55 protein-coding genes and 5 pseudogenes (1 of these 60 running past the window's edge) are annotated in these 56,600 nt (G+C 68.1%); 12 read left to right on the forward strand and 48 right to left on the reverse strand.

The annotated features are described in order from the left end of the window. From ACWGJM_RS38800 to ACWGJM_RS38910, 23 genes and pseudogenes are all read right to left on the reverse strand, one after another. The coding region (locus tag ACWGJM_RS38800) for a transposase (RefSeq protein ID WP_453416450.1) at positions 1–369 on the reverse strand (369 nt) is incomplete at its 3' end. Between the two features lie 156 nt (positions 370–525). Then, entirely contained in the window at positions 526–1,008 is a 483-nt protein-coding gene (locus ACWGJM_RS38805) for an NUDIX hydrolase (RefSeq protein ID WP_453416451.1), read from the reverse strand. A 72-nt stretch (positions 1,009–1,080) separates the two neighbouring features. Continuing rightward, a complete protein-coding gene (locus ACWGJM_RS38810) occupies positions 1,081–1,719 on the reverse strand; it encodes a class I SAM-dependent methyltransferase (protein WP_453416452.1) in 639 nt (212 codons plus the stop codon). A 7-nt stretch (positions 1,720–1,726) separates the two neighbouring features. Further along, positions 1,727–2,392 (reverse strand): phosphatase PAP2 family protein, encoded by a 666-nt coding sequence (locus ACWGJM_RS38815; protein WP_453416453.1) that lies wholly within the window; start codon positions 2,390–2,392, stop codon positions 1,727–1,729. Positions 2,393–2,406: 14 nt separating this feature from the next. Beyond that, complete coding sequence (locus tag ACWGJM_RS38820; RefSeq protein ID WP_453416454.1) at positions 2,407–2,652, reverse strand: acyl carrier protein; 246 nt, start codon at positions 2,650–2,652, stop codon at positions 2,407–2,409. Continuing rightward, positions 2,649–3,464: an ABC transporter permease gene (locus ACWGJM_RS38825; protein WP_453416455.1), complete on the reverse strand. Its 816-nt coding sequence runs from the start codon at positions 3,462–3,464 to the stop codon at positions 2,649–2,651. The genes ACWGJM_RS38820 and ACWGJM_RS38825 overlap by 4 nt, the downstream gene beginning before the upstream one ends. Further along, positions 3,457–4,368, reverse strand: a complete 912-nt coding sequence (locus ACWGJM_RS38830) for an ABC transporter ATP-binding protein (RefSeq protein WP_453416456.1) — start codon at positions 4,366–4,368, stop codon at positions 3,457–3,459. Before ACWGJM_RS38830 ends, ACWGJM_RS38825 begins: the two co-directional genes overlap by 8 nt. Beyond that, positions 4,365–5,927 carry an alkaline phosphatase family protein gene (locus ACWGJM_RS38835; protein WP_453416457.1) on the reverse strand — a complete coding sequence of 521 codons (1,563 nt, stop codon included), beginning with the start codon at positions 5,925–5,927 and terminating at the stop codon, positions 4,365–4,367. Before ACWGJM_RS38835 ends, ACWGJM_RS38830 begins: the two co-directional genes overlap by 4 nt. Continuing rightward, complete coding sequence (locus ACWGJM_RS38840; RefSeq protein WP_453416458.1) at positions 5,924–6,514, reverse strand: histidine phosphatase family protein; 591 nt, start codon at positions 6,512–6,514, stop codon at positions 5,924–5,926. Before ACWGJM_RS38840 ends, ACWGJM_RS38835 begins: the two co-directional genes overlap by 4 nt. Before the next feature lie 16 nt (positions 6,515–6,530). Continuing rightward, positions 6,531–7,514: a UDP-glucose 4-epimerase GalE gene (gene galE / locus ACWGJM_RS38845; protein WP_453416459.1), complete on the reverse strand. Its 984-nt coding sequence runs from the start codon at positions 7,512–7,514 to the stop codon at positions 6,531–6,533. Next, positions 7,511–8,218 carry a PIG-L deacetylase family protein gene (locus ACWGJM_RS38850; RefSeq protein ID WP_453416460.1) on the reverse strand — a complete coding sequence of 236 codons (708 nt, stop codon included), beginning with the start codon at positions 8,216–8,218 and terminating at the stop codon, positions 7,511–7,513. Before ACWGJM_RS38850 ends, galE begins: the two co-directional genes overlap by 4 nt. Then, the gene (locus ACWGJM_RS38855; protein ID WP_453416461.1) at positions 8,215–9,315 is read right to left on the reverse strand and encodes a glycosyltransferase family 4 protein; all 1,101 of its coding nucleotides are present in this window, start codon (positions 9,313–9,315) and stop codon (positions 8,215–8,217) included. Before ACWGJM_RS38855 ends, ACWGJM_RS38850 begins: the two co-directional genes overlap by 4 nt. A 278-nt stretch (positions 9,316–9,593) precedes the next feature. Next, positions 9,594–10,508: a GNAT family N-acetyltransferase gene (locus tag ACWGJM_RS38860; RefSeq protein ID WP_453416462.1), complete on the reverse strand. Its 915-nt coding sequence runs from the start codon at positions 10,506–10,508 to the stop codon at positions 9,594–9,596. A 2-nt stretch (positions 10,509–10,510) separates the two neighbouring features. Continuing rightward, positions 10,511–11,527 carry a radical SAM protein gene (locus ACWGJM_RS38865; protein WP_453416520.1) on the reverse strand — a complete coding sequence of 339 codons (1,017 nt, stop codon included), beginning with the start codon at positions 11,525–11,527 and terminating at the stop codon, positions 10,511–10,513. Beyond that, positions 11,527–12,486: an NAD-dependent epimerase/dehydratase family protein gene (locus ACWGJM_RS38870; protein ID WP_453416463.1), complete on the reverse strand. Its 960-nt coding sequence runs from the start codon at positions 12,484–12,486 to the stop codon at positions 11,527–11,529. Before ACWGJM_RS38870 ends, ACWGJM_RS38865 begins: the two co-directional genes overlap by 1 nt. A gap of 50 nt (positions 12,487–12,536) precedes the next feature. Beyond that, positions 12,537–13,262, reverse strand: a complete 726-nt coding sequence (locus ACWGJM_RS38875; RefSeq protein WP_453416464.1) for a sugar phosphate nucleotidyltransferase — start codon at positions 13,260–13,262, stop codon at positions 12,537–12,539. A gap of 193 nt (positions 13,263–13,455) precedes the next feature. Continuing rightward, positions 13,456–14,478, reverse strand: coding sequence for an SDR family NAD(P)-dependent oxidoreductase (locus ACWGJM_RS38880; protein WP_453416465.1), 1,023 nt, complete (start codon positions 14,476–14,478; stop codon positions 13,456–13,458). Positions 14,479–14,562: 84 nt separating this feature from the next. Next, positions 14,563–15,858, reverse strand: a complete 1,296-nt coding sequence (locus ACWGJM_RS38885) for a glycosyltransferase family 4 protein (RefSeq protein WP_453416466.1) — start codon at positions 15,856–15,858, stop codon at positions 14,563–14,565. Positions 15,859–16,407: 549 nt separating this feature from the next. After that, the gene (locus tag ACWGJM_RS38890; protein WP_453416467.1) at positions 16,408–16,845 is read right to left on the reverse strand and encodes a transposase; all 438 of its coding nucleotides are present in this window, start codon (positions 16,843–16,845) and stop codon (positions 16,408–16,410) included. A 133-nt stretch (positions 16,846–16,978) separates the two neighbouring features. Continuing rightward, positions 16,979–17,134 carry a helix-turn-helix domain-containing protein gene (locus ACWGJM_RS38895; protein WP_453416468.1) on the reverse strand — a complete coding sequence of 52 codons (156 nt, stop codon included), beginning with the start codon at positions 17,132–17,134 and terminating at the stop codon, positions 16,979–16,981. A gap of 413 nt (positions 17,135–17,547) precedes the next feature. Then, positions 17,548–17,850 carry a hypothetical protein gene (locus ACWGJM_RS38900; protein WP_453416523.1) on the reverse strand — a complete coding sequence of 101 codons (303 nt, stop codon included), beginning with the start codon at positions 17,848–17,850 and terminating at the stop codon, positions 17,548–17,550. Beyond that, positions 17,847–18,083, reverse strand: coding sequence for a hypothetical protein (locus ACWGJM_RS38905; RefSeq protein WP_453416524.1), 237 nt, complete (start codon positions 18,081–18,083; stop codon positions 17,847–17,849). Before ACWGJM_RS38905 ends, ACWGJM_RS38900 begins: the two co-directional genes overlap by 4 nt. Positions 18,084–18,279: 196 nt before the next feature. Further along, a pseudogene (locus ACWGJM_RS38910) lies at positions 18,280–18,360 on the reverse strand (IS6 family transposase); the annotation flags it as partial. Between the two features lie 596 nt (positions 18,361–18,956). On the opposite strand from ACWGJM_RS38910, the gene ACWGJM_RS38915 reads away from it, so the two are divergent. The 11 genes and pseudogenes from ACWGJM_RS38915 (at position 18,957) to ACWGJM_RS38965 (ending at position 32,472) form a co-directional block, all read left to right on the forward strand. Then, positions 18,957–19,892, forward strand: coding sequence for an ABC transporter ATP-binding protein (locus tag ACWGJM_RS38915; protein ID WP_453416469.1), 936 nt, complete (start codon positions 18,957–18,959; stop codon positions 19,890–19,892). Then, positions 19,889–20,627: pseudogene (locus ACWGJM_RS38920) on the forward strand (ABC transporter permease). The gene ACWGJM_RS38915 and the pseudogene ACWGJM_RS38920 overlap by 4 nt, the downstream one beginning before the upstream one ends. 56 nt (positions 20,628–20,683) lie before the next feature. Further along, positions 20,684–20,845, forward strand: a pseudogene (locus ACWGJM_RS38925) (histidine kinase dimerization/phosphoacceptor domain-containing protein); the annotation flags it as partial. A 266-nt stretch (positions 20,846–21,111) separates the two neighbouring features. Then, positions 21,112–21,249 (forward strand): thiopeptide-type bacteriocin, encoded by a 138-nt coding sequence (locus ACWGJM_RS38930; RefSeq protein WP_453416470.1) that lies wholly within the window; start codon positions 21,112–21,114, stop codon positions 21,247–21,249. 219 nt (positions 21,250–21,468) lie between these two features. Then, positions 21,469–23,832 carry a lantibiotic dehydratase gene (locus ACWGJM_RS38935; RefSeq protein WP_453416471.1) on the forward strand — a complete coding sequence of 788 codons (2,364 nt, stop codon included), beginning with the start codon at positions 21,469–21,471 and terminating at the stop codon, positions 23,830–23,832. Next, the gene (locus tag ACWGJM_RS38940) at positions 23,826–24,845 is read left to right on the forward strand and encodes a lantibiotic dehydratase C-terminal domain-containing protein (protein ID WP_453416472.1); all 1,020 of its coding nucleotides are present in this window, start codon (positions 23,826–23,828) and stop codon (positions 24,843–24,845) included. Before ACWGJM_RS38935 ends, ACWGJM_RS38940 begins: the two co-directional genes overlap by 7 nt. Position 24,846: 1 nt before the next feature. Beyond that, positions 24,847–26,322: a hypothetical protein gene (locus ACWGJM_RS38945; protein WP_453416473.1), complete on the forward strand. Its 1,476-nt coding sequence runs from the start codon at positions 24,847–24,849 to the stop codon at positions 26,320–26,322. Further along, positions 26,319–28,229, forward strand: a complete 1,911-nt coding sequence (locus ACWGJM_RS38950; RefSeq protein ID WP_453416474.1) for a YcaO-like family protein — start codon at positions 26,319–26,321, stop codon at positions 28,227–28,229. Before ACWGJM_RS38945 ends, ACWGJM_RS38950 begins: the two co-directional genes overlap by 4 nt. 14 nt (positions 28,230–28,243) lie before the next feature. Continuing rightward, on the forward strand, positions 28,244–29,596 hold the full coding sequence (locus tag ACWGJM_RS38955) for a hypothetical protein (RefSeq protein WP_453416475.1): 1,353 nt from the start codon (positions 28,244–28,246) through the stop codon (positions 29,594–29,596). Beyond that, complete coding sequence (locus ACWGJM_RS38960) at positions 29,593–30,555, forward strand: lantibiotic dehydratase C-terminal domain-containing protein (protein WP_453416476.1); 963 nt, start codon at positions 29,593–29,595, stop codon at positions 30,553–30,555. Before ACWGJM_RS38955 ends, ACWGJM_RS38960 begins: the two co-directional genes overlap by 4 nt. 489 nt (positions 30,556–31,044) lie before the next feature. Further along, on the forward strand, positions 31,045–32,472 hold the full coding sequence (locus tag ACWGJM_RS38965) for a VCBS repeat-containing protein (protein WP_453416477.1): 1,428 nt from the start codon (positions 31,045–31,047) through the stop codon (positions 32,470–32,472). Here ACWGJM_RS38965 and ACWGJM_RS38970 read toward each other — a convergent pair. From ACWGJM_RS38970 to ACWGJM_RS39070, 21 genes and pseudogenes are all read right to left on the reverse strand, one after another. After that, complete coding sequence (locus tag ACWGJM_RS38970) at positions 32,396–33,091, reverse strand: CYTH domain-containing protein (RefSeq protein ID WP_453416478.1); 696 nt, start codon at positions 33,089–33,091, stop codon at positions 32,396–32,398. The two genes, ACWGJM_RS38965 and ACWGJM_RS38970, sit on opposite strands and share 77 nt — an antisense overlap. Before the next feature lie 43 nt (positions 33,092–33,134). Next, positions 33,135–33,890 carry an ABC transporter permease gene (locus tag ACWGJM_RS38975; RefSeq protein ID WP_453416479.1) on the reverse strand — a complete coding sequence of 252 codons (756 nt, stop codon included), beginning with the start codon at positions 33,888–33,890 and terminating at the stop codon, positions 33,135–33,137. A 3-nt stretch (positions 33,891–33,893) separates the two neighbouring features. Next, positions 33,894–34,643 carry a hypothetical protein gene (locus ACWGJM_RS38980; protein WP_453416480.1) on the reverse strand — a complete coding sequence of 250 codons (750 nt, stop codon included), beginning with the start codon at positions 34,641–34,643 and terminating at the stop codon, positions 33,894–33,896. Next, entirely contained in the window at positions 34,640–35,584 is a 945-nt protein-coding gene (locus ACWGJM_RS38985) for an ATP-binding cassette domain-containing protein (RefSeq protein ID WP_453416481.1), read from the reverse strand. Before ACWGJM_RS38985 ends, ACWGJM_RS38980 begins: the two co-directional genes overlap by 4 nt. Positions 35,585–35,586: 2 nt before the next feature. Beyond that, positions 35,587–36,927, reverse strand: coding sequence for a metallopeptidase TldD-related protein (locus ACWGJM_RS38990; RefSeq protein ID WP_453416482.1), 1,341 nt, complete (start codon positions 36,925–36,927; stop codon positions 35,587–35,589). Then, complete coding sequence (locus tag ACWGJM_RS38995) at positions 36,924–38,273, reverse strand: metallopeptidase TldD-related protein (RefSeq protein ID WP_453416483.1); 1,350 nt, start codon at positions 38,271–38,273, stop codon at positions 36,924–36,926. The genes ACWGJM_RS38990 and ACWGJM_RS38995 overlap by 4 nt, the downstream gene beginning before the upstream one ends. A gap of 16 nt (positions 38,274–38,289) precedes the next feature. After that, positions 38,290–39,393 (reverse strand): PqqD family peptide modification chaperone, encoded by a 1,104-nt coding sequence (locus tag ACWGJM_RS39000; protein WP_453416484.1) that lies wholly within the window; start codon positions 39,391–39,393, stop codon positions 38,290–38,292. Between the two features lie 71 nt (positions 39,394–39,464). After that, positions 39,465–39,590: a hypothetical protein gene (locus ACWGJM_RS39005; protein ID WP_453416485.1), complete on the reverse strand. Its 126-nt coding sequence runs from the start codon at positions 39,588–39,590 to the stop codon at positions 39,465–39,467. A gap of 209 nt (positions 39,591–39,799) precedes the next feature. Then, positions 39,800–40,932 (reverse strand): annotated as a pseudogene (locus ACWGJM_RS39010) (ATP-binding cassette domain-containing protein). A 42-nt stretch (positions 40,933–40,974) separates the two neighbouring features. Continuing rightward, positions 40,975–41,730 (reverse strand): annotated as a pseudogene (locus ACWGJM_RS39015) (phosphate/phosphite/phosphonate ABC transporter substrate-binding protein); the annotation flags it as partial. 269 nt (positions 41,731–41,999) lie between these two features. Then, positions 42,000–42,917: an ArsR/SmtB family transcription factor gene (locus tag ACWGJM_RS39020; RefSeq protein ID WP_453416486.1), complete on the reverse strand. Its 918-nt coding sequence runs from the start codon at positions 42,915–42,917 to the stop codon at positions 42,000–42,002. Positions 42,918–42,963: 46 nt separating this feature from the next. After that, positions 42,964–43,782 (reverse strand): hypothetical protein, encoded by an 819-nt coding sequence (locus ACWGJM_RS39025; protein ID WP_453416487.1) that lies wholly within the window; start codon positions 43,780–43,782, stop codon positions 42,964–42,966. Between the two features lie 2 nt (positions 43,783–43,784). Next, positions 43,785–44,933, reverse strand: coding sequence for a phosphonoacetaldehyde reductase (locus tag ACWGJM_RS39030; RefSeq protein WP_453416488.1), 1,149 nt, complete (start codon positions 44,931–44,933; stop codon positions 43,785–43,787). Beyond that, positions 44,930–46,072 (reverse strand): phosphonopyruvate decarboxylase, encoded by a 1,143-nt coding sequence (aepY, locus tag ACWGJM_RS39035; RefSeq protein WP_453416489.1) that lies wholly within the window; start codon positions 46,070–46,072, stop codon positions 44,930–44,932. Before aepY ends, ACWGJM_RS39030 begins: the two co-directional genes overlap by 4 nt. Continuing rightward, positions 46,069–47,376, reverse strand: coding sequence for a phosphoenolpyruvate mutase (gene aepX, locus ACWGJM_RS39040; protein ID WP_453416490.1), 1,308 nt, complete (start codon positions 47,374–47,376; stop codon positions 46,069–46,071). Before aepX ends, aepY begins: the two co-directional genes overlap by 4 nt. A 29-nt stretch (positions 47,377–47,405) precedes the next feature. Further along, positions 47,406–48,401 (reverse strand): FomB family phosphonate monophosphate kinase, encoded by a 996-nt coding sequence (locus tag ACWGJM_RS39045; RefSeq protein ID WP_453416491.1) that lies wholly within the window; start codon positions 48,399–48,401, stop codon positions 47,406–47,408. A 12-nt stretch (positions 48,402–48,413) separates the two neighbouring features. Beyond that, positions 48,414–49,214 carry an amino acid kinase family protein gene (locus ACWGJM_RS39050; protein WP_453416492.1) on the reverse strand — a complete coding sequence of 267 codons (801 nt, stop codon included), beginning with the start codon at positions 49,212–49,214 and terminating at the stop codon, positions 48,414–48,416. After that, on the reverse strand, positions 49,211–49,852 hold the full coding sequence (locus ACWGJM_RS39055) for a DUF402 domain-containing protein (protein WP_453416493.1): 642 nt from the start codon (positions 49,850–49,852) through the stop codon (positions 49,211–49,213). The genes ACWGJM_RS39050 and ACWGJM_RS39055 overlap by 4 nt, the downstream gene beginning before the upstream one ends. A gap of 83 nt (positions 49,853–49,935) precedes the next feature. Then, a complete protein-coding gene (locus ACWGJM_RS39060) occupies positions 49,936–50,532 on the reverse strand; it encodes a helix-turn-helix domain-containing protein (RefSeq protein ID WP_453416494.1) in 597 nt (198 codons plus the stop codon). Between the two features lie 16 nt (positions 50,533–50,548). Continuing rightward, complete coding sequence (locus tag ACWGJM_RS39065) at positions 50,549–52,174, reverse strand: B12-binding domain-containing radical SAM protein (RefSeq protein ID WP_453416495.1); 1,626 nt, start codon at positions 52,172–52,174, stop codon at positions 50,549–50,551. A gap of 171 nt (positions 52,175–52,345) precedes the next feature. Further along, positions 52,346–52,843 (reverse strand): hypothetical protein, encoded by a 498-nt coding sequence (locus ACWGJM_RS39070; RefSeq protein ID WP_453416496.1) that lies wholly within the window; start codon positions 52,841–52,843, stop codon positions 52,346–52,348. Positions 52,844–52,863: 20 nt separating this feature from the next. Here ACWGJM_RS39070 and ACWGJM_RS39075 point away from each other — a divergent pair, with 20 nt between their 5' ends. After that, positions 52,864–53,115, forward strand: coding sequence for a hypothetical protein (locus ACWGJM_RS39075; RefSeq protein WP_453416497.1), 252 nt, complete (start codon positions 52,864–52,866; stop codon positions 53,113–53,115). A 155-nt stretch (positions 53,116–53,270) separates the two neighbouring features. Here ACWGJM_RS39075 and ACWGJM_RS39080 read toward each other — a convergent pair whose 3' ends face one another. The 4 genes from ACWGJM_RS39080 to ACWGJM_RS39095 form a co-directional block, all read right to left on the reverse strand. Beyond that, entirely contained in the window at positions 53,271–54,305 is a 1,035-nt protein-coding gene (locus ACWGJM_RS39080) for an FkbO/Hyg5 family chorismatase (RefSeq protein WP_453416498.1), read from the reverse strand. Between the two features lie 215 nt (positions 54,306–54,520). Then, complete coding sequence (locus ACWGJM_RS39085; RefSeq protein WP_453416499.1) at positions 54,521–55,726, reverse strand: 3-deoxy-7-phosphoheptulonate synthase; 1,206 nt, start codon at positions 55,724–55,726, stop codon at positions 54,521–54,523. A 9-nt stretch (positions 55,727–55,735) separates the two neighbouring features. Next, positions 55,736–56,521, reverse strand: a complete 786-nt coding sequence (locus ACWGJM_RS39090; protein WP_453416500.1) for an alpha/beta fold hydrolase — start codon at positions 56,519–56,521, stop codon at positions 55,736–55,738. Then, positions 56,511–56,600: the final stretch of a class I adenylate-forming enzyme family protein gene (locus tag ACWGJM_RS39095; protein WP_453416501.1), read on the reverse strand. The gene runs 1,362 nt beyond the window's last position; only the last 90 of its 1,452 coding nucleotides appear in the window; its start codon lies beyond the right edge, outside the window; its stop codon occupies positions 56,511–56,513. The genes ACWGJM_RS39090 and ACWGJM_RS39095 overlap by 11 nt, the downstream gene beginning before the upstream one ends.

A 56,600-nucleotide genomic window follows, 5' to 3' on the forward strand; every position in this document is an offset into this window, starting at 1 on the left:
GGCCGTGCCGGAGTATTGGCGCTGCACCCCTGCGGAGGTGATGCCTTTCTTCACGAAGCCGGTGTCGTCGAGGATCAACACGCCGTTCGGCGTGCCGAGTTGTTCCGCGATGTATGCCTGGAGGTCGTCGCGCAGGCCGTCAGCGTCCCACCGGCTGTGGGAGAGCAGGTGCTGCAGGCCGTGTGGAGTGGCGTGGCCGGCGTACTCGGCGAGCTGCCAGCTGTTCTTTCGGCCGACCGGGCCGAGCAGTCCGCGGACGTAGTCCCGCATCCGCCGCCGGGACTCCACCCGGCAGAAGCGGGCTCCGGTCCGCAGGAAGAGTTCTTCGAGTTCCAAGTCCCAAGCCTTCGTTGGTACGTCGTGGATCACGAGAACGGACTGCTCGTCGCGCTGTCATTACATGCGGCGCGGACACACGTTGGTGGGACGACCTGTCCAAGACCGTCCCGCGCGCATGCCGCACCCCGCTACACTCCCCACCGCCAGGACGTTGACCAGCAGAAATACATAAGTTCGGCTGGAGTACTAATTTGGCACATGAGGGCCCCTGTGGGCGTCTACTTCCCGCACCTCGAGCATGTCCAGGATGGTGGCGCCCTCATGGATGCGCAGAGGAACGGTGTGCCGTGTACTGAGCGTGTCTTCTAGGCGGGGCCTGTACAAGGGGTGAAGGAGTTCCAGAGCGTCGGGCACGTCGGACCAGCGAGCCTCGCTGGACTCCTCTGTGGGATGGGGAGTGCCGGAGACTGGGGTGGCGATAAATAGCGCGGCGAGGATGCCCAGCCGGGGGTGCTGATAGACGCCGACCAAGCCGTGCACCGCGACAGTCACGCCGGTCTCTTCGAGGGTCTCACGGGCGGCGGCAGCGTGCAGGCTCTCGCCGGGGTCGAGCAGGCCGCCAGGTAGTTCCCAGCGTTCGGGGCTGCGACGCCGGGTGATGAGGACCTGCCCGGCGGGGTTGAAGGCGACGCAGGTCGCGCCCAGTCGGTAGGCAGCGTGGTGTTCCACGGCGGTGTTCCTTTTCGGTTTCTCTCGGTGCCTGCTGCGTGCTTCCGGCTTCCTTGTCCGTACTCGTTACGTTCAGGGCAGCGGAGCAGGGCGGTTCGTGTGGTGTATGAGGAGGTAGCGCCAGAGCGGGAGACGGCGAATTTCGCTGCCCGGCACCAGCTCCCGGGCGCCCTGCGTGACTTCTTTAAGGGTCATGACGGGTTGCATCGTCGGCGGGGCGGGGTGTGGCGAAGGCGCCGTGCGGGTGACCGCGTCCCGCACGGCCGCCACCGCTCCGTATGCGGCGTTCACGGCGACCCCGGCCATGCTCATCAGGCGGTCGGTGAGTGTCTGTTCGCGGTAGCAGCCGAGGACGAGGAGCACCCCGCCAGGGCGCAGCGCGTCTCGCAGCGTCGCGAGGGTGGCGAAGGGCATGTGGTGCAGGCTCGCGATACAGGAGATGACGTCATACGTGGCGGGCCGCGGCGGGGTGCGAGTGATGTCTGCGCAGCGGAAGTGCAGTCGCCCGGCTCCGGCATCCTCCCTGTGGAGACGCCGTGCGGCGGCAACGGTCTCCGCATCGCGGTCGACTGCGTCCACGTTGAAGCCGCGCAGGGCGAGGGCCTCGGCGAACCGACCGGCACCGCAGCCCACATCCAGCGCCCGGCCACCCTTTTCAGGCACCTCGCGAAGCAAGAGGGGGTGGTAGTGCTCGTTATGGTCGAAGGGCATGTGCGCATCATGGCACGGGGCGTCCTGCCGTCCGATCGAGATCGACCGGAGCGGCCCGGGACCGTCTGGGTGAGGTGATCACGAACGCCGCCACAGCGAGCCAGGTCACCGCAAGGAGCTGGCCCGCGAGCACGTCGACGACGTGGTGCACGCCCAGCAGGACCCGGCTCAACGATACGAGGTCGGCGAGCGCCACCGCCGGAACGACGAGTGCCGTGAGATGTCTGCCTCCGAGTGCTCCACTCACGCACATCGCGACGAGCACGTACCCGGCGGTGACGCCGACGGCGTGGCCACTGGGGAAGGAGAAGCCGTCGGCGGTGACGGACGCACAGGCGAACCGAGGACGTTCCCGAGCCGTCCACCCCTTGAAAAGGCTGCTGCTCACCGTCGCCGCGTACGGGATGGCGAGGTAGACCCCGGCCGCGACGATGTCCCGGCGGACAAGTGCCAGCAGGACTGTGCCGACGGCCAGCAGGGTCACCGGCAACGGGTTGCCCCACGCGGTGACCTGCCTTAGCAACCCCACAACGGCCGGGCGATCCGCCGTCCACTCGCACAGGGCATGGCTGAGCCCGACGTCGCTGCCGGACACAGTCACCGCGAGAAACGCTGCGAGGTGGACAGCAAGCCAGATCGCGAGCAAACGAGCGCCACACGGCGTCAGGCCCAACCGATGGAGACGGTTCACAGGGCCGCAGCGGTCCCCTGTATGGCTGCCATCAGCTCGCGCGGCGAGCTGATGGACCGCAGCACAGAGTCGTCGATCTGGCAGTCGAAGCTCTCCTCGATGCGGCTGATGACCTCGAGTTGACTCAGGGAGTCCAGCCCAAGGTCGCGGAACGTGGCATCGAGGTTGTCTTCGCTGAGGGAGTCCCCGGTGATGTCTTCCAGCAGCGGGTTGAGGATCGCGATGAATTCCTGCTCGGTCATGAGGGGCTCTCCTTGTGCAGAGTCGGGACGGAACTGTTGCGGACGACGATGCGTCGGGCGCGGGCGCGCCAGCGCATCCGGGCGGTGGTAAGGCCCCAGACTGCGAGGGAGAAGACCGCGAGGACCGCGAGGTCCCCGGTTGGCTCGCCCTCGCCGGTGAGCGCGGCCCGCAGCGCGGCGGAGGCATGGACAGCAGGGTTGACATGGCCGACCCACACCAGGCTCGTTGGGAGCAGCGCGGGCGGGACGGCGACCGGACCCAGCGCCATCATCAGCAAAGTTGTGGCGAGGCTGAGCGAAGTCGCCTGCTCGATGGAGGCCGACCGACTGCCGATGAGCGCGCCGAGGCCGGCCGATGGTAGCAGGGCCAGCACCAGGCACACGGGCAGCAGCGGAGACGGTCGCAGCGGTATGTCCAGCAGGAGCGACCCGGTGACAACGGTCACGAGGACGGCCGGGAGCGATAGCAGAAAGAAGGCGGCGAGGGTGGCGACGATGAGCGCCTCGCGGCGCACCGGCATGGCCGCGTAAAACTCGAACGCCCCGGTGTTCCGCATGAACGAAAAGTTGCTGGCGATCTTGTTCTGGGTCTCGAAGAGGATGGCCATCGTCACGCTGCCGGTCATCACATAGGCGCTGGCCTCAGGGCTGGAGTGACGGGCGAACAGGCCGAGGCCGGCCAGACTGACCAGGGGGGCAAGAATCCCGGTGAGCACCATCTGGGGCCAGGACCAACGCCAGTTGGTGAGTTGGATGCGGAACAGGTCCCAGACCTGCCCGGTGAAGCCGAGGCCCCGTTTGTCGTCATGCATAACTGATGTACACGTCCTCCAGCGTTGCGGTGTGTAGGGCGAATTCCGGCAGGGCCGCGAGGTCCACGTCCTCCGCAAGCCGCGCCAGGTCCGCCGAAGCAAGGTGGGCGACGACCTTGCCCCCGTGGTCGGACTGCACACGCACATAATCCGGCAGCCCGGGCGGTCGGCCCTCCAGGTGGGAGAACGTGAGCCGCACATGGGAGCGAAGCGGAATTTTCAGCTCGGCTGGCGGGCCGACCGCGACCAGCGCGCCGTCGCGAAGGATGCCGACCCGTTCAATCACCTGCTCCGCTTCGACGGCGTTGTGGGTGATGAGGACGATGGTGCGGCCTTCGGTCTGGTGCAGTTTTTGCAGCAGGTCCCAGACTTGGCGGCGGCGGGCGGGGTCGAGTTCGTTGGTCGGTTCGTCGAGGATGAGAACGGGTGGGGAGCCGGTGAGGGTGACGGCGAGCTGCAACAGCCGCCGTTCACCGCCGGACAGCTGCCGGGCCACCTTGCTGCCCAGGCGGCCCAGGTCGAGTAGGTCGAGGAGTTCGTCGCGTTCGCGGCGGGCGGCGCGAGCGGGCAGGCCGCGCAGATGGGCGCTGTAGTAGAGCGACTCCCGAACGGTCAGACTGTTCAGCGCGAACGCGGTCTGCGGCATATAGCCGACGGTGTGCGTGGTGAAGCGAGGGCTGGTAAGGACGTCGCGCCCGAAGAGCAGGATGTGCCCCCGATCGGGTCGAACAAGGCCGAGCATCTGCTTGATCAACGTGGTCTTTCCAGCGCCGTTGCTGCCGAGCAGGCCAAAGAACTCGCCTTCGCGGATCCGAAAGGTGACGTCGTTGGTCGCAGGTGACGACGACTTCTCGTACCGCTTACTGACGTCCACGACCTCGTAGGCGTATGGGCTGCCGGTCATGCGGCGTGCGTCCCTCCTGTCATGCGTAGCCAGGTCTCTTGGATCAGGGCGGCGGCCCCGGTGATGTCCGGGGCTTCCTCCTCCGAGCGGACCGTCCGGCCGAACCGGCGCAGGAAGCCGCTCATCGTGTTGGCAGTGGGCAGGTAGCCATGGGATGCGGACGCGACCCGCTCCCGGGCTGCGTCCTGCCCGTACTGGAACTCGATGTGCGGTCCGCAGGAGATCGCAAGGCGTCCGATGCGCGGGCTCTGCGCGGGCAGACCCAGCCGCTTCAGTTCAGCCGGCCCGAGCACGGACACGGTCGGGTCCAAGGCTCGTAGTCGGCGAGTCAGTTGCTGTTCCTCGTCGGCGGTGAGAGGGACATCGGTGTACAGGTAGGCGCAGTTGCTGTCGCCTTGGAAGACCATGCGGTCCAGCAGCCCGGCGTCGGCGAGCAGCCGGTTGGGGCGTAGGTGAGTCTCGACGTAGTCGATGCCGTGGTCGGAGAAGAACACCACCTCGGCGTCCGGCCCGGCCTCCTGTACGAGGCGGGCTGCGGCCGCGTCGATCTCGGCATACACGTCGAGGATCTGCTGCCAAGCGTGACGCCGCTCGGTGGCGGTCCCTCGCGTGGCGTGCCAGTACAGGAACTCCTGTGCGTGGTCAGCCTGGTTGAAGCGGACGAACAGCACGTCCGGGTCGTGTGCGTGGAGCGCGGCGAGCGCGGTTCGCTCGATCCATGCGGCACGCGGTGCCTCGTGGAAGCGGTGGTCCGGGTTGGCGGTGTACGCAACGTGCAGGGACGCCGGTCCGCTGCCGGGCGGTTCGGCGGCGACGGACAGGCCACCGTAGCCGCGGGCGATGACAGCGGTGCCAAAGCGCAGGGTCACGGCGGCCGGGTGGCTGTCGAGGACGGTGACCGCGACCGACACCTCGCCCACCCCGGTCCGTACGTCGAGTCGTACGGGATGTGCGGATCTCAGCGCCAGGGGCGCCGATCCGGCCAGGGAGACGTGGACGGTGTCGCTGGACGCATCGAGGGTGGTGGTGACGCGAACGGTGTCCCCGAGGTAGGTGACGGCGCCCGTCCCGGTCCGGGTGCCTGAGATGCTGTCGGTAAGGGGGACGGTGAGTTCGCGGGCCGGGGCGTAGAGGCAGTAGCAGCTGGGAATATCGGGGATGCCCTCCCTGCTGGCGAACGTTTGCGGGAAGTGAACCGCGACGGCTGATGCCCCTCGCTCGGCGAACCAGTCGAGGAGGCTCGGCGCGGTGAGCGATCCCCGCTCGTAGGGGTGGAACGCGGACAGTGGGTCGTCGGCGCGTGCACGTATTTCGGCAACGCTTTGCGTCTCCCAGAATCGGTTTCCGACGATGCCGTGGCCCGCCGGAGTGCGGCCGGTGAGGAAGGAAGCGTGCGCGGGCGCCGTCGATGACGGAAAGATGCTGCGCATCGTGCGGACCCCGGAGTCGGGCCGACCGGGCAAGAAGCGGGCGACGTCGAAGAAGCCATGGCGGCGGATCACGTCGGGGCGACCGCCGTCTACGCAGACGATCAGCAAGCGGGGGCGGGGCCTGCTCATGCCGCTCCTCCGAGCTTGTGGCCGGGCACGGTCTCACCAGGGCAAGGGGTGAGGTTGTGGCAGAGCAGCAGCCAGGTTCCGGCCGCACAGCCGGGGCGGTACTGCCAGTGCGTGACCGCCGCGTGGTCCACCTGGAGCTCCATCTTGTTTCCTTGGCCTCCGATCAGTTCGTGTAACGCGTCGAAGAAGCCACTGTGGGTAACCAGGACGATCCGGCGTTCAGGATCCGGATTCCGGCACAGGTCGTCGACACAGTCCTGGACCCGGCCGAGAAACGCCGGCCACGACTCGGTGTCCGGCGGGTGTGCGGCGTCTCGCCGTTCCCTCGGAGGTGGCAGCGAGGCGCCGCTGGGGCCGGTGCGGACCTCGTCGAGCCTCGGGTCCTTGCAGAGGGCTAGGCCGGTTTCCTCGGCGACAACGGCGGCGGTCTGTCGGGCCCGCAACAGGGAACTCGTCCGGATCTCGGTCACTTCCCGGGCAGCGAGCCAGCGAGCCGTGGCGGCTGCTTGTCGCAGTCCGGTCCAGGTGAGGCAGCGCTGGTCGCCGTCCGGCGGGGCGGGCCGGGAAGAGTCCTCTGCGTGACGCATCAGGTACAGGTGCATGTCACCCCAGTGAAGCGGGGCTGGAGGTGTGCCACGCCCAAGTTGTCCGGACAATATCGTCGAGGCCGAACTCGGCCTTCCAGCCGAACCGCTCCCGGGCGAGCGTCGGGTCGGCCCAGGAGGCGCCCGGGTCTCCAGGACGGCGCGGCGCAGGGTGGACGTCGAAGTCGCGGCCGGAGACGGATCGCACGGTGCCCAGTAGCTCACGGACGCTGGCGGGACGGCCCGTGCCGACGTTCACCGCGCCTGACCAGGGCTCCTCGTCAATGTGGTCGAGTACCCGGACATGGGCGCGGGCCAGATCCACGACGTGGACGTAGTCGCGCAGCGCCGTACCGTCCGCCGTGGGGTAATCATGCCCGAACACCTGTATCCCGGGGATGAGGCCAAGGGCCGCGCGGACCGCTACTGGCACAAGCTGCCGGGACGCGGCGGTGGTGTACTCCCCGAGGCTGCCGTCGGGGGCCGCGCCCGCCGCGTTGAAGTAACGCAGGTTGGCGTAGCGCATGCCGGTGACCTGCGCGTAGGAGGCGATCATCCGTTCGGACAGGTACTTGGTCTCCCCGTAGGGGCTTTCCGGCCGGACAGGGGTGGCCTCGTTGACGGGGCAGACCGACGGGGTGCCGTACACGGCGCAGGACGAGGAGAAGATGAAGCGTTCCACGCCGGTGTCAGCGCATGCGGCGAGGACGTTGTGGGTGCCAACGACATTGACGTCGTAGTAGGTGGCGATCTGGGCGAGAGATTCCTCCGAAGATTTGAGCGCCGCGAAGTGGAGGACGGCGCGGGGCCGGAAGTGCTGGAAAACCGCGCGGAGATTGTCCACGTCGCGCACGTCGGCAACGGTGAGCGGCACGTCGCCGACGGCTTCGCGCCGCCCGCTGCTGAGGTTGTCGACGATGAGCGGTTCGTGTCCTGCTTTCACAAGGTCGCGGACCGTGAAGGAGCCGACGTAGCCCGCGCCTCCGGTGACCAGAACTCTCATGCGGGGATGCCTTTCCGTGCGTGGTACGTCGCGGCGGAATCACGCAGTTCCCGGCCGAGGGCGAACGCCTCCGCCGCGTGGACGCCCGCCTGCACCCCGCGCAAAGTGGCCTGTGCTCGGACGGCTTCGGCGGACCGGGGGTGCGGGGGTGCGTGGACCTCGTAGTCGTAGACTGCGAGGGCCCGGCATTTGGCGTCGACGTACCCCGTCACGTCATAAAAGACCTGTGGGTTGAAGGGCGCGAGCAGGCCCGTCTGCTGTTCCGTGGAGGACAGCACTTCGAAGTGCAGGACCTGCCGGATGGGGCCGGCACCGAGCAGCTTCGTCTGATAGGTGACCGCGTGGGCGACAAGCCGGTGGTCGGCATGGATGTCGCCGGGATGATGGCTGAAGACGATTTCCGGCTGGTGAGCGCGGAGCTGGGTGCCCACTGCTTCAACGGTCACCCGCTCCGGCAGCTCGCACAGCAACCGGACATCGTCGGCAAGCCCTCCGAATGACACGTCGTCTACGCCCAGTTCCTTGGCCGCGGCCTCACAGCGCGACCGGGCCTCGGCGAGGGTAACGCCCTGGTGGCGCAGCGATACTCCCTCGGCAAGGATGTGCAAATGCACCCGCGCTCCTTGGGAGGCGAGCATCGCCACGGTGGCCCCAGCGCCGAGGACTTCGTCGTCGGGGTGGGCGGCGAGAACGAGCGCTCTCACTCCGAAGCCTCCGAGGCAAGGGGGCGAACGAGCGCGCCCATGGCGTAGAGCTCGGACACCAGACGGCGAGGATCGCTCAGGGCGGGGTGGAGCAGCAACGCCGGGTCGCCGGCGGTGACGGCTTCGCGCACGGTGGGGAAGACGTCGCCCTTCAACTCCATGAGCTGCGAGGTGCGCGGCACGAACACGAACCCGCTGTCGACCTCGGTACGCAAGCGCACGTCGTCCCACGTCAGTTCGGGCAAGACCGCATCGAGGGGCGTCTCCGTCAGGGCGAGCAGGTCGAGTCGATGAACGAGGTACTCCACACGCCGTTCGAGGCGGTGTCCCACGGCGATGGCGTCCCGTGCCGCCGCACCCCATGCGCGGGCCGTGTCCGGGTCCCGGACGAGGTGCTCCAGCGCATCGCGCAGGTCTACTTCATCGACGACGAGGCGGCCGTGCCGTTCGTCCTCGACGAACTCGGGGATGCCGCCCTGAGTGCTGGCCACGACCGGGAGTCCCCCGGCCATCGCCTGCTTGAGGGCGAGCGGCCCGGTCTCGGGGACGGTGATAGCAAGTACGGCGGCGTCGCCTCCGGCGACCAGGGCAGCCATGTCATGCCGCCCATCGAGGAAGAGAACGCGTTCCTCTATCTGCAACTCGGCTGCCTGGTCGCGAAACTCGGCGCCCAACGGGCCGTCCCCGACAACAGCGATCCGGGTACGCGAGAGGGTTTCGGCGTCCATTGCGCCGACCGCGTCGAGGACTTGGTCAATGCCGTCCTCCCAGGCGAGGCGGCCGAGCACGAGGAACAGGAATTCGTCGTCGGCCACGGCCAGCTCGGCACGGACGGCGGCGCGGTCAGCGGTGGTGACCTCACGGCGGAAGTCCTGTCTGACTGCCGTGGTGACGACCTCCACCCGGTTCTCGGGCAGGACGCCGGCCGCGACGAGCGGGGAGAACTGCCGCTCCCGCTGCTCCTCGGACCCGGCGAGCACGAGATGTACATCCGTCAAGAGGTCGCGGACCTGGTCGGCGGTGCCGAGGGGGTAGGCGGAGTCGTGGGCGAGGACGAGGGCGCGCTCCCCCTTCGTGCGTTTCAGCGCCTGCTGCATGACCAATGCGTCAGGGACACCGGTGACCCACACGATCCGGGCGTCGCTGTCGTCTAGCACTCGGGCGGCAGTTTCCACCGCTTGCGCGGAGCGCGTCGCGAAGGCGGGTACAGCGACAGTGGGTACCCCGGCCCGGCTGCAGTGTGTGAGCATGGCGCTGCCCTCTTCGGCAAGCACAGTCAGGGCGTGTCCGGCCGCCGCCAGCCCGCGGGCCTGATCGAGCAGGTGACGCCGGGTGCCGTTCCACGTCTGATCGGCGACCGTAATGACGATGCGCACTAGTTCCGCACTCCCTTTCCGAAAATTCCCGGGCAGGAGCCTGGGATCGTCCACAGCGAGCCGATATAGCGCAGTGCCTGCCGCCGGTGGCTGACCCCGCCGAGCACCGCGTACGGCATCCCGGACGCGCGTGCCTCGCGCAGGCACTCCTCGATCAGGGTCCCCACGACCGTGAGCGCGAGCCCGCGCGCGGCCGGCGCGAGGGCGATGGACGACAGCATCCCGAGGCGGGCGGTGTCGTAGGAGATGAAGCCGAGCAGCCTGTCCTTGGCCGGGAGGTCCCGGTCGGCGTCAACGACGATCACCGATGAGATCGGGTCGCGGGCGAAGGACCGGTGTACCTCACTGGCCCAGCCGCCGCCGAACGTGTTGCGTATCCACTCCGTCAGCAGCAGCTGCTCGCTAGTCTCCGGCCTGCGGATCTGCACCGTGCGCCCCGCGACGTCCAGCGTGGGCATGGCCGGAGGCGGCGTCCAGCGGCGCAGGTCGATGAAGAAGTCGCCCCATTCCAGCTCGGGCACGTCCCGCCGGGCAGCGGGCACCGGCCCCTCATGATCGGGCAGCCACCACAGGGCACGCTCAACCTGTGGCGGCAACGCGACACCGTCGGGCACGTCGATGAGCCCGTAGGCGAACCCGAGCCACTGGAGCCGCTCCAGCGCAAGTCGGGTCAGCGTCCAGCCGAGTTCCTGGTCGGCGTCGGCGACCTCGCACTCCCAAGGGCTGACGGTGCCAGGACCCTGCGCGTTGAGGGCGCATCGGCCGAGCCGGCTGTCCCTCTGCCACAGCTCCACGTGGGCCGCGCTCTTGGCCCCCGCTCCGGAGACATGCACCACGCGACGCTCTTCGGTCAGCGCGCTGTCCTCAAGAGTGCAGGGAGGCAAGTCGTAGAGACGGACGAGTGCTTCGGGCACGTTCACCTCACCTCGGCGCCTTCGAAGATCTGCCGGTCGAGGAGGGAGGTCAGCGGGATGACCTCCCGGCCGTCGTCGGCGGCGAAGTCCCAGAAAATCTCCCGCAACCGCTCCTCGGTGAACTCCTCTTGCTCGGCAACCAGTTGCTCCTGGCCTTCTGCCCAGATGCGGTCCACGGGCGCGTCCTTCGTGTTGCCGAGGGGCTCAGCGCTGTAGAGGCGGCTCATCGTCACGTCACCCGTCGCGGAGATCGCGACACTGCTGTCGCGAACCAGGTAGGGGAACATCACCACGTCCTGGTAGGGCCGCAACTGCTCGCCAGGCACCAAGTAGGGGGCGTTCAGGTTCAGGTCGAAGTCCGTGGCAGGGACTGTCCGTTTGAATGCAACGACCTTGTCGTGGATCGCCATTGTCTCGGCCTCGGTGAGCAACAGCCGGTTGCGTCCGCCTCGCCCGTGCGCGCGGACGAGGATGAGGTCCTGGCGGCGGAAGCCCTCGGCGCGCAGGAAATCCGCCAGATCGAAGATGTTGTGCTGGTTGGTCTTCATCACCGTCGTGAGGACCTTGAAGCTCCGTACCCGGTCGCGGAGGTAGATGGAATTCTCCACAACGGTGTCGAAGACGTCCTTCAGGCGGACGGCGGCGAACGTTTCCCGCGTGCCGTCCATGCTGACCCGCACGGACGAGATCCCGCTGTCCACGATTTGGTCGAGCTGCTCACGGGTGTGGTTGGCGGCGTTCGTGATCAGGGTGACGGTGGCATGCCGCAGTTTGGGCACCACATCCAGCAGGTCCCAGAACCCTTTGCGGAGGGTAGGCTCGCCACCAGTGAGGGTGATCTCGAAGGTGCCCATACGGTCGAGTTCCAGCATCACCTGCCGCAGCTGCTCGATGGAGAGCATCTTCCGTCGGATGTGCGCAGGGATCTCCCCGGTGTTGGTCCGGCAGTGGACGCAGCGCAGGTCACAGGCGTAGGTGACGTCAATACTCGCGCGGACGGGAGCGGTGTAACCAGCCATCAGTCGGATTCCTCCTTGAAGAGACGTCGGGTGATGTCGTCGAGGTCGCGGGTCGCCCACCAAGCGAGGGTCTGGCTGACTCCGTCGGCGATGCCCACCGTCGGTGCGGCATCGTCCAGCAGGCGCTCCTGTACGGCGGTCGCCGCCCGGAACTCGCTGATTTCGTTGGTCCGCTCCCTCTTGTGAACCACCTCAGTGCCTGGGGTCGTAGCCTGCAAAAGCTCCACGATCTCGTTGACCGAGTAGGAACGGCCGGAGCCGAGATTGACGACGGGGGCGAGGTGGCTCTCGGCGAGCCCGGCCAGCTTGCGTACCACGTCGGTGATGTAGGTGAAGTCCCGGCGTTGTCCGCCGGTGCCTTCAACGGGTAACTCCCCCTTCAGCAGGAGGTTCGCGCACAGCCGGGGGACGAGGGCGTCCGGGCGTTCACCGGGCCCGTACACATTGAAGAAGCGCACGATGCCGACCTCGGTCCCGGCGCTGCGCTGGTATGCCTGGGCGATCATCTCCAGGGCAACCTTGCTCGCAGCGTAGGGCGAGCGCGGCGACAAGGGCGCGTCCTCCGAGGTGGGGAGCGTCTTGGCTTGTCCGTAGACCTCGCAGGTGCTGCCGACGATCACGCGCTTGACGCCGGCCGTCGCGCACAGCTCGAGGAGATGACGCCCGGAGTCGACGTTGTCGAGATAGTCGAGAGGCTGTTTGAACGAGCGGGGCACGCTCTTGTGCGAGGCCAGGTGGTAGACAAGGTCGATGCCGTCGAGGTCGGCGGCGGTCATGTCGAGCACCGACTTCTCCATTAACTTCCCGATGCCCTCGGGGCTCATCATCGGCTCGACCCGCATGTCGTCGACGACCACCACGTCGGCGTTTCTCGCGGCCAGGTGTCGAGCGAGATGAGCGCCGATGAATCCCGCACCACCGGTGATGAGGACTCCACCGCTCACTGGGTTGCCGCCCATGGACGTACTTCCTTTCTCAGCTGGACTTGGTTGTGAGGCATGGCGAATGATCAGGAATCGACGGTCTGCATCTGCGGTGAGAAGAGCGTCGCGTCAGCCTCGAAAGCCGTGCGCGCCTCCTCCAGCTGCCGAGGTGTACCGATGTCACGCCACTCCCCCTCGAAAACATGGGCGACGACGCTGCGGCCCACCGCGCGCGCTGTCTCCAGCAGGGCCGGCATGTCGCAGGGTTCGCCGTGCGGGAGGTGGTTGAGAATGACGGGATTGAGCACGTAGATCCCGCAGTTGACCAGGTGCCGCAGACGGGGCTTCTCCGTGAGGTGGACGACGCGGTTGTGCTCGTCAACCTCCACGACGCCGTGCTGGATCTGGAAGTCCTGCGGCGTGACGACCATGGTGGCGTCGGCGCCGGACAGGTCGTGTTGGTGCATCAGCCCGGCGAAGTCGAGGCTGGTCAGTAGATCGGCGTTCATGACCAGGGTCGGCACCGACGGGGCCGGGAGCAGGGCCAGCGGGCCGGCCGTGCCCATGCGCTGCCGCTCCACCACGAACCGGAGGTCCAGCCCGCCCCAGTCTGCGTTCTCGCAGCTCCTCTTGATGACGTCAGCCTGGTGCCGGAGGGCGAGGGTTACCTGCGTAAATCCCGCGTCGCGCAGCCGCCGCAGGACGAGATGTAGCAGCGGCACCCCGCCGAACTCCATCAGGGGTTTGGGGGTGACATCGGTTAACGGCCGCAGCCGACTCCCCTCGCCGCCCGCCATGATCATGGCCTTCATGTGAGCACTTCACCCTTCTTCGTTGTTTGCTCGGCTGATGTTCCGGCCCTGTGATCGGTCCGGACCGGCGGGAGATTCACTCGGAGAGCTTCGCGATGTTGCGCGGGAGTGGGGCGGACATGGCCGTGTGCCGCGGGTGGGCAGGCCAGCGAATGGACCGACCAGAGCTGTCCGCGCGCAGAGCGGGGGCGGCTCAGACCTGGTAACGCCCAGGGGCGAACAGACGAAGGTTTTCGGCGACCCAGTCGGAGGTCAGCCTGAGCCCCTCGTCGAGGGAGACAAGCGGCTTCCACGAAGCCCAGGAGCCGGCCCGGGAGTTGTCCGACTGGAGGCGCTCCACCTCACTGCCTTTGGGCCGGATGCGACTGGGGTCGACGACGACCTCCGCGTCCTTCCCGGACGCCGCGATGAGCGCCTGTGCAAGATCGCCGATCGTGATGGAATGGCCGGTCCCGAGGTTGACGACCTCGCCAACGGCGCGGTCGCACTCCGCCAGCGCCAGGAACCCCGCCGCCGTGTCCGTGACGTACGTGAAGTCACGACTCGTCGTGAGCGAACCGAGCATGATCTGCCGTGCACCCGAGTGCAGTTGGGCGAGGATTGTCGGGATCACCGCCCGCGCGGACTGCCGAGGGCCGTAGGTGTTGAAGGGGCGTACGACTGTCACGGGCAGCTGGAATGCATGCCAATGAGACAGCGCCAGCATGTCCGCGCCAATCTTCGACGCCGAGTAAGGCGACTGCGGCTGAAGCGGGTGGTTCTCGGTGATGGGCACGGACAATGCCGATCCGTACACCTCGCTCGTGGAGGTGTGCACGAAGCGCCGTACGGAGTGCCGACGGCACGCCTCGGCGACGTTCTCCGTGCCGCTCACATTCGTTTGGACATAGGCGCCGGGGGACACGTAGCTGTACGGAATGCCGACCAGTGCCGCCAGATGAAACACCGTGTCGCACCCCTCCACGGCGTCCATGACCCGGCCAGCATCTCTCACGTCCCCCGTGACGATCTCAACGGAGGCGGAGGCGGAGGCATTCAGATAGGGGGCGAGGTAGCCCTTCTCGGCGTATGGCTTGTAGTGCGTGAGGGCCCGCACTCGGGCACCTCGTTCAACCAACAGATCGACGAGCGTCGACCCGATGAAGCCTTCCGCACCGGTCACCAGAACCGTACGGTCGGCCCAACTGAAAGAAGACACTAGCGCCCCCAAAAGCATACGGGTTAAAGGCCGCTACGCCCGCGCACGGCGAACCAGCGAGAAGAAGGAAGAGTCAGGAGGGAGAAAGAGGGAGGCCGGCGGCTAGGCGGAGTCGGCCGGCCGCACGAGGGCGCCCATCGCGTGGAATGTCTCGACGTGTGCGGCGGCGTCTGCCGGCAGTGCGAGGAGGCGTCGCGGGTCGCCTTGCTGTACGGCGTCCCTCAGGACGGCGTGGATGTCAGGTGGCAACTCGGCGAGGGCGGATGTGCGAGGAACGAAGAGAAACCCTGCGTCCAGTTCGTCACGCAAGCGCACATCGTCGAAGGTGAGCTCGCCAAGGACGATGTCCAAGGGGAGGTGACGGATCGCGTGCCGGTCCAAACAGTGGGAGAGATGTCGGGCCTTCTGCTCGAAGAGGTGCCCGCCGATTATGGTCTGCCGTGCGCGCTGTCCGAGTCTGGCGGCCAGACCGGGCTCGGTCGCGACGCGCACCATGGCCTGTGCCAGCTCGTCGTTGTCGGAGACGAGCAGGCCGTTCTCGTCGTCGATGACGAACTCGGGGATGCCGCCGATCCGCGAGGCGATGACCGGGCACCCGATCGCCATAGCCTCCTTGAGGGCGAGGGGCTGCGGCTCCGGCACCACGGTCGCGAGCACGGCAACGTCCGTCGCGGCCACGGCTGGCGCCACGTCGGGGAGGTGGCCGGTGAAGATCACGCGGTCGGTCAGGCCCAGCTCACTCACCAACGCTTCCAGTGCCTCACGTTCCGCGCCGTCGCCGGTCAGCACCAGCCGAGCGGAGGCGCAGACTTCGCTCACCGGTTTCATGGCGCGGACGACCCGGTCGATGCCCTTTTCCCACGACTGCCGAGCGGCGACGGTGAAGACGAAGGCGTCCTCGGGGATGCCCAGCTTGCTACGGGCATTCTTGGGATCAAAGGCCGCCAACCGCTCCACGAACTCCCGCTGCACGCCACTGGTGACGATAACGATGTCACAGTCCTCGTGCTTGTCGGGGAAAAGGCGTTCCCGCTGCTCGATAGAGGTAGCGATGACGAGATCAGCCTCGTCCGCGAAGTCCCTGGCATCCCCGCTCTCCTCCAGTGGGAAGGCCGATAGCCGATAGAGGACCGTCATCGGTTTCGTCCGTACCCCATTCAGCGCCCGGTTCACCGCTGCGGCGTCGTGGCGTCCCGTCGTGCACAGGACGTGCGGCTCGGTCGCTGCCACCTCCCGGGCTACGGCAGCCGCCGCCTGATCAGGGTGAGTGGCGAACGGGTCCACGGCTAAGGGCGAGAAGCCGTGCTCTGCAAGCCTGGACGCCACCATCCCCCCGTCCTCCACGAAGGGCCTGACCGCATGGCCGAGACGCTGCAGAGCGAGCAGCGTGTCGAGCATGAATTGATGCTTTCCGCCCCAGACTCGGTCGGATATTGTGACAAGAATTCTCACAGCGACGTCCTCGATACATGCGCTTACAACGGACCAAATCCGACACCTATGGTGCGCACCAGGCTATCTATGCCCGTAGCCGCAATGGGTTCGGGAATGACGACTGGCAACCGGAGTCAACCTTCTCTCATGAGTCAACCCTGTACTGCGCCTGAACAGCTCCAGGCCTCCACCTTGAAAGCCTGCGTCAGCCATTACGTCAAGGAAGATCGGTTCCATTGCGGTCGACACTAAAGCAACCTAGATCAACTGTTCCAACGTGACCGAGATCACGTTTACATGCCGTCCGAAAGCCTTTGAGTAGGTCAGTGCGGGATCAGGCACCCATTGAATGTGCAATGAGTCGGCACAATGTGACGAGATCCTGTCGATCCGAGTGCACATTCCGGCCGTCATTCTCCACCCCGGCGAATTTCAGCCGTCACGAACAGGCCGCCAGGCGTTGAGAGGACGGATAGCCGCGACGCTGAGGTTGAAAGGGTGGAGTGACGGAGTTCACGGAGGCTTCAGCTCGAGGCCGGTACTGGCTATGAAGCCGTCGAGGATCTCCGGTCGGCGTTGGATGCCGCGTAGGCGGTTCTTCACGAGTGGGGTGAGGTCGTCGATCATGAGAGGTGCAAGGTTGGCCAGGGACTTCTTCAGGGGAGCCCAGACGCCTTCGACGGGGTTGAGGTCTGGTGCGTAGGGTGGGAGCTTGGCGATGGTCAGCCAGTCGCTGTTGCGGTCGCAGAACTCCCGCGAGGGCTTGGCGCGATGGGTGCTGGCGTTGTCCCACACCATGATCAGCGGGGCATTGCCGAGTTGCCGACGGGCAGAGGTCAGCAGGTCCGCGAACTCGCGGGTTGGGAAGCCCTTCTTCTCGCCGGTCCGGCCCCGGTACGTCTGAGTTCTGTAGATCGGGCGGGGCTCGCGGCCCTGCCTGACGCAGATCATCCTGGCCATCAAGACCCGACCGGAACCCTTGCCCGTCACCCTGACCAGCGGCGTCCTGCCTCTGTGACCAGGTGCGCCCCTTGCCGGGTTTCAGGTCCTGTCACGGCCTCGTCCTCAAGGACTATCCACGCGCTCAGGAGCTGGGCCGTCCTCTTACCTGTGACCACTGCTCCGTCCGCCACCGGGCGACGGCCTGTTCGTCCCGCTCACTCGCTCTGTGCGCGGGGACCTGCGGCGACCAGCCCAGCCGGTGCATCAGGTAGGACACTCCGCGCGGGGTGTAGACCATGGATCAGCTCCGCGACCCTCGCCAGGGTCCACCGCTGGTCCTCCGTCCAGCCGTGCGCCGCCGGCCCCCAACTCGGCCTGCAACCGCTCCGCCTGGACATCGCCCAGTCGGCACGGAAAGTCCCCCCTTGGAGGCCAGGGCCGCGCTGCCGCCCTCGCGCTAGGCGGCGTGCCAGGCGTACGCCGACTTTCGCGACACCCGTAACCTGCGGGCCACCTACCTCCGGCGGCCGCACCCCCTGCTCGAACATCTCCGCGGCATGGAAACGCACTGCTTCGCGCTTCGCCCGCCCCGTGGCGGTCAGACCACCGCCATTCCCGTACCTCATGACGAGGATGTAGCACCGCCAACGCAACCTCAGCGGGAACACACCGGGGCTGTTGCAAGGTCTGACGATCTTGGATCATCGTTGGTCAGGCAGGCCGAGGAGGCCCAACGGGCGGTGAATGGACTTCGGGCATCTCGCGGAGCCCGGCGGCGATTTTCGGTGACCTGCCACTCGTAGCTGGTTGATCGCGAAGCTGCGGAGGGTGGCCATGTTGTCGGGGACCGTCGCCGGTGCGGATCTTGGAGGTGTACTCGGTGAAGGTGGCGTCACGGACGAAGCTCAGCCGGTTCTCGACCACCCATTGCGAGCGCGCCAGTTGCCCGAGCCGCTGGGGTGATGCCTGGCGGGCGGTGATGTCGGTGAATGCGTAGGCGGTCTGCCGTGTCACCTTCCCGAGCGCAGGTCGGTGCGGTGGCGCAGGATTTTCGCGGCCTGCACCGCGTGAGGGAAGCCCAGCCCGCCCAGGCGGGCGAGGGTGTCCTGTGGCCTGGCGGATTGCGCCGAGGACGGTGGCGGGCAGGGGTTGGGCCAGTCGTCGGGTTCGACGAGGTGGTGTTGTCCGGCGAACCATACGGTGGCCAGGAACGAGGCAGCGGTGCGTTGGTGGAGGTGTTCGCGCATGCCGCCGTGCCGGCGATGGTCCCGGCTGCCTGTTCGATCTGTACGTGAGCGGCCCTCTCCAGGTCTGGTTGGAGTGGGCCGCGGCCATACTGGATTGAGCTTCATGCCCTCGCGAGCGAGGTGGTCCAGGATGCGTTCGTAGATCTCCCAGTCCTTGCCGCCGGCCCTGAACGTACTTGATGAGAATCGCAGCGATGCGCATGGCCCGTTCCTGTTGCTGGGTCAGTTGGTGGCTGTTCTCGGCTCTGTTATTGAGGTACTTCGAAGAGGCGCTTTCGCCTCGGCCGGGCACGCCCAGAGACTCTTGTCCGCCTCCAGCGGGATCTCACCCCGCTCCCGGCTCCGTCGCCACCTCCTCACCACCCCGCGCCTACCGACACGAAATGACCGGACGCTTCACCATCTGGAACCAGGTCACCGGCAGCGCTCGAGCGACCGCCTGGCGGCGGCACCACCCGGCAGGCGGACGCCTCCAGCAGGCCTCAACTCGCCTACCACACAACTAACGTGACAGTGCACATGTACACCTCCCGGCGCATAGCACCGCGATCCTCGGCTACATGATCACCGCGGCGTCCAGCTTCTGGATCGCCTGTACGGCCGTGCTCGCGCTCGTAATTCGGTTCCTTCGAGGCGTTCGCTCCGTCCGGTTGAACCTCAGCGCCGGAGCCACGGCACTCAGCCTGGCCCTGCCCCTGCTGGTGGCCTGGGCGAGCGGCAGTCTCGCGCTGCGACTCGGAGCTGGCCGAGGCCCGCCGCCACCACGCTGGCCTGCAGTGAAGCGCCCGTCGGATGTCATCCGGTCCGCATGACATTTGTCACCCGGGACTAAGGACCGCCGACACTGCCTCGCGCCCCCGCACCGCGGTCAGGATGGGCGCCATGGCAACGACGGCGACCACTTCCAGGTACACGGCGGTGGAATTCGTACAGGTGACCAAGAGTTATGGGGACGTCCGGGCGGTGGACGAGCTGTCGCTCGCGCTGCGGCCGGGGGAGACCGTGGCCCTGCTGGGTCCGAACGGTGCTGGCAAGTCGACCACCCTCGACCTGCTGCTCGGCCTCAAGCAGGCGGACAGCGGCACGGTCAGACTCTTCGGCACCAGCCCGCGGGAGGCGATCGTCGCCGGACGCGTGAGCGCTATGCTGCAGAGCGGCGGTCTGATGGACGACGTTACCGTGGGCGAGCTGGTGAAACTCGCCTGCGATCTGCACCCCAAGCGGTACAGGACCGACGTCGTGTTAGCCGTGGCTGGCATCTCCCGGATCGCCGACCACAAGGTCAATAAGCTCTCCGCCGGCCAGACCCAGCGCCTCCGGTTCGCCCTCGCCACCGCTGGCGACAGCGACCTGATCGTCCTGGACGAGCCGACCATCGGCATGGACGTCTCCGCCCGCCAGAACTTCTGGGCCACCATGCGCGAGCAGGCTGACCAGGGCCGCACCGTCCTCTTCGCCACCCACTACCTGGAAGAGGCCGACTCGATCGCCGACCGCGTGCTTGTGCTGCACCGGGGCCGGCTGCTGGCAGACGACACCGCCGCCGAGATCAAGGCGAAGGCTGGTGCCCGCCGGATCTCCTTCGACCTGCCGGACCCGATCGACGAACCTGCGCTGAGCGCCCTGCCGTTCCTCGCCTCGATCGACATCTCCGGCCGCACCGTACGCATCCAGTCCACGGACGCCGACGCCACCGTCCACGCGCTGTACGGACTCGGCGTCCACCCCCGCAACCTCGAAGTCACCGGGCTCGGGCTGGAGCAGGCGTTCGTCGCCATCACCGAGGCCGAGGAGGCCAAGCAGTCGTGACCAGTCTGATCAAGCTGGAGCTTATACGCGCCCTGCGCAACCGCAAGTTCATGTTCTTCTCGGTGATCTACCCGTAGGCCATCTTCCTCATCTTCGCGAGCAGTGCTGGTTCCAATGCCACGGTCGGCGGCAGCGGTCAGTCCGTGGCGACCTACCTGATGGTCTCGATGGCGTCATTCGGTGCCCTGACCGCGGTCTTCATGGACACCAGCGAACGCATCGCTAGGGAGCACGAGAGCAGCTGCGTACGCCAGTTGAGGCTGACCGCGCTGCCCGGGCGCTGCTACGTGCTCGCCAAGACCGCTAGCACCACCTTGGTCAGTCTGCCGTCCATCGTCGTCGTCTTCCTCGTCGCTGCGGCCCTGAAGCACGTACGCTGGACGCCTGGCAGTGGCTCGCCCTTACTGGCGTCATCTGGGTTGGCAGCCTGGTCTTCGCGGCGCTCGGCGGCGCCATCGGCTACGTCGCCAGCGGGGACGCGGTCCGCCCCCTGTCGGTGATCATCTACTTCGACCTGTCGATCCTCGGCGGCCTGTGGATGCCCTCGACGAGCTTCCCGAAGGTCCTCCAGGACATCGTCAAGTGGCTGCCGACCCACGCGTACACCTCCCTGGGGCGGGCGATCGAGCAAAGCCACGCCCCGAGCTCCAGGACGTCGCCATCCTCGCGGTCTACTTCGCCCTGTTCGCTGGTAGCGCGGCGTGGCTGCACCGCAAGGACACGCTGAAGGCGTGAGCGCGATGGCAGAGGACCGAAGCAGCGCCGAGCTGAGCGAGGCGTGGGCCGTCCTCGACCGGCTCGGCCACTGCCTCGCCTTGGTCACGGTGAAGAGCGAGCTGGCCGGGCGGATGCTGCCGGACCGCCCCGAGGAGGCGGCACGGCAGCTGGCCGACATCGAACGGGTCAGCCGCCAGGCCCTCGCGGACGCCCGGGAGGCCGCGATCGGTCTCCGGTGCCGGGGATAGCGGGAAATCCCGGTTCCCTTGAATCATTTCCCGCTACACATTTTCGGCCACTGCACATTTTCGGCCACTGCGCATTTTCGCACGGTGCCGCCTCATTCTTACCGGACGCCCTGATTCCAGTTGTGTCGACAAGGGCGACCTCGAATAATGGGCTTGACTCGTTCGAACGTCAGCTTGATAACATCCTTCACGGAATCAACAGATCCCGCCGGGCTATCTATTTTCGGGGCCTGGCGTATAGGGAAGGAGGCTCCATGAATTCGGTCGATTTCGACTTCGAAGAGTTCGCCCTGGACGAGATTGAGGTCGAGGAAGTGCCGGACAGCACTGGGCTGCCAGTACTGGGCGCATCGGGCTCGGGTGGCGCTTGTTCCTGCTGCTGCGTCAGCTGATGACGTCCCTGAGGGGGAGGAGACTTTCCTCCCCCTCAGGGGCCTGTCTATGTGCAGCTGTTCCCCGCTCGGGAGCAGGGAAGTCGAGTGGAAGCGTCGTCATCCGTGGAGCAATCCGTTTTCTCTGTTGCTGATTTGGTACTGACCAGAGTCAATCTCCTGCCCTTCACTCAGCCGACCTCCGCGGACCGGCGGGCGAAATGGCGCGGTCTGCGGGAAGTGAGCGCCGCGACTCTGTTCTCGGCGCGCGAGGCCGATGATTTCCTGCACCGGCTCATCGGGCGGCTTCCTGCGGGGGAGGAATCCCGTGCGGCCGTACGACTGCGCCGCCGGATACGCGCAAAGCCGACCACACCTGTACCGGAACAGCGTGCAGAAGACGCACAGCTGCCGGACGTCGTCGCCTGCTGGCAGAAGAACGCCCTCGCCTACGCCGATGCACTGACCGACTTCGCCGCGCAGGCGGCAGCCGAGTCGGACCGGGAACGCGCGGTGCTCGCCGGCCTGTGCGGGAACAGCACCTTCGCCTCGTCGCTGGCCCTGGTCAGTCCAGACCTGGACCTCGCACGGCTGCGGTACGCGGCGCACGCGGGCCGCACCAGGCGGGCGGACCGCAAGTCCGAGCCCCGGCTGCTCGGTTACGCCCATCGCGCGATGCTCCGCACCAGTCCCCGCTCGCAGTTCACCGCCGTCTGCCTGGGGCCGCTCACGGACTCCCCGGATCACGGCGACAGGCCCGGCGGGCGCCGGGCCGTACCGGTGGTGCGCCAACGCTCCGTCGACCTGCAACGCGGCCCGCTGCTGGCGGTCGGCGAGGCCCTGCTGCGCGAGACACCGGGGCAGGAGCCGGACTTCGTACGGCTGGCACCGCTCGTCGCTGCGGGCCGCGGACGCCTCGGATTCCTGCGTACCGGCGCTGGCGCGACGCAGTCGGTCACCGTCAGGCGCACGGCGCAGGTCGACGCCCTGGTGGGCCTCGCCCGTTTCGGCGTACATGCCCGGCACGACCTCATACGACGGCTGGCACGTCGGCTGGGCTGCCCGGAAGATGCCGCCGCGAGCGTGCTGCGTGCCGTGCTGCCTGCCCGGCTGCTGGTCCCAGCCCTGCCAGTAGACGAACAGTCCGCAACTTTCGCGGACGACCTCGCCGCGGCCCTGCGGTCCTATGGCCCGGCGGCCGAACCGCTGGCCCGTCTCGGCGGGATCACCCGCGCGCTCGCCGAGGACGATCCCACGCGTCGCCGGCCGCTGGTGGAACAGTTCCGCGACACCTGCCGCGAGCTGCCCCGCGCCGCGGCCTTGGGCGTCCAGATCTACGAGGACACCCTGGCCGAACCGGAACCGCCGCCTGCTCCGCGCACCGCCCTGGCCGCCTGCGCCGCCCTACTTCCTGTGCTGCGGGCCTTTGACCTGAAGACCGATCTTCGGCTCGGACTGCACGATGCCGTCCGACACTTGGGGCCGCGGCTGAGCATCACGGAGGCGGCGGAGGACCTCGCCGCGCACGCCGCCCACGCCGCGGGCGCGCCCGGACGGATGTCCGACCCTCGCCTCGCCGCCTGCCTCGGCGAGGTGAGGGAATACCGCCGTGCCGTTCTGACCGACCTCGCTGAACTGTTGGCCTCGTTGCCGCCCGGACAGGAGGCCGTGCTCGGCGAAGAGTTGGTCGCGTGCTGGCGGCGCTCCCTCCCGGAGTGGCTCGACGGCTCGGCCGCCTCGTACGCTGCGATGCTCCAGGAGGCACCGGGCGGCTTGTGGGTGTGCAACGGGATCCACGCGGGCACCGGTGTCCTGCTTGCCCGCTTCCTGCGGTTGGACGCCCAGGCCGGCGGGGACGCGCGGAGCCGGCTGCGCGTGCGGCTGCGAGAGCTGCTCGGGCCTGCAGTCGCGGAGGACCGGGCCTGCCATGGTGTGAACACCGGCGTTCATCCGCCCCTACTCGATCACGCTATGACCCCCGACGACTGGGCCGGCGCCGTCATTGAGGACACCGCCATGCCCGGCAGACCGCGGCTGTTCACGCCGGACGGCCGGCGGCCGGTGGTGATCGCCTCCACCCGCTGGGACCTGCTGCCCGCCCCGAGTCGCATCGCCTCCTGGCTCCAGGGCGGCGGCCTCGTCCAGCCCGCCTACGACCAGGTGTATCGGGGCCGTACCGTGGGCGGGGACGGCGTGCTGCGCGTGCCGCGCATCCGGTACGGCACCCTCGTCCTGCAGCGTGCGCGCTGGTACCTGCCGGACCTGAGCAGGCTGGCCGACGCGGCCACCGGCACGACCGCCGCGCTCCGCCAGCTCCTCGACATGGCCGCGCGGTACGGCGTCCCGGACGAGGTCTTCTGCAAGCAGCTCCAGCAGTGGCAGCACGAGGCCGCGTCCGCCCCCGACTTCGAGGCACCGTTCCCGCGCCTGCCCAAACCGCGGTACGTCCACCTGGCCGGCTCTCTCGGACTGCGGGCACTGGCCCGTGACGCGGCCGAGTTCAGCCGTCCCTACCTGGAGGAGTGCCTTCCCGAGCCCGTGGAAGCGGAGCATGTCCGGGAGCACGTCTACGAGTTCGACCGGCGCGAGGAAACTCGATGCTGACCGTTCTCCGCGTCTACGACTACGCCCCGCGCAAGGTGGACGTCCTAGCCCGTGCGGTGTTACCCGTCCTGTCGGAGCTGCGGGCCGAGGCGGGGCTGCCGGTCGGCTTCTTGACCCGGCACTGGGACGGCGGTTCCCACCTGGCCTTGCACCTCGGCCCGGGAGTGCCGCCGGTCGGCGGGGCGGCACGGCTGCGGGAACGGACGGCGGCCCTCGGTGAGCCGCGGCCCGCCTGGAGCCAGCAGGAGTACGACGCCTTCCGCGAGGCCCACGAGCGCATCGAGCGGCGACCGGCCCGGCACCTGACCCCCTACCCGCATGGCACGGTTCTCGAAGACCGCGATGAGCGGGTGTTCTCCGCGCCTGACGACGTACGCCACGGCCTGCTGACTGCTCTCGCGGCCGTGCTGGGCGCGGAGTTGCGGCCCGGGACGGCGACACGCCAGGCGCCCGGGCTGGCCCTCAGACTGATGCTCGCCGTCGGCTCTGTCTACCCGGGCGGCCTGCGGTTCGGCTCGATCTCCTACCGCTCCCACGCGGAAGCCTTTCTCCACTCCCGTGCCGACTCCGCCGCGCTGCGGGCCCGCTTCGAGCAGGCCTATCAGCGGCAGGCAGCCGGTCTGCGGGAACTGCTGGCCGGCGCGCTGGCCGATCCCGGCCCGCTGTCGGGGCACACGGCGTTCGCCGACGCCTACACGAAGCTGTCCGATCCGGTGCTGGCCGCGGACATCCGCGACTTGCTCGACTCCGCCGACACCCGCCACGGTCACGGTCCGGCGGACAGGACGTTGCGGAGCCCGTTCCACCGCACCCTCTGGGACAGCGGCTTCGCCCAAGATCCGCCCGCAGGCTTCCTGTCCTACCGTCTCCTCGTCAACTGGCTCTACGAGGTCCTCCCCCTGCTGGATGTCGCTCCTGCGAACCGATACCTGTACTGCTATTGCCTCGCCCAGGCCGTGGATGAACAGCTGGGCGAAACATGGCAGGAACGCCTGGAAGCGAGGCACTTCTGACATGCGGATGAAACTGCGCCCCAGCACGCTCTACGGCGCTGGCGAGGACGGCGTCTTCCTCCAGACCCCTCGGGGCTCCTTCACTCTCAGGCTGCCCGCGCCGCTGATCGAGCCGACACAGCGATGGCTCCGGGCGCTGGAGGCCCCCGCAACGATGAACGACCTGCTGGCGATCACGGGTGGCAGCAAGGCAGCGGCGGTGGCCGAGCGGGTGCTGCGGCACCTCAGGGAGCGCGGGGCACTGCTGGAAGTACCGGACACCGACCCCCATCCCGGCCTGCCGCCTGCGGTCCGCAGCTATCTGGAGAGCCACGCCGAAGATCCGTACCCCGCGATGAAACTGCTGGCCGGAGCCAGTGTCCTGGTGCGCGGTCCCGCGCACACCGCGCAGGCGTGCGCCGCCGCCCTCGAAGAACGCGGCATTCGCTGCACCGTGGCAGACGCCGCCGCGGACACCGTCCTTCAGGACCCGGTCGGCACGGTGCGGGTCACCCTGGGCCGGGCCGGCCGGTGCCTGTGGGTGGCCGCCACAGACCTGGCGCCCGACGCCGACCATACGCGTGAACTGCGCCGCCGTCTTGACCGGCCGGGCGAACCCCGGCCCGCGGCCGAGCGGCTCGCCGCCGTCCTCGCCGCCGACCAGGCATTCCGTGAACTCGTCAAAATACCGGGGGCGTTTGGCGCTGTGCACGTGGTGGACTCCTCCCCGCTCGGATGGCGCACCGTCCAGGTCGACAAGCGCCCTGGACCAGCCCCGGACACCGCCACTGCCCTGGCACCCGGCCTCTCGGCGGCGGACGAGTTGCTCGGCCTCTACCGGTTCGAGACCCCTGACGACTGGGACCAGCTCCCCGCGTCGCTGGCCCGGATCGTCCCGGGCCCCGGCGCGACGATCCATGAGGCGGCCACGGGCTGGGGCTACACCGAGGCGGACGCGCGGCACACGGCCCTGCGCTCCTTCCTGCGTGGCGCCACCCCGGGCCGGGGAGCGGGGCCAACGCAGGGCGCCGCCGTTCTCGACGCTGCTCTGCGTCTCCTCGCCCGGCGCCTGCTGGAGGATCCGGTAACCGGAGTGAGAGCCGAACCGCCCGCCGCGACGGCCGAGTTCATCCCGGGAGCCGTCTGCCGCGTGTACCCCGCCGCCCCGGGCGGTGCCGTGCTGGCCGAGGTCCGTGGCCCTGCTGGGTGCGGTGCGGGCTGGGGCGAGAGTACCGAGAACGCACTCGACCGTGCCGTCGGCGCCTATCTGGCGCTCACCCGACGCGTCAGGTTCGGCGCGGCGGCACTCTCCGAGGGCGTTCTCCTCGACAGTGGGATCGCCGACCGGATGGCGGTCCCGGGCGCGGACGCCGTCGCGAGGGCGGAGGACCTGCTCGGTTCCCCGGTCCGCTTCCAGGCAGACCCCCCGGACCTCCTGCTCGGACACGCGCCCCTTGCCAGCGGCCGGTTGCTTGTCGAGGAGGGGCTGACCACGTGAGGGACGTACGCATCCACCCTGACACCCGGCGGCCGGCAGACCTGGAGTGCTTGCTGGACCAAGCGGCCGCCCGACTCAGCGCACGGCTGCTCGTCGTCGGCGGACACGATCGCGCATGGGAGTCGGCCGCAGTGGCCGAGGCGCGCCGCGACGGCGTCGCCCTACTCACGCTGCGGTTCTGGTCGGACGAGGCTGAGATCGGCCCCCTGTGGTCCGCACGGGCGGCGGACTCGGCAGACTCCGCGGTGGGCTGCCCGGTGTGCCAGGTTGGCGCTCACCTGCGCGCACGCGGCATCGAGAAGGCCCCTGCACGCCTGTACGTGACCCCGGGCACGGAAACGGCACTGCAGGAAGCCGCGCGGCGCCTGCTGGAGGTGGTCCTGTGCGAACCCCTCGCAGCGGGGCAGACCCTCGTGGCCTCCCGCCACGGCCTGGCTCGGCACCGCGTCCTGGCCCGCACCGGATGCCCCTGCGCCATCTCGGAGCCGGACCTGGACCGGGAGCCAGAACTCAACCCGGAAGCCGAGCTGAAGCGTGCCGATGTCGCAGCGGACCCCGCTGGCCCGCTGCTCGACGCGGACCTCAGGCAGCCGCAAGCGGCGGAACTGTCCCTGGAACGCCTGCACGACCGGCTGGTGGACCTGCGCCACGGCCCCGTCCTCGCCCTGCAGAACATCTCGGAGGCACCGGGCGGACTGGTCGCCGCCGTCCACTCCCGCGACGAGAAGTCTGCCCAGACGTCCGGATACGGGCGGGGCCGCACGCTGGGATCCGCCTCCCGCCTGGCGATCCTCGAACGCATGGAACGCGCGGGATCGGAGGCCGCGCTGCTGTCGGCGCAGCCAGTAACGGCAAGCTGGGAGGAGATGGCGGAGCGGGCCCTGGACCCGCGCGCCCTCGGCGAACTGTCGGCCGAGCAACTCGCTCATCCGTCCTGCCGGGTGGACCCCTTCGCCCCCGATCTCCCTGTGCGCTGGGTGCCTGCCCGCGTCTGGGGAACGGACCGGTTCCGGTACGTTCCCCTGGAAGCGGCCTCATACCACGCGCGCGCCAAGCCCCTCCCCGGGCGGCCCTGGGGCCGGATCCTGTACGAGTCCTCCAACGGCTGCGCACTGGGAGCGAGCCTTGACGAGGCCGCGCTGCACGGCGTCCTAGAGGTCGTCGAGCGGGACGCCTTCCTGCTCACCTGGTGGGCCGGGCGCCCCGTGCCGCGGATCGACTGGGGCTCGGTGCGCGACACCACCACACACGGGCTGAGAGCCTTGATGCGCAGGGCGGGTTACGAGGTGGACCTGTACGTCGTCACCCAGGACGTCGCCCTCCCGGTGGTGTGGGCGCTGGCCGTCAACGCCTCCTCGCACGACCGGTACAGCTTCACCGCCACCGCGGCCCATCCCGACCCCGTCAGCGCGGTGCGCGCCTCCGTGTCCGAGCTGGCCTTCATTGTGCTCAACGGCACCACCGTGCGAGACCGCGCCCGGGCGCTCGCCCTGCGTGCGAACCCCTGGAACGTGACGGTCCTGGACGAACACGTTCTCTGGTACTCCGTGCCCGAGGCGGCGGAGGCGCTCGAGCCTTTCCGCTCCGGCCCGCTCGTCCCCCTCCAGGAGGCGTTCGGCGCCGAATGCCGCATGCCGCCCCGGACGCGACCGCTCGCCGAGGTCAGGAGCGACGTGCGGGCACGCCTGCGCGCCGCCGGCCTCGACGAGGTGCTCGTCGTCGACCAGACGGGACGCGAGCACCGGGCCGCAGGACTGCACGCGGCCCGCGCGCTGGTGCCCGGCGCCATCCCCATGACCTTCGGATACGCGCACCAGAGAGTATTCGGACTGCCCAGGCTGCGTTCGCTCGTCGGACCGCCGGCCGACGGGCTCGCCGAACGTCTCACAGTCCATCCCTTCCCGTGAGAGCGGATGCACCCATGACGCAGGAACAGACCGCGCGACGAGACGCGACGGAGGCCACGAAGCGGCAGCTGCGGACGATCCTCGGGGCGATGCCCACGGGAGAATCGGCCCTCGATCCCCGGGCCGACCCCCATCGCCAGCCCGTGCGCCTCGCCCTGGCCGCGGCGGCCCGCGGACGGGTCCTCCACGATCCGCGACCGCGTTGGGACCTGTTGCGGCGCCTACAGTGGCCCGCTCCCGGACTGCCCGCCGACGTGGACCTGCCCTCTTTGGCCGCCACCGCCTGCGGGCCGATCCGCTACGAGATCGACAACCGGTTCGCCGAACACCGTCCCTACCCGTCACCCCGCTCCCGGTTCCCTGTCCGTGTGGCGGTGAGCGAGCGGGGAGATGACACCCGCCTCTTCGTGCCCGAAGCCGACGCATTCCTCCCCGTCCCCCTCGACACGGCGCTGCCAGCCGGAACGGTGGAGACCTGCGCGATACCGTCCGCCCTGCCCGACTTCTACGGCCCGCTGCGCCCCGTCCTGACGGCGCTGGAGACCGGACACGTCCTTGCCTCCCTCGCCCTGATCGGGCAGGCGCTGGGCAGACCGCTGGAGGTGGCCGGGCCGGCTTCGCGCCCCTGGACCGCGTGGTTGGCGCGGCAGGTCCCGGACGTCGTACCCGGGTACCGGATGACGGACGCAGCGAGCGCCGTAGAACGCCCCCTCGGCGCCGCGCGCCGGAGCTGGGCCGAGACAGTCTGGCTGCGCAACGGCGGCCGGGCCCCCAAAGGCGCCACCGGATTCTCCGCCGCTCGGACGCCGGTGAGCGGGGACGTCTGGCGCGACGCCTTGCACATACTGCGCCATGCCGATCCGGGCCTGGGCACGCTGCGGCCGGCCCGAACCGTGCTGCACCTGTACTGCTGGGTGCGCGACGTGCACGGCGTCGGGGACGGGCTGTACGCCGTCGACAGCGACGGTGCCGCAGTGCAGGTGGGTGACCTGGCGGCCGCGGACGTCGGCCTCGCCGTCAACGTGGCCCCGCTGCGCTCGCTCGTGTTCGACGTGCACAAGTGCTCGCTGGTGTGGATGTTCGTGGCCGACCTGGAGCGGGCCACGACCCGGGGCAGCGACCCCCAGGCCATCGCGGACGACGTGCTGGCGGCCGCCGGATGGCTCGCCCAGCACCTGTCGCTCGCGGCCGCCGCCCACGGCCTGTTCGCCCGGCCGCTGCGCAACTACGTCGGCGAGCGGGCCGCCGCCGCGCTGGCCCTGCCGGACGACCGGCAGGTCATGTACCAGTTGGCCTGTGGCGTGGAGCGCTTCACCGAGCCGGGGCTCGACGTCCGCCCCAGCGGCAGCCGAGGAGACCACACGTGACCTCCGTACCGCCCGAACTCGGCACTCAGGGCTGGCTGTCGTGGCACATCCACCTCGCGGCCGACGCCTCCGGAGCCGACCTGCTCACCGGGCTCGTCGCCGGCCCGCTCGCCGGTCTGGTCGCCGAGCAGCTGCGTGCGGGCCGCATCCGGCGCTGGTTCTTCATCCGCTACTGGGAGGGCGGACCCCATCTGCGCCTGAGGATCCTGCCCGCCCCGGGCGACCACCGGGCAGCCCTCGACGCCGCGGTGCGCTCCGCGTTCCATGACCTGCCCGCCGACGGCCACGATCCGGCCGCCTATCTCGGCCTCGTCCGCTTCGCCGCCCGGGCCAGTCTGCTTACCGACCCGTCCGTCGACCCCAGGCTGGCCGCCCAGGTCCGACCCCCAGGGGTGTATGGCGCCCGCTACACACCGGAGACCGACCGCTACGGCGCCGGAGCAGAGCTGGCCGCTTCGGAGCAAGTGTTCATGATCTCCAGTGACCTCGCGCTCCGGTGCGCCAGGGCGGGCCTCGACGACCTGCGCCGACGACTGACGGGACTGGAGGTGGTCCTGAAGACTGCGTGGCTCGCCGCCGCCGACGAGCCCGACGCCTGGCTGGTCCGGTACGCGCAGTTCTGGCGCGACTGGAACGCGCGCAGCCCGGCCGAGGTCTTTCCCGCCGACGCCGTCGCTGAGCGGGCAGCTGCCTGGGCCGCGGCCCTGTGCGAGCGCGGCGGGATCACGGCGCCCGCCCTGACAGGGCGGCACTCCCCAGTCACCGCCTGGGCCGCAGCGCTGGCGGACCTGCTGGACCCGGCAGGCGGTGTCACACCCTTCCGGGCGGGACATCGCGGCAGCCTGTGCATCTCGCACAGCCACATGACACTCAATCGTCTGGGGCTGCTGGTGCACGAGGAGTTCCTGCTGATCGAGACGGCGCGCCTCCTGGCCACTCCGAGTACTGCCACCAGCTGACCGTAACTCAGGACTTGCTGCCCGACGCTCTGGAGACCATCATCGACGCGGCCAGCACCCTGGACGACAGGGTCCATCGAATCCTGTGCGAGAGCGGCCAGAGCGTGTGCTCCCGATCAACCGTTGACGATGCAGCCGGCTGCAGACCGCGGCCGCCACCGCCCGCTGCGCGATCCGGGCCCGCAGCAGACGCCCGACATCCTGTTGTCAGAGAGGCCGCCCAAGATCGCCGACGCCTGCTGCGCTCGCGGGCCCGGCGCTCGGACGGGCCTGTGGTACCGAACAATGGGGCGGATCCCGCGGTGTTCCTGCATGTGTGATGCGGCCGTCAGGTTGCGTCACGCTTCGGCGCTCGGGAGCCTCAGCGGTGTCTGAACACTGGATGCGAGGTCTTTCGGGGGCGGCTTCGGGTGCTTCGCGGGGCTGCCCTTACGATGCCCTGACTGCGGCGCACGCCAGGTATTTCGAGGGGGAGGGGAATCCAGTCTGATGGTGAACAGACCTGGCATGTACGGCGGTTGGAGAGCAGGAGCGTTTCTGGTTGCCGTCGTCGTGGGTGCTCCGCTGCTGTCGACTACGACGGCGGTGGCTGTGCACGGGGCGGTGCCCGGTGACTTCAACGGCGATGGTTACCGTGACGCGGTGCTGCCGGCGCCGGGGGCGAACGTGGCGGGCAAGCGGGGCGCCGGTGCGGTGGTCGTGCTCTACGGGTCGAAGTCGGGGTTGTCGACGTCGCGGCGGGCGACGATCACGCAGAACACCGCGGGTGTGCCGGGGACGGCCGAACCGGACGACGGCTTCGGTGCCGCCACCGCGACGGCCGATCTGAACCGGGACGGCTATGCGGATCTGGTGGTTTCCGCCCCGTACGAGGACACCGCGCGGGGCAAGGACGTCGGCACGGTGACCATCCTGTGGGGCAGCAAGCACGGACTGACCTCCGGCACCGACCTGCCGGCGACCACCGCCGGCGCGTACTACGGCCTCGACGTGGCAGCGCTCAGCACCGGCCCCGGCGCGAAGACCAAGGTGCTCGTCGCCGGGTACGAAGGGTCAATGCGCTTCACGGGGCCGTTCAGCCGCCGCGGCACCTATGGCGAGGCCGTGGAGAACCGGGACACCCCTTCCGTTGGAAGCGTCGCGCTGGGCGACTTCGCCAAGACCGGCTCTCCAGACGACGTTTCCCTCACCGTCCGGCTGAGCGGGCTGAGCGGCGGCGAGGTCTACATCGACCCTGTCATCGGCGGCGCGCAGCAGACGGGCAACGGCCTGATTGCGGCCACGGGGGATGTCAACGGCGACGGATACGCCGATCTCGTGGTGGGAGACCCGGACGAGCCGGGCAGGGACGGAGTGGACGGTGCGCTCGGTGGCCGGGTGCTGCTCTGGTACGGCTCGGCGCACGGCATCGCGCGGGACGCGAAGCCGGTGCAGCTGACCCAGAACACCCCTGGTGTTCCTGGTGCGAGCGAGAAGGAGGACAGATTCGGTGGTGCCCTCACGGTGGCCGACCTGAACCGTGACGGGCTGGCGGACATCGTGGTCGGCTCACCGATGGAGGACACGGGCCGCAGGAACGCCGGTCAGGTGACGGTCATCCCCGGCCGCCGCAGCGGGGCCCTGGGCGGCGGCGCCTACGCCTTCACTGAGGACACCGCCGGTATCCCCGGAGTCGGCGAGGGTGAGGACGCATTCGGTACCACCGTCGCTGTCGGCGACATCAACAAGGACGGCAAACCGGAACTCTTCATCAGCGCCGCGGAGAAGAACAGCTCCACCGGCGCCGTCTGGGTCCTCCCCGGCGGCGCTAACGGTCCCACCACCGAGGGCAGCCGCATGATCACTGCCCCGTCCGTCGGCTTCCCGCAGAGGGACAACACCCTCCTGGGCGGCTACGGACTCCTCGGAGGCATCTGAAGCGGGACGCGTTCACGTGGTGCCGGCCGCTCGCCCCTTGCGCACGGGCTCGCACCGCGTGCCCTTGCGATGCTGTACCGGAGGGCCGCGGCGGCGGACAGGCTGCCCCGGGGACGGCGGGCACCGCCACCGTCCCCGGGGCAGGTCTCCGGCCAGCCGCGGCCAGCTCACGGTTACTCCACGCCGGGGCGCCCGTGAGCTCGTCACCGAACCAGTCCGGCGGCTCGAACGCCCTGGCCGCGTCGACACTGTCGAACTCGACCTCCACGACCCGCAGTCCCGCCAGCGCCCCGTCGTACACGTCGACCTCCGCCGTCGCCCCGTCGAGCGGGGCCTTCCAGCGCCGCTTGCTCAACCTGTCCTCCCGGGCCAACTCCCACAGCTGCGCGAAGACGTCGTCGATCTCGAACTCGACCTCACGGCGTACCAGGGGGTCCCCCTCTTCGTCGGAAGCCTTCACGGTCATGACCCGGGCGGACCCCTTGGCGCGCACCCGGATCTCGATATCAGCGCCCAGCGGGCTGAGGTAGGCCTGGCGCAGGCACACCGCCGAGGCGTCGGCCGGCACATCCCACCCCTCGGTGACCTTGAACTTGCGTTCGATCTCCACGTTCGTCATCCGACCTCACCGTTGTCCTGCCCGCCCCTACCGCGGGGCGGGGTCACGTCAGCTCCGTGCGGTGAGCGGCCCGCTTCACCGCCCAGACCATGAAGCACGAGCTCACCGCGAACCAGCCCGCCCCGACGGCGACTTCCACGAGCAGCTGCCCGCCGTCCCAGTGGGCTCCGGCGAGCCGCCCGGTCACCGCGGCCATGATGTGCGTCAGCGGCAACACGTCACTGACCGGCCGCAGGAAGCTCGGAATCCTGTCGTACGGCACGAGCGTCCCGGTGAGCATCATCAGAACCAGTTCGGCGGAGTTGGGCCCGATGAACAGGTCCTCGACCACGAGCGCCAGCGCGGACAGGGCGACACCGAACCCGGCGGTGGTCACCACGGAGAGGGCCAGCAGCCCGGTGAACGGCAGCACCTCGATGGGCAGCTCCCCGTAGAGCAGACCGCACACCAGGTACGTCCACAGCCCGCCGAAAACGCCGTCCGCGATGTGCGGCAGCGCGCGCTCGCAGGCCGTGGCGAGTTTGTTCTGGGGAGCCGCCAACCAGATCCCGAGGGTTCCGTAAGAACGCTCGTTGCCGATCGACAGGGCCATGCCGTAGACGACGGCGCCGGCGCCCGCCAGCAGGCTCGAGCCGATGAGCATCCGCCCGATCGAGGCGCCGTAGTAGGAGGAGAGCGAGATGAACGCGATCGCCATGCCGACCGGCCGGGCGAGGCGCGAACTGAGGTAGCCGAGGGGGTTGAGCCAGGTGAAGAGGGCCTTATAGGAGAGCAGGGCACCTTTAAGCACGGTGGTCATCGATCAGACCTCCAGGGGGAGGGACTTGCGGCGGGCGGCGGTCTCCAGTCGCTGGACGAGCAGCACGACCAGTACTCCGTAGCCCAGAGTGAGCAGCACGGCCACGCCAAGGTCTGCGGCCGAGCCCCCGCGCACCCACGCCATGATGTGCGACTGGGGCAACAGCACGGCGACTGCCTGCACCGGTCCCGGCAGTGCCGACTGCGGTACGACCAGCGCGGAGAGGGCCATGATCAGGCCGGTGAGGCCGTTGGTCATGCCGGCCGAGTACGGGAAACGGAGCACCGCCACGGCGAGCAACCCCACGACGGACGCCGTGGCCAGCGCGAGCAGCACACCGCCGACGAGCCAGCGACCCCAAGCGAATCCGCCGTCGACACTCCAGATCAGCGCCTGGATTACGAACGTACCCGGCAGCGCGATCAGTGACTGGACCGCGATGCCAGCGAGCCGCCCGAGCACGACGGGCGCCAGCCCGCCGGGGCTTCCGAGAGCCGCGTACAGCGTCTTCCACTGCTTCTCACCGAGGAGGCTGAAGACCACGAGGACGATGATCGAGTCCAGCATGCCGATCCCGGCTGTGCCGACGGACACGTCGGCCCTGACGTCCTCGTATCCTCGTCCGGACGCCATGTTGCTGTGGATGACGAACGCGAAGGCGCAGGGGAAGGCCAACGACTTGAACACGGCCATGGGGCTCGTGGCGTGCATGCGGAGCTGGTCCACGACCGACCTCAGGAAGGTGGTGTTCACGCGGCGCCCACCATCTCCAGGAAGACGTCCTCAAGCGTGGGCGGGGTGACCGACACGCTCACCGTCTGTCCCGGGAACCGCTCCAGAACCCACTGCACGGCTGCCGCCCCGTCCGTCGCCCGCAACGTCACGGACGTGCCGTCACGTTGCTCGCTGAGCACACCGGGACAGGAGGCCATCGCCTCGGGCACCGCGCTGCCGGCGAAGACCACGTTCACGGTGTGGCCGAGCCGGTCCGCCGCGGCCAGCCTCAGATCAGACGCGGTGGACTCGGTCTGGACACGGCCGCCCTTCATCAGCACGATCCGGTTGCTGAGTTCCTCGGCCTCGCGCATGTCGTGCGTCGTCAGCAGGATGCTGCGGCCCTCGCCGGAGAGCCGGGCCACCAGCGCGCGCATCGACGCGGCCGACTGCGGATCGAGGCCCGTGGACGGTTCGTCGAGGATCAGGACGGCCGGGTCATGAAGCAGCGACCGGGCCAGGTGCAGCCGCTGTTTCATGCCCCGGGAGAACGAGCCCACGAGATCCGCTGCCCGCTGCTCCAGGTCGACAGCGGCCAGGAGTTCGCCGGCCTTGCTCTTGAGGGCCTTGCCGCGCAGGCCGTACATCATGCCGAAGAAGGTGAGGTTCTGTTCGGCGGTCAGCCGGGGATACAGACCGGTGTCACCGCCGAGGCTGAAACCGCATGCAAGGGAGGCCCGGCGGCGGTCGCGCACCACGTCGTGCCCGTCGACCAGGACCGTGCCCGAGGTCGGCAGGAGAAGACCGGTCAGCATGCGGACCGTGGTGGTCTTGCCGGCGCCGTTCGGCCCGAGCACGGTGACCAGCTCGCCCGGCCGCACGGTGAGGTTGACGTTGTCCACCGCCTTGCGCACCTTGCCGTCACGGGTGCTGAATTCGCGGCACAGGTTCGTCACCAGGAGCCCACGCTGGGTCGTCAAGATCACACCTCACTTTTCGAGCGCAGTCGGGAAAGGTCCATCGACAACTCCGCGCCACCGACGGAGAAGGGACCGGGAAAGTAGGAGACGGTCTCGCCGACTCCCGTGATCGCGGTCAGGAAGTCGGCGGCCTCCCCCTGAACCACGAGCGGCACGTACGGGTGCAGCGGAACGCCGTCCGCCGCCCGCACCGCGAGCAGCCGGAGGGCCAGCCTCCCGCTCGACCGGTACTCCGCCATGCCGAGGCTGCGGACGTCGGCCACCACACAGCGGTCCCCGGCCCAGGGGCTGTCCGGGCGGCCGCCCGGCTCCAGGCTGACGTTCGTCGCGGCCGGCAGCGGGAGGTTGCGGACTGGGTCCCAGCGGGCGTGACCCGTCAGCCGCGTGGCCCGCCCGCCGCCCGTCCCCGCCGCCGATGTGAGGCGAGTGGCGACGGTCTGCTGGATCCCCTCCCTGGTCACGAGTTCCATGGCTCCCGTCGGGGTGCCTTCGCAGTCGAAGGCGCGTGCCGCGCAGCCGTCCGCGGTTCGCCCGTCGTCGATGATCGCCGTGCACAGCTCGGCGCAGTCCGTCAGAGGGTTGATCAGCAGGGTGGCCACGACTGCGCGCAGCAGCTGTGCGGCGGCCGATGGTGTGAAGCACACCTCCTGTCCGCTGAAGGACTCGGCGGCGGCGCCGAAGGCGGCGACGGTGAGCGCCAGTTCGCGCCCCAGTGCGGCCGGATCGAGCCGGTCCAGGGTGACCGCGTAACGGGAGAGCGAGGCGACGGCGGTGCCGGCTGTGGCCGCGGCCACAGCGTGCACCTCCACTCCGCGGAAGCTGCTCACTCCACGCGTCCCGGCGGATTCAGCATGGACCGACTCGCTGAGCACCTCGGACACGGTCAGCCCTCGTAGTGCGCACCCCGGTCCGATGCCCTCCGTCAGGTGCGCCAGGAGGGGACCGGGATCGGCAGCCAGCAGCTCCAGCCCGACCGGCGTGTGGGCGTCGCTCCGGTCGTCGGCGGCCGGTGCCGGGTCGTGCAGCGTGCTCGACGCGGCGGGTGGGCAGGAGCGGCCCAGAGGGAGCTGCGCCCGCGCGGCCTCCACGATCCAAGCGGCCTCGTCGGCGGCCGCGTCGGGCGCGTACACGTACACCTCACGGCTGTGGCGCGCCAGCAGCACGTAGCCGTCCAGCTTCCCTTGCTGGATGCTCAGCCGCCGGGTGCCGGACGGGTCGGTGCCCAGGGTGCGCCGCGCGGAGCGGGCGATGTGCGCGAACGACCGCTCGCCGGGCAACAGACTCGCTTCGACGGCGTCGGCGACGGCCAGCGCTTCGCCGGTCCGGGCCTCCAGTTGCCTCATCCGGCACTCCAATCAAGCGCCGCGTAGCGCATCGACGGGGAGTAGATCCCGATTCCCACTGACTGGCCCTGCTTGCCGCAGGTGATGTTGTCTCCGCCGAAGTCCGACCCGATGCCTTCGAGCCGGGACAGGGTGTCGAGCGCGTCGCCGAGGAGGCTCACGTCGCGCAGCGGCACGCGGTCGCCAGTCGGTGTGGCGTAGGAGCAGTTGAGGGCCGCGAAGGAGGACTCCCCGGTGCTCAGATTGATCATTCCGGCGCCGAGGCAGCCGACGTGGAGCACCCCGGTCCTCGGATCCTCGCCCAGCAAGCCGGGGTCCTCGGCTCCGGAGAAGGCCACGGTGTTAGTGGCCCGGGGAACCGCCAGGAACTGGTAACTCTGACGGCGGCCGTTGGCGGTGGGCGGGTAACCGCCGCGCTGCGCGGCCCGCAGGGAGGTGACCGGTGTGCCGATCTCCCCGTTCTCCAGCAGCGTGGTGACACCGGCTGCTCTGCCCTCGTCGTCGATGGTGTACGAGCCGTAGCCGTGCGGCACCGTGGCGTCGTCCAGCAGTGTGAGCCCGGCGGGCAGGGCGCCCGGCTTGCGCAGGCGCGTGATGTAGTCGCTGCCGAGCGCAAAGTTGTCGGCTTCCAGTGCGTGGCCGACGAGTTCGTGCAGAAACCCGGCAGCAGCGGCGGGACCGAACACCACGGGGGTCCGGCGCTTGCCGGACACCGTCGCCGCAGCCGAGTTCCGTGCGTGGCCGAGCGCGACCCGGGTGATCGCGTGGGCGCCGGGATGCGTCCGCTCCTCCGTACCGTTTTTGAGCCAGCGGCTTAGGCCGCGGTAGCGGCGGCCGTCGACCGTCAGGGTCACCTCGACGCGCTGACGCAGGGTTCGCGTGGTGGTGGCGGAGCGGACGCCCGCCGTGTCCGCAACGGCGATGCTCCGGCACACGAAGTCCTCCACCGACCGGATCGAGGAGGTGCCGCCGCTTTCCGGCTGCTCCGGTACGAGCCAGGCGGAGGCATCGAAGGGAGTGAAGCCCGCGGCGGTGGCGCGGGAAGGCCAGAGCGGCGTCCTGGCGTGCCCCGACGCGCCGAGCCAGCTCACCAGCACGGGTATCTGTGAGGGGGCCACCGCCTTGAAGCGCCACACCCCGTCCTTCGACACCAGACAGCCGAGACCGTCACGCGGCTCCACACCGGTCGCCAGGATGTCGCCATCCACGCACTCGACCCGCACGTGGAGGGTGGACTCGGCGAAGACCTGAACGTAGTCGGCCGCCGCCCTGAGCTCGCCGAGTGCCCACTCGGCGAGCTCCAGCAGGCGCTCGACGTTCGGTTCGTTCGCAGACGCGAGGCTCATGACCGGCCGCCCACGGTCAGACCGTGTCGAGGAAGGAGAACGCCTCGGTGCCGACGAGCCCTCGCTTCTGCAGGGCGGCGAGCACGGCTTCCACGCGCTCCCGCGTCATCCCCTCGAGGACGGGCACGCGCTCCGCGAGTGACTGCACCCCGGCCACGATCTCGTCCACCGAGCGTCCGTCGCACAGCGCCCAGACGTACGCGGGCTGCTCCTTCAGGACGAGCTGGCGATTGAGTTCCCAATGGAGCAGTACGCCTTCGGGGATGCGCAGCACGTTGAAGGTGGTGCTGCGCCACAGGCCTGTTCCCCGGGTGCCGTGCTGCCAGGACGGCCAGGCACTCAGCGGCACGCCGGCCTCGGCCAGGAGCTGGCTGACTGTGACGCAGGTCTGAGTGAACAGCACCAGAGACTCGGCGCCGTCCGAGCCGCCCTCGGTCCATGCGCCCCGCTGGTAGTGGCTGAACAGGTCGGTGGGGAAGCCGTCGACAGGCGTGCGGGCGAGCTGCTTGTACACCCACTTGTTGCTGAAGTAAAGGTCTCCGGAGGCGGCGGCGACGGCCTTTCCCGCGTAGGCGACGAGTTGCTGGCCCGCAAACGCGGCGGTGTCCAGGTCCCCTTCGGCGGCTGCACCGAGGAAGTCTTCGAGGTGTCCGTTGAGCGCGCTGGCGAAGTAGTTGATCGCCGTACGCCGAACAGCTGCAAGAGAGTCGGTTATCCGCCGCCGCATCCGCAGCAGTGCCTCCGACTCGGCCACCGTCTCGGAGGAGTTCAGCCGGAAGACGAAGTCCAGACCGTCCGGCAGCTTGTGCAGTGCGGTGAGGCCGTCCCGGCGCAGCTCGAACGTGGCAATTTTCTCGACCATGGCTTCGACTTCGGCCAGGGAGAACCGCTCGACATCGACCCGGTGGCCGTCGACGCTGTACTGACCCGCATCGCCACCGATCGGTACACCGGGCTTGAGCAGGACGAACAAGTCCGCATCGCTGGTGGGGTTACCGAGGCCGGCAGTGAGGCTCCCGGCAATGTATACAGAGTCGATGGCTTCACCCGCGTCCGCCGCCAGTGCGTGGCCGAGCTTCCGGGCAGCCTCCATCTTCTCTTCGATCGCAGAGTTCCCCATCTCGGTGGGTCCTTTCCAGTGACGCGGTTCTGACGTGGCGGGAGCCGGAGAAGCCCCCGCCACTGCCTTCATCAGACGTTTGCCGTGTTGGCGACGTTCGCCGTGTTGGCGACGTTGGCCACGTTCGCCATGTTCTCCTCGTTGGAGTCGAACTCGACGATGTCCTCGTCCAGTTCGATCACATTCAGGTCCTCCATGACACACCTCCTCAAAAGGAAATCGACTCTCACAACGCGAAGGCACGCCGTGACCTGCGCAAGCAGACCTCGGACAGCCACCAGCGCGCTGATTCCCGCGAGGTATCAGCAAGCTGGCAGCAGGATTGGATCACGGTCGGTTGCCGTCTGCCCACGGATTCGCATCTCACCGAACATCGCCAGCAACACCGCCGGACGTCGGCGCGTCCTCACGAACGCAGGCTGAGGCAGCTCAGAGGGACACTCAGGACGAGAGACAGCAACGTCGCGCAGAGTGCCGTCGACAGGGTCTCGTAGGCCAGTCGCACCACTTCGGCGGCCGGTGGGAGGTCCAGGGGGAGCATCCGGCCGGTCAAGGTCACCGCGTTGTGAGCGCCGTCAACCAGCGTCGCCACATTGATGCGCAGGTCGACGACGGCCCAGCAGGCCGTGACGGTTAGCGTGAGCAGACTCAGATGGGGCAGCGCCTGCCCGCGGGGCCGGACGCGGAGTCCGGCCCCGCGGGGTGCCGTCGGAGCAGGAGTGTCGTAGATCTTCATGGGGGTGTTCATGACTCCGCACCGGCGAGCAGCACCGAGCTCGTCACCGCCTTGGTAGATACGGCCGATGTCCGCGCGGCTGACCTGCCGGGCGTCGGCGTCGAGCACCACACGGCCGGCGTTCAGGCCGATGACGCGGTCCGCCCAGGTCAGTGCGGCGTCCACCTGGTGCAGTGTGCAGATGGTGGTGAGTCCTTCGGTGCGTCCGATGTCCGCCAGCAGCAGCATGATCTGCTCCGAGGACCGCGGATCCAGCGAGCTGACGGGCTCATCGGCGAGCAGGATGCGCGGCTGTTGCATCAGGGCGCGTGTCACACCGACACGTTGCTGCTGCCCCCCGGAGAGAGTGTCGGTCCGCTGGAAGGCCTGGTCCGCGAGGCCCACCCGGTCCAGCTGGGCCAGAGCCTGCTCACGCAGTTTCCGCGGGTACATGAGCAGTCCGGAACGCGGTCCGCGCAGTCGGCTCAGTGCCCCCGTGCAGGCGTTCTCCAGGGCGCTTCTGCTGCCCACCAGGCCGTAGTCCTGGAAGATAAGCCCACCTGCCGGCGCAGGGCGCGCAGACCCGCCTTCCCCGATCGGCTCGGATCGGTGCGGAGCACGTTCACGGCACCGGACGTGGGCGTCTGTAGGCCGTTGAGCAGCTTCAGCAGCGTCGACTTTCCGGAACCGGAGGAGCCCAGCAGGGCGACGAACTGCCCCGGCGGAACGTCGAAGGAGACGCCGTCCAGGGTGCGCACTTCCCCGTCCCGCCCCGCGAACGCCTTGCCCACTCCCATCAGGCGAATAACCGGATCTTCGTTCATCGGCCTCTCCCGAACCCCTCCACGGATGTCACGCGTCCCCGGCTAGTCGGCGACGCCCTGGCCCTCCCCGACTCGACGGCACACGTCGCGCTCGCTGTCGAAGTCTGCGTCGTCCGTGGGGACGAAGTCCCAGTAGCCGTCGATCTCGCAGCCGTCGCCCGAGCAGAAGTCGTGCTGACCGAGGTAGTCGGCGTTGGCCTTGGTTCGGAACGCCTGAGTGGTCCTCTTCTTGAGGTCCGGAACAAGGTCGTCGCTCACGGTGAGCGGCGACCCGGGGATCACGTCGGATTTCCAGAGGACCTCGAAATCACCGGCCTTCGCCTGGCCCCGCTCGATGAGAAGTTTGTCGATCATCCCGTCGTACGCGAATCCCGCGTCGCACTGGCCGCTCAGCACCGCGAGCGCGGAGGCGTCGTGCCCACCCGCCATGATTGGCTTGATGTCCTTCTCGTTCAGCCCAGCCTTTTTGAGCCCCGCCATGGGGTAGAGGTAGCCGGACGTGGAGGTGGGGGCGACGAAGCAGACCTTCTTCCCCTTGAAGCCCGCGAGATCCTTCACCTTCGAGTCGCGCCTGACGATCGCGTACGACCGGTATCCCGCGCCCGCGCCCTCGGTCTTGACCTGCGCCGCGATCGAAGTGACCTTCACACCGCTGCTCCGGGCCACGACGTACGAAAGCGGGCCGTGCATCGCGATGTCGATCTTGCCTGCTCTCTGCCCCTCGATGACGGACGGGTACGTCGTCGCCTTCTCTATGCGCACCTTCCGCCCGGTTTCCTTCTCCAGCATCTTGGCGAGGGGCGCGTACTCGGTCTACACACTGGAGGAACTCTCGTCGGGCACGGTGGCTAGGACCAGTTCCTCCGGATCGCGGCCCTTGCCGGTATCACCCCCGCTCCCGGTCGTGGCCGCGCTGGATCCGCACGCCGCCAGCTCCAGACTCAGGGCAAGTGCCGCCGTACCTTTCGATTGACTGCGACTTGTCGTTGATGCCGATTCCCGCACGGGACACGTCGACCCCCCTGTTCCGATTTCAGATGCGAAGCAAACATTCGTGTGAGTGCGTGTCAAAGGCCCAGTTGCCTCAGCAGAGCAAGACCGCTCTGGTCGAGCTCGTAGAAGACCCGCCCACCCAGCCGCTGTTTCCAGACGATCCCCGTGTGGTTCAGGACGGCCAGGTGCTGGGAAACGGTGCTCTTGGCCATGCCCAGCGCCTCCGCCACCGCGGTCGTCGTCCGTGGTGCGTCCAGCGCGCGGACCACCTGCGCGCGGCCTTTGCCGAGCAGCAGCGCGAGTCGGTCCTCCGTCGGCCGGGCGGGTTCACGGGCCGTGAACACATGGAAGTACCCGGTCGCGCGCGCCTGGTACGACATGGCCACCACGTCGCGTTCCTCAAGTAACAGCCGGATGTCGCCCGCGAACACCGTCGGCACGAGGAGCAGCTTGGAGCGGGAGACGGTGACATCCAGGTCCCGGTGGTACGGCGCCGTCAGCACGGGCCGCGACCATGCGATGCGACCGCCCAGCTCGGCGAGCATGGGCTCTACTCCCGCGACGGCGAGCGTGCGGCCGCGAAAGAGCATCTCCTCCTCCAGCGAGGACCGGATGGATTTCCAGTGCGGTGCGACAGCCCACTCCCAGTACTCCTCCAGTGCCGTGAGGAGACGGTCCGCGGCCGGATCGCCAGCGTTCTCCTTCCGCACGTAGGCCAGTTCCGCGGCCAGGGTCGTGCGAGCCGGGTCGGGCACCGGCACGAAGCCCGGCGGGAAGAGCGGCGGGTCCGCCCGCCGCAGCGGCTCCACCAACGTCCGTACGAGCGCCTGGGGCAGCCTGGCCCGGACGCGCCGACCCCAGTCCGTGTACGGCGAGGGTGCCGTCCCCCGGTATCGGGCCAGGATGCCGAGGCTTCCGATGGTCTCCCACAGGGGGCTGAAGGCGAGCCGTATGGTGCTCAGGCTCGCGTCGTCGAGGCTGAGGCGTATCACGAGGCAACCGCCCCGGCCGCTCGGTGTCGCCGCTGGACGGTCCGCGTCAGCACACCGACACCCGCATCGCGATGTCCTGGCACGTCGTCAGTACCTGCTTGATCCACGGCCTGGGGTCGTCCAGGTCGTAGCCCTGCATCGTCTCGATCTGCCAGTAGCGGTCGAACGAGAACCCTTCGGGCGCAGAGGCCCGGAACCGGTTGGGCCGCCACTTCGGGAGGTGGATTCCGTACTCCCCCTCGGCCTCCAGCAGGACGTCGATGGCGTGTCCGAAGGCCATCCGGGCGGACAGCGTGGCGCTCTCCAGGTCGTAGGCCTCCATCTGTCCGAGAGCGTCCTCGACCGCGTCGTCCGCGGCGCCGAGGGAGCGGACAACGGCGAAGGAACGGAACGCGGAGTCCACCAGCCGCATACGCGTCCTTTCGATCCAGTCCTCGCCGAGGATCGGGAAGCTGGTCCCTAGGTTGGCCAGCAGCAACTCCTCGACGCGGGTCAGCGTCTCCTCGGTGATGCGGCCACCCTCGTACGCATCCCAGGAGATCTTCGACAGGACCTGACCGATCTGATGCTCCAGCCAGTAGGTGACCTCCCTGCGCCTGTCCTTGCGGTAGAAGACCTCACTGCGCACATACGGCGGGTCGAGGGGCACGGCGCTGGATCCGCTGGTGGACGAGACGTGTTCGGCGGCCGTGACGACGTAGATGTCGAAGTCGCTGCGGGCGTTGTGCCATCCTCGGGCTGCGGATCCGACCACGAACGCCGCGACGACCCCCGCAGGAATGAGGCCGCGCTTCTGGAGCGGGGCCAGCCAGTCCGTCACCGGACCACGGGTCTCCGGGCTCGTTCTCCCGTACGGGCTCAGCATGCTCAGGAACACCTCGTCAGAAGGTCGGTGAGTTCATTCCCGGAGAAGTGGACCGGGTTGTTCCGGAGCCGCTCCGTGTTCACGGCGGCAGCCAGCTCCCGTACTTCGGACGCGGTGCTCACCCCCACTTCGGGCAGACTCATCGCCAGCCCGATGCGGCGTCCCAGGGCGACGAAGCGACGGCTCGACTCGGCCGGACAGGAGGCACCCAGCACTCCTGCGATGTCCTCCAGGGCCCGCCGGTGCTCCGACAACCGGACGGACGGCCGCAGGTCCGCAGCGCCCGCCCGGGCGTGCGCGTCCAGGAAGGCGCCAAGGGTCAGCGCCACCGCGTGACCGTGGCTCACCCCGTAGCGGCAGGTCATCCGGTACGACAGCGCGTGCGCGGCGGTCGTCCTGGAGCGGTTGATGGCACGCCCCACAAGATGGCTGCCCACCGCCATGGAGCGCGCGGCACCCGCGTGCGGAGCCGCGACGAACTCCTCGACGCCGGCCACCACTAGCCGCAGACCGCGGAGGGCCAGGCTCCGGCTCTCGCGGCTGCCGTGCACAGCCCACAGGCTCTCGATCCCCTGCGCGATGGCATCCGCTGCGGACGTGGCGCGCTGATAGGCGGAGCCGCTCTCGCTGAGCGCCGGGTCGATGACCGCGACGTCCGGCAGCAACCCCGCGCCGGCCACCGAGTACTTCTCGTCGCCGATGTAGACCACGGCGAAGTGAGTGGCCTCACTGCCCGAACCCGCGGTAGTCGGTGTCAGGACGAGCTTCATACGTCGTACGTCGGTCCCGGCTCCGGACCGGACGCGGTCCCCGAGGTCCGCGCGGGGCACGCCCTCCAGCACACAGAGCAGCTTGGCCATGTCCATGGCGCTGCCACCGCCCACGCCGACGACGGCGTCGGGACGCATCTCCTCGACCACCTCGAGCCCCTGCGCCAGCTCGTGGATGTCCGGATTGGGGGAGAAGTCGTGCCAGCACCGGACCCGGGTCCGTCGGCCGAACGACGTCAGCATCCGCGACGCGCCCGAGGCCGCAAACGAACGGGCACCGTGCACCACGAGCACCTTGTTTGCGGGCAACCCCTCCACCAGCTGCGGCACCGATGCGATGGCACCCTGACCGTACCGGACGACGGGATCACGCGGACTCACGACGAGGCCACCCGCTCCGCCAGCGCCCGCATGACCGCCGCCCTGCTCTCGGCCGGCGTGGCACTGGGACGCCCGAGGTCGGCGCGGCTGCCCGGCCTGACGCGGATCTCCAGCAGCGCGGGGCCGCCGGTCTCCCGCAGCCCGGCCAGCTCCCGCGGCAGGGCGTCGAGGCAGGACAGGGTGGACGCGCGCCGGTAACCGCAGTCCACGGCCAGCGCCGGCACGTCCACCTGGCCGATCGAGGTGGGCTGGCCTCCGACGCTGTCGTGCACCCCGTTGTTGAAGACGACGTGGAAGTAGGAGCGAGGGGCGTGTTCCGCGATGACGGGCAGCGCGCCTAGGTGCATGAGGAGCGAACCGTCTCCGTCCAGGCACCACACCTCGCGCTCCCGCTCCTGGAGCGCGATGCCCAGGGCGACCGAACTGGCGTGTCCCATGCCGCCCACGGTGAGGAAGTCAAGCCCCGCCACGCTTCCGGTCCTCTCACGGTATTCGTACAGCTCGCGGCTGAGCATGCCTGTACTGGACACCACCACCTGCCCGGAGCCCAGCTCCGCGGTCAGCGCGTTCAGCGCCTCCTCCCGCGTGGGCAGTGCGGACTCTGGCTCGGGGACCGAGGTCCCGGCCTGGCCGAAGGTCCCTTTCTCCACCAGCAAGACGTAAGGGGTGCCGGACGCGACGGAGTGCGCGGCCGCCTTCCGGACGGCCTCGGCGGCCATGTCCTCCTCGCCGGGCAGCACCGACCAGGGCAGCTCGAGAGCGTCCAGCAGCGCCGGCATGATCCGACCCTGCTTGCGGTGCTGCGGTTCGTCGGGCACTCCCGGCTGCCCCCGCCAACCGGTCAGCAGGATCATCGGAATGCCGTACACCTCGGGGTCCGCCAGTGAGACGAGCGGGTTGACCGCGTTGCCGATGCCGGAGTTCTGCAGGTACACCAGCGCCGGCGTCCCCGTGCGCAGATAGTGACCGATGGCCATGGCGACGGAGTTGCCCTCGTTCGCGGCGATCACATGCCCTGCGCCGGATCCCGCGCCGCTGACGTACGCGTTGAACTCTTTGAGCAGGCTGTCCGGAACCCCGCAGAACAGCGACACGCCCTCTGCTGCCAGCTGCCCGGCGAAGGCCTCGGGGCGAATCATGCGGCGTTCTCCGGGATGATCGCCAGAGCCTCCTTGATCGAGGCGAGCATGGGTTCGGCCTCGTAGGCGCGACCGTGTTGCAGGATCGAGTTGGCGACCTTGGTCATCTGTGGGTAGACCGCGCGCATGAGGTGGTTGGCGTAGATCACCATGTTCACACCGGCGTCGACGAGTTCGGTCTCGCGGACGCTGCTGTAACTGGTTGGGACCACCACCAGCGGTATCCGGCGGGACATCTTGTTGAAATGCTTGCAGAACTCGAATATCTCCGAGGGTTCCGGCTGCCGGCTGTGGATCATGATGCCGTCGGCGCCAGCGTCGACATACGCTTCCGCGCGGTGCACGGCGTCGTCCATCCCCTTTTCGAGGATCAGGCTTTCGATGCGCGCGATGACCATGAAGTCATCGGTGATCTGGGAGCGCTTGCCGATGCGGATGCGCTCGCAGAAGTCCTGCACGCCGGCCTGGGTCTGCGGGACGCCGGTCCCGAACAGGGAGTTGCGCTTAAGCCCCTCCTTGTCCTCGATGATGACCGCCGAGACGCCGAGCCGCTCCAGGGAGCGCACCCGGAAGCCGAAGTGCTCCGGTTTGCCGCCGGTGTCGCCGTCGAACACGAGCGGCTTGGTGGTGACCTCGAAGAGTTCGTTCACCGTCTGCAGCCGCGCGGAGATGTCGACGGCCTCGATGTCCGGCTTGCCCCGGGCAATGGAGTCGGTCAGGGACGACGACCACATGCCGTCGAACTCCCGGGTCCGGTTGTCGACGACGGTTTTGGAGTTCTCGATGATGAGACCCGTCAGGCCGTTGTGCACCTCGAGGATCCGCACGATGTCCTTGCTGTCCAGCAGTCGGCGGAGCCTGGACAGGCGGACGTTCGGTGTGGTGCCGATCTCCTTGACGGACGCGTTGAGACCAGTGGAGGAGATGCCCGGCGTATAGGGAATCTCGACCAGCTTTCCGCCCCACTCCCCCAGGACCTCGATCACCCGCTCGCGGGTGTGCCTCTGCACACCCGTCTGCCAGTCGTCACCGTGGACGACGAAATCGGGCCGCATCATGCGGAGGTTCTCGGCGTAGTCCAGGGTTCTCTGCGGCACCACGGCGGCTACCCCCTTCAGGTTCTCCACGACCGCCTTTCGCTGTTCGTACGTCATGTGCGGTAGCCGCTTGTAACTGGCGATGGCGGCATCGGTCAGTAGACCGATGGTGATGTCGCCCAGCTCCGCGGCATTGCGGATGATGTTGATGTGGCCCGGATGGATCAGGTCGGCACTCATCCCGACGTAGACGATCGGCTTCTTCACGGTGAAATCCCCCCTGATAAGTAATTGCGTCATTCGGCAAGCTGCTTGAGCGCCGCAGTCCGGGCTTCCCGGTCCAGCATGTCCACATTGGCTCGGTAGCACTGTGCTCCCTCGACCAGCTCCGTCAGCTGCCTGCGCATCCGGGTGAGGGACTCGACGTAGGCGTCGAAATGACTGCCGAGATGGGCCAGCAGGTCGTCCTTGAGGCCGTAGGCGGTGACCGCGAAGGAGAACTGCTCCATGAAGGTCCCGGCCGCCGCCGGGGAGATCGGAGTGAGCCCCTGAGGGGACCCGGGGTCGTAGTCGACGACAACGACGTTCCGTACCCATGCGCTGCTGATCTGCGGACTGTCGAAGAGTGTCGAGGAGTCCGTGACGTAGTCGCCCGACTCCATGTGTACCGTCAGGTCGTGCTTGTCGATCAGTTCGCCGAAGCACTTGTCGCGGCGTACGCGTATCGAGGACGGGACGCCGTACGCGACCCCGTCCCGCACCAGCGTATGGGTGTTAGTGAGGAACCGGGCCCCGTTCAGGCACGCCTGGGCGAGGAAGACGGTCTTTCCCGCCCCGTTCCGCCCGATCAGCAGGGTCGCCCCCGCGCCGGGCAGCTCGAATCCCGCCGCCTTCAGGTGCAGGAAGCCGTGATCAGCGGAGAAGATGGTCAGGATGTGCTTGACGAAATAGGGCCAGACTGTCTTCTCGAGCGCTCTGCCGAACACATAGAACGTGCGGCCCGCCGTGATCAGATGGGCTGGCTCACCGAAATAGTGGACAAGGTAGTAGCCGGCCTTGAAGCGCTTGCCCCGGAAAGTTTTGTCCACGTTGTCGGCATAGAGCTCGACCGAAATCTCGTCACGGTCCAGATCGATGCAGACAACCTCGTAGTCGGCCGTCGCCCCGTCGTCCTCGCTGAAGGACGAAAAATAGGAGTACGCGGAGAATTCTTCGAGGTTCGTGGCCAGCCTTATCTTGACCAGGTTGAGGTCGACCAGCCGACTGCTGCGTATGGTGAGCTTTTCCCTCATGGCCCGTTCCCCTTACGCGGAGGCTGTCGCGGTGATCCTGGTGGACCGCACATGCGCCGGCCAGGAAGGGAAGGGGTCGGTGAGGAAGTCCAGCTCCGCCCCGGGGGCGCCGCGCATGATGAAGCACTCGGCACCGGCCCGGGCGCATCTGATCAGGGCGTCCAGCTTGGTGTGCATGGCACCGGTGGCGTCCCACTCGCTGGTCCCCCACAGGGCGGCATACGCAGGCTCGGGAGACCACGCGTCGACCTCCGGCAGGATGTGGTCCCCGCCGGCGCCGTCTGTGATGATTCCGTCGACGTCCGTGAGGGTCACCACCCGGAGGTTCCCCTGGTCCAGGGGAAGAAGGATCTCCGGGACGCGGTCGCTGGAGAACGCCTGCAGTTGTCCGTGCTCGTCGAACAGGGCGTCGCCCGCCAGAACGGGCAGTACTCCCCGGCCGAGCAGCTCCTTGAGGAGTGAGGACCTGAGCTCCGGGGCGCCGTCCCGGAGCGTGCACATGGCCGCCAGTTGCAGGGGGAAGGCGTCCGCTCCGACCTCGCGGAGTTTCTCGGCCCATCTCTTCTTCACCTCGAACGTGGCCTCGGTCAGTCCGGCGAGCGAAAAAGCGTTCGCGACGTCGTGGTCGCGAATGGCTCCGTGGCCGAAGGCGCCGCCGCCGCTGATGAGAACCATGCGGCCCCGGTACTCCTGAGCGAGCCGGGCGAAGGTCTTGGCGAAACGCGTCACCACCGCGTCGTCCATGCTGCCTGGTTCGTCCTTGCGGGAGAACAGGCTGCCGCCCACCTTGATGGCTAAGAAATCGAGCGTCATTCCCCTAAAATCCTTTGGTCTTGGAAGTCCGTCAACGAGAGCGCGCCCCATTCGGCTGGTGCCTCCCACTGGGACCAACTCGTCTCCCACCACTGGCCGCCCTCGGCGACCTCTCTCGCGACGCTCGCCGCCTCTGCGCGTATCGCAGCGGCTTGCCGTGGGGAGAAGTGCCCGAGCCGTACTCGCCGTTCGAACTTCTCCAGGTCCTTCCACCGGCATGCCCGCGTGCCCGCCGACACGATGAGGTCGATCTCGTGGTCCAGCGTGCTGAACCCGGTGGGGGTTCTGCACAGGGGCGCCTCCAGGTTGACGTACCACTCCCGGAACGCCCCGTTCCCGGCGTCCTTGGACACCCACACGGAGTGCGCCCGCCAGGGTTGGTACAACTGCAGGACTCCGGCGCTCTGCCACCGGTCGCCGATCTGCTTCCAAGGGTGCGTGCCCCAGATGAACGTGCCGCTCCCGAAGAGGAGTTGGGTCCCATGGGACAGATAGAGGGCGACGAGCTCGGGGGTGTCGACCGCCACGCGGACGGGATACGAGATCCAGGGCCGCCCATCGAGTTCATCGCGCCGCTCGACGATCGTCCCGTGGCCGAAGCCGTGGAATTCGGTGTCCTGCTGCTCGGCTCCGGTCATCGCCCCATCTCATCCATCCGGCTACTCGGCACGTCCAGCGGGAGTCGGCCATACGGGTGGGTGGCTCCACCCATCACCGGGTGTCAGAAGTTCACGGCGATCAGCTTCGCGCTGCCCGTGCCCTTGGCCGCGGTGAAGGCGTGCGGCACATGCTCTTCCACGAACAGGCTCGCGCCGGTCGGAAGCACCGTCTCCTGAGGGTTCTTTGGGTCGCCCCACTTCATGTGGATCTCACCCTCCAGCACGAAGAGGAACTCGTTTCCGGCGTGACCCGCGTTGAACTTCGCGTCGTCGGGGTTGTCAGTCAGCACATCCACCACAAGGGGCACCAGGGAGGGCGCCCGCTTGGTGCGGACCAGGCAGTTGTAGACGTAGTAGTCGACGTTGTCCCGCACGCCCTTGAGGATCGGGCGCTCCTCGGGGAGTTGGATGATGACGCCGCCGTCGAGGTCGTTGCCGGCCGGCGGGGTCAGGGCGCCGATCGACGTACCCAGCACATCCGCGATCTGGCCCAGCCGCGTCAGCGTGAGCTCGCCGCCCTGGCCTCTCTCCCAGGCCGCGATCGTCTCCGGGGTCTCGCCGAGCAGCGAGGCCAGGGCCGCGTGATCCATCTTGACCTGCTCGCGTCGCTCCTTGAGTAGTTCGGCGAAACCCTTGCTGGCGGTCTCGGTGTTGCTCACTGCTTCCTCCCTCAGGTCAGTACTGCTCTTCGTTCCACTGCTTCTGTGGCGTGTACGCACGCTCCCGCCGCGCGTTGAAGTTTCGGTTGAACTGCGCGGCAAGTTCCGCGATCTCTTCTCCGCCCCACAGGCCGGGGACGTTGATGATCCCCTGCTTGTAGGTCATGCGGTAAAGAGACTCCTGCGGGTCCACGAAACCCTGGCGAATGCACTCACGCAGAAGTTCGGAGCCGACGATCGGCGATGCCGCGAAGAACGACGCGCTGTTGAAGCCGGCCTCCTCCGCGTAGTCGTAGGAGGCTTGCATCTCCTCGATCGTCTCGCCGGCGTTTCCGAACATCGGCGGCATGCCGATGATGAAGAACCCATGGACGTGCATCCCCAGGCTTCTGGCGTACTTGATGAGGTGCGAAGTCCGCTTGAGATTGAGCGGCTTCTTGATGAGCTCCTTGAGGACACGCTGCACACCGCTCTCGATGGCGAACGTCACCTGGTAGGCGCCGGACGCCGCCATGAGGTCGAGCAGCTCTTCGTCCATCCGCCACAGGGCCGTGCCCTGCGGGGTCGCCCACGGTAGGCCCACCTCGCGGAAGGCCCGGAAGAGCTCGCGGGCGTGGTCCATGTCGTTCGTGATGTTGTCGTCCTGAATATGGAATTCGTCGATCCCATACTCGTCGCGCAGCCGCACGACCTCGTTGACGACGTTGCCGACGCTGCGTCTGCGGAGTTTCTGGCCCCAGAAGTGCGTGGTCGTGCAGAAAGTGCAGTGCGCCGTGCAGCCGCGGCTGGTGTAGAGCTGGCCCACCCGCGAGCCGACCGTGTACGGCGACTGGTAGGCCTTGATCTCGAAGTACTTCTCCATGTTGTAGTGGTGCCAGGCGGGGAACGGGATGTGGTCCAGTTCCCCCGCCATGCTCAGCATGGGAGAGGACTTGCCGTGCTCAGGGCCTTCTGGCCGCATGGAGCTGATGAGCGGCAGTTCCGGCTTGATCTGGATATTGCCATCCCGGTCGCGCAGCGCGATGCCGTGGACCTCGTCCTCGCGCACAATACCGTTGAGGTATTCCAGCCACAGCAGGAAGGTCATCTCTCCTTCACCGAGGAACACGGCGTCGAGATTGGGGTCCTCCAGGCACGCCTTGGGGAAGTAACGCGCGTGCGCGCCGCCGATCGACGTGACGGCCTCGGGCACCACGAGGTCCGCCAGGCGGAGCAGGTTGTGCACGTTGTCGGCCTGGTTGCTGAAGATGCTGGAAATGCCGACGACGTCGGGCCCGAACTCTTTCATCACCTTGACGACGTCGTCGTCCGACAGTCCGTAGCGCAGGAACTGCTCGTCCCCCTCGACCGGCTGGGCGTTGTAGTAGCCCTCGGCGAAGACGTCGAGGATCTTGACCTCATAGTCATACTTCTCGAGGACGGCGGCGATATATCCGATACCCAGCGGATACGTGCAGCGTGGCAGGTCGTGCCGGAAGAGTGTGGCCGCCGGGTTGAGCAGCAGCACTTTCTGATAGCGCCGCCCGCCCTTCTTGCCGACGCGCTGGGGAAGATCACCCCACCTGATGGACGGCTTCCCATACAGGGCAAACTCGGTGGAGCCCAGAGAACCAATCGTCAACAGATTCTGCTTGGTACTCAAACTCGCCGCCTTCCCTTGAAGGAGCTTCGGCCAACACACAGGGCTGGCGTATGAACGATATTTCCCTGACACCGGCAAAATCGCCGACCTAGATGTCCCGACAGACCTACCCGAGCAGCCGCCACCTACCACCAGGGACGGGGATCCGGCACGGTTTCATTGTGTCGTTCCTTAGTCACAAGCGAGAAGCAGGGAGCAACGAAATACCTGCGACTGAAACACGTCAACATACTTACTCGGAGAACCGGGCGTTGTCCCGTTTGTTCCCTTTGTTGCCTGACACGTGAGTGCCATGACCGGTATCTGCCAAACGCTGAGACTTGATGTCAAGTCGCCGTCGACAGAAGTCTGCGGTACATGAGCAACGCCGCGACGAACCAATGGCAGAAGATAGGCATTATCGGCGGGCTGGGGCCGCTCGCCTGCGCTAATTTCTATATGCGCCTCGTGGAATTGACCGAGGCGGAGAGCGATCAGCAGCACCCCGAAGTCCTGGTCGAGCCCCGACATCCCCAGCTGGTAGACCATCTCCTTGCCGGCGGCCCCTCGCCGGAGGAACAGCTCAAGCGGGTGGCACGCCGGCTCCAGGTGGCCGGAGCCCAGCGCGCTGATGACCAGGTGATCCAGGTTGGCGCGGGACCCGGGGATCGCCCGGTCGTGCAGCACCACGGCGTGGCCCCGGCGTCACCGTGCGGCCCCGGAACTTCTCCCGCAGCGACTCGTCCGAGACGACCAGCGCGGCCTGCGCGATCTCCTCGCTAGAGCGCAGTTCGTCGGAGTGGAAGAAGGTGTTCGCCGGCACGGCCACCGCACCGATCCGCAGGATCGCTCAGAACGTCGCCACGAAGGCGACGCTGTCGGGCAGCGCCAGTAGCAACCCGGTCCTCGCGTCGGATGCCCAGCCTCCGCAGGGCCCCGCGGTCCGGCGCACCCGGTCGTAGACCTCGGCGTATGCGTGGCGGTGCGTGCCCTGGAGGTACGCGGTCCTCTCCAGCCAACCGCTTTGCCGCGCGCGGTGCTCCAGCCACACAGCCAGGTTGTCGAGGTCTTCGTCTGCCCGGCGACGAAGCAGCGGAGATGTGCGTGAGGGCGTTGGTCATCGGCACACTCCCTCAATCTCCACAAGCAGTTCGGGCCGACAGACGTCGACGTTGAAGTACGCGATGTCGCAGTCGCCTGAGAACGCCGACGCGCAGATATCGCGCACGACGGGGACGTGCTCGGCGTCCCGCACGTAGACCTTGACCTGGTTAAGGTCCTTCACAACGTACCCGGCGCCGCCCAGTCCGTGTCGGTCCAGGTTGTAGTTCCCGACGAGTGCCTCGATGTTGCGGAGGGTCTCCTCGGTCTGCTGTGCGATGTCACCCTGGTGCACCGTGTCGTCGCCCAGAATGCTGGCCGTACCTGAGACGAAGAGACTCCCCGTCCCCTGCCCGTTGATGTCCTTGAGGAAGGTCGCCCGTGCAAAACTCGGAGACTTCGGCCCATACCGAGACGGATACTCGTAGGCTGGCGTCTGCCGCGGATTCTCCAGATGTATGCCGCGACCCGGTTTCGCAGCGAGGAAGCAGAGGTCGACGCCCGGACTGAGCGTGCCGATTCCGGTGGCGGCCGGCAGCTGCGGAAACCGCTCGGACCAGGCAGCGAACGCCTCAGCCCGGCCGACGCAGAAGTCACGGTAGATCTCCATACCGTCCGCGTTCGGGCTGGTGATGCCGCCGATGAGGTTCCACATGCGGACCAGGTCGGTGTAGCCGCGTTCCCAGGCGAAGCGCAGGGCATTCTCGTACATGTCACGCACCCGCCCGCGGTAGACAGGCTGAGGCCCGAGGCGAACCGCGTAAAACAGGTGCTCGCCGTCCTCGGCGAAGACCGCGTCGCCAACGACGCCGGCCTGCACGGGCAGAGAGGTCCACCAGATCTCCTCGACGGGAGAGACGTACTCGTTCGCCATGTGGGTATTTAGGCGCGGGACGCCGTCAACGAGGGAGGGCTCAGCGGGCGTACCAGCAAAGTTGATCCGTCCCAAGGCGTTGCCGCGCGCCGCTCCGGCCAGCTCCGGCATTTCCGCGCCCGAAACCAGGTCGGACCACAGGCCCCCTAATCGGCCCTCGTACCGATGGATACTCATAGGTCTCCTATGCGAACGGGGTCAAGAAATATTTCTGCACGTCGTGGATGAGAAGCATGGCGCGGGCCGGGTTCGGAACCCATGCCGCTTTGTTGTCGGGCAGTTCCTTCTCGGTCGGCATTGGGCACGGGGCAATGGGGGCGAATTTTAAGTACCTACCTTCCGGTTCCTGCTATTTCATTGCTGACTTTCCTCACCGGCTGTCCCACCTGCTGCTACGTCCAGACGCGTGTCATGGCAACAGCTTGATCTGGGTTGAGGCGCGGGTCGCACAACGAGGTGTAGACGGCGCCGACGGTATGGATTCCGTCCTCGTCCACCGCGCACTCGCTGACCGGTTCCGGAGTCGCCTCCAGGTGCAGACCTGCCGAGGCTCCTCCTTCCGCCATCACCGCGTTCTGAAATTCCCGGATCTCCTCCGCCATGACACTGACCAGCCGTGTTTTGAGCCCTCCGGGCGCGATGACTGTGTTGCCGTGCATCGGATCGCAGAGCCAGATGGCCGGGTGTCCGGCCCGGCGTACCGCGGCGACCAGGGCAGGCAAACGTTCCGCTACGAACCCACGACCCAATCGGGCGATGAGGGTGAGCCGTCCCGGTTCCCGGTGCGGGTCGAGGTGGCGGCAGATCTCCAGCAGCTCCGCCGGAGTGATATGTGGCCCCACCTTGCAGGCGACCGGATTGGCGACACCGGCCAGCATCCGCAGATGAGCTGAATCCGCAGTAGAGGTGCGCATCCCGATCCAGGGCCAGTGGGTCGAGGAAAGGAAGACGCAACCGGCGGAATTGCGCCGCAGCAGCGGCAGTTCGTAGTCCAGCAGTAAAGCCTCGTGGCTCGTCCACGTCCTGAGCCGCCCGTCACGGCCCCTCAGGAAGCGCATGGCACGGTAGGCGGCGTGGTAGCTGGTCAGTAACCTGCGCGGGTCGGCGCGCCGGCTGTCCAGGTCGGGTTCGGGGCGGTTGACCGACAGGCCGCGAAACGACGGCAGGGTCACTCCGTCCACGTTTTCCGTTGCGCTCGACCGCGGCTTTGCGAACTGACCAGCGATACGGCCAACACGTATCACCGGCAGAGCCGTCCTCTCGTGCATCGTCGCCGCGAGCTCTTTGAGTAGCCCCACCTGTTGTGCGAGAAGGCCAGGCGTGCATTCGGCGGGGTCCTCGGCGCAGTTGCCAGCCTGAATGATCATTGCGCGGCCAGCTGCGGCCTCGGCGAGCATGGACCGCAGCTGAATGATTTCCGGCAGTCTCACCAAGCTGGGCATGCGCGTGAGTTGGGTTACAACGGAATCCACGAGTTCGGGTTCCGGCCAGTCGGGCTGCTGCGTCGAGGGAAGCTGCCGTAACGCGTCCAATTCCGTTGCGGACAAGCTCTCCGGTACTTCTTCGGTGAGGTCGACGCTCATCGTCTGCTGGCTCATTTTCACCTCTCAGGCGCGGTCAGTGCGAGGACCTGCGGCAGGAATCCAGTCCCGTAGCGTTTTCACATAGTCCTCGCAGCGGTCGCGATGTATCACGTGCCCGCTACTGAAGTCCATGAGCTGAAAATTCGGGAGACGTTCGAGGACCTGCCGGTCTTTCGAGGAAAGTGGAGAACTGCTGGGCGAGGAGACGAGCGTAAGGACCGGGATCGTCACGGCTTTGGCCAGTTCGGGCAGACAGTAGACGCCGTTCTTCATTAAGGACAGGACGAACGATCGGTCACACTCGACCAGACCGGTCAGGCATGCTTCGATGTCCTCTTTGGACCACCTCGGCTGCTCCCTGGCCAGATCTACGGCGAATTCGCCGGGGCGGGTGCGGGCGGCATCGATATTGCGTCCGGTCATCATTGCGAAGAAGCGCGTCTTTTCGTCATACGAGGGTGGGTCTTCGAGTATGAGCCGGCGAACGAGCCCCGGCCGTGCGGCCAGCGCCATCGCGATCACGGCGCCCAGGGAATGACCGACCAGCACATCGACGGGTTCACCGCTCAGAGTTTCCGCGAGGATGTCTGCCGTCGCACCGGTCAGTTCGCCGATGCTGGTGCCGCACCGTTCCCGGCCGCCGTGACCGGGCAGGTCGATGGTCGTCACCCTGGTGCCAGTGTCCGCGAGGTCCGGGGCCACGCGATGCCAGTCGCCCCGCCAGGACGAGGCACCGTGCAGAAGAACGATGGTCCTGCCATCGCGCGCACCCCACGAGGATTCCTGCTCCTGCACCCCCTCACCCCCCATGCCGGACGTGCCGCTTCGCCTTGCCCGACGCGGTACGTGCGATGGACGCAACCAGCCGGATGTCGCCGGGGATCTTGTA

Source organism: Streptomyces sp. NPDC054834, assembly GCF_053611185.1.

Coding starts and splice junctions, on each gene's coding strand:
- ACWGJM_RS38810 (WP_453416452.1), bottom strand. CDS start 1,719: ATGCCCTTCGACCATAACGAGCACTACCACCCCCTCTTGCTTCGCGAG.
- ACWGJM_RS38820 (WP_453416454.1), bottom strand. CDS start 2,652: ATGACCGAGCAGGAATTCATCGCGATCCTCAACCCGCTGCTGGAAGAC.
- ACWGJM_RS38825 (WP_453416455.1), bottom strand. CDS start 3,464: ATGCATGACGACAAACGGGGCCTCGGCTTCACCGGGCAGGTCTGGGAC.
- ACWGJM_RS38830 (WP_453416456.1), bottom strand. CDS start 4,368: ATGACCGGCAGCCCATACGCCTACGAGGTCGTGGACGTCAGTAAGCGG.
- ACWGJM_RS38835 (WP_453416457.1), bottom strand. CDS start 5,927: ATGAGCAGGCCCCGCCCCCGCTTGCTGATCGTCTGCGTAGACGGCGGT.
- ACWGJM_RS38840 (WP_453416458.1), bottom strand. CDS start 6,514: ATGCGTCACGCAGAGGACTCTTCCCGGCCCGCCCCGCCGGACGGCGAC.
- galE (WP_453416459.1), bottom strand. CDS start 7,514: ATGAGAGTTCTGGTCACCGGAGGCGCGGGCTACGTCGGCTCCTTCACG.
- ACWGJM_RS38855 (WP_453416461.1), bottom strand. CDS start 9,315: ATGCAGCAGGCGCTGAAACGCACGAAGGGGGAGCGCGCCCTCGTCCTC.
- ACWGJM_RS38865 (WP_453416520.1), bottom strand. CDS start 11,527: ATGGCTGGTTACACCGCTCCCGTCCGCGCGAGTATTGACGTCACCTAC.
- ACWGJM_RS38870 (WP_453416463.1), bottom strand. CDS start 12,486: ATGGGCGGCAACCCAGTGAGCGGTGGAGTCCTCATCACCGGTGGTGCG.
- ACWGJM_RS38875 (WP_453416464.1), bottom strand. CDS start 13,262: ATGAAGGCCATGATCATGGCGGGCGGCGAGGGGAGTCGGCTGCGGCCG.
- ACWGJM_RS38880 (WP_453416465.1), bottom strand. CDS start 14,478: ATGCTTTTGGGGGCGCTAGTGTCTTCTTTCAGTTGGGCCGACCGTACG.
- ACWGJM_RS38885 (WP_453416466.1), bottom strand. CDS start 15,858: ATGCTCGACACGCTGCTCGCTCTGCAGCGTCTCGGCCATGCGGTCAGG.
- ACWGJM_RS38890 (WP_453416467.1), bottom strand. CDS start 16,845: ATGATCTGCGTCAGGCAGGGCCGCGAGCCCCGCCCGATCTACAGAACT.
- ACWGJM_RS38895 (WP_453416468.1), bottom strand. CDS start 17,134: ATGGTCTACACCCCGCGCGGAGTGTCCTACCTGATGCACCGGCTGGGC.
- ACWGJM_RS38905 (WP_453416524.1), bottom strand. CDS start 18,083: ATGCGCGAACACCTCCACCAACGCACCGCTGCCTCGTTCCTGGCCACC.
- ACWGJM_RS38915 (WP_453416469.1), top strand. CDS start 18,957: ATGGGCGCCATGGCAACGACGGCGACCACTTCCAGGTACACGGCGGTG.
- ACWGJM_RS38930 (WP_453416470.1), top strand. CDS start 21,112: ATGAATTCGGTCGATTTCGACTTCGAAGAGTTCGCCCTGGACGAGATT.
- ACWGJM_RS38940 (WP_453416472.1), top strand. CDS start 23,826: ATGCTGACCGTTCTCCGCGTCTACGACTACGCCCCGCGCAAGGTGGAC.
- ACWGJM_RS38945 (WP_453416473.1), top strand. CDS start 24,847: ATGCGGATGAAACTGCGCCCCAGCACGCTCTACGGCGCTGGCGAGGAC.
- ACWGJM_RS38955 (WP_453416475.1), top strand. CDS start 28,244: ATGACGCAGGAACAGACCGCGCGACGAGACGCGACGGAGGCCACGAAG.
- ACWGJM_RS38965 (WP_453416477.1), top strand. CDS start 31,045: ATGGTGAACAGACCTGGCATGTACGGCGGTTGGAGAGCAGGAGCGTTT.
- ACWGJM_RS38970 (WP_453416478.1), bottom strand. CDS start 33,091: ATGACGAACGTGGAGATCGAACGCAAGTTCAAGGTCACCGAGGGGTGG.
- ACWGJM_RS38975 (WP_453416479.1), bottom strand. CDS start 33,890: ATGACCACCGTGCTTAAAGGTGCCCTGCTCTCCTATAAGGCCCTCTTC.
- ACWGJM_RS38990 (WP_453416482.1), bottom strand. CDS start 36,927: ATGAGGCAACTGGAGGCCCGGACCGGCGAAGCGCTGGCCGTCGCCGAC.
- ACWGJM_RS38995 (WP_453416483.1), bottom strand. CDS start 38,273: ATGAGCCTCGCGTCTGCGAACGAACCGAACGTCGAGCGCCTGCTGGAG.
- ACWGJM_RS39000 (WP_453416484.1), bottom strand. CDS start 39,393: ATGGGGAACTCTGCGATCGAAGAGAAGATGGAGGCTGCCCGGAAGCTC.
- ACWGJM_RS39005 (WP_453416485.1), bottom strand. CDS start 39,590: ATGGAGGACCTGAATGTGATCGAACTGGACGAGGACATCGTCGAGTTC.
- ACWGJM_RS39025 (WP_453416487.1), bottom strand. CDS start 43,782: ATGCTGAGCCCGTACGGGAGAACGAGCCCGGAGACCCGTGGTCCGGTG.
- aepY (WP_453416489.1), bottom strand. CDS start 46,072: ATGATTCGCCCCGAGGCCTTCGCCGGGCAGCTGGCAGCAGAGGGCGTG.
- ACWGJM_RS39045 (WP_453416491.1), bottom strand. CDS start 48,401: ATGAGGGAAAAGCTCACCATACGCAGCAGTCGGCTGGTCGACCTCAAC.
- ACWGJM_RS39050 (WP_453416492.1), bottom strand. CDS start 49,214: ATGACGCTCGATTTCTTAGCCATCAAGGTGGGCGGCAGCCTGTTCTCC.
- ACWGJM_RS39055 (WP_453416493.1), bottom strand. CDS start 49,852: ATGACCGGAGCCGAGCAGCAGGACACCGAATTCCACGGCTTCGGCCAC.
- ACWGJM_RS39080 (WP_453416498.1), bottom strand. CDS start 54,305: ATGAGTATCCATCGGTACGAGGGCCGATTAGGGGGCCTGTGGTCCGAC.
- ACWGJM_RS39085 (WP_453416499.1), bottom strand. CDS start 55,726: ATGAGCCAGCAGACGATGAGCGTCGACCTCACCGAAGAAGTACCGGAG.
- ACWGJM_RS39090 (WP_453416500.1), bottom strand. CDS start 56,521: ATGGGGGGTGAGGGGGTGCAGGAGCAGGAATCCTCGTGGGGTGCGCGC.